We start from the raw sequence: 56,093 nt of genomic DNA on the forward strand, positions 1-56,093 counted from the left end.
GCCGCGGGAGGTGCGCCGCGATGGGCCCCCGCCGCGCCGCGACGACCGACGCCCCGGTGGTGGCGGTCGCCCCGAGGGGCGCTCAGAAGGTCGCCGCGAGGGTGGCCGGCCGCCGCAGCGCCAGGGGCAGGGCAGGAAGCCCGATCAGCCGCGCCGCGACCAGGCGGCCAAGCCCCAGGTAGCAAAGGCGCAGCCGGCCCAGGAAGCTGAGCCGACCAAGGATCAGGCGCCCGAGTAATCGGGCCGCGTCATCAGGCCGAATACCGCTGCTCCAGGTAGGCGAGCAGGGTGCGGATCGTCTGCGCCTCGCCGCCCACTGGCCGGCCGGCGCGAGGCGCGTCGTTCCAGGCGAACAGGTCGACGTGCAGCCAGTCTTGCTGAGGCGGCAGGAAGTCTTCCAGGAACAGTGCTGCGTTGATGGCACCGGCCAGCGGGCTCTTGCCCGTGTTGACGATGTCGCCGATCGTGCTCTCGATGCCGGCGTGGTACGGCGCCCACAGCGGCATATGCCAGAGCGGGTCGTCCAGCTTCAGGCCCAGGTCGACGAGGTCGCGGGCCGTGTCCATGTGCTTGGCAAACAGCGCCGGCAGCTGGGCGCCCAGGGCCACGCGCGCGGCACCCGTCAGCGTCGCAAGGTCGATGACGAGGTCGGGCTTGCCCTCGGCCGCATAGGCCAGCGCATCGCAAAGGATGACGCGACCCTCGGCGTCGGTGTTGCCGATCTCGATGTGCAGGCCCTTGCGCGTCTTGATGACGTCGCCGGGCCGGTAGGCGTTGCCCGAGATCGAGTTCTCGACCGCCGGGATCAGCAGCTGCAGACGCACCGGCAGCTTCAAGGCCATGATGAGGGTGGCCAGGCCCAGCGCGTTGGCCGCGCCGCCCATGTCCTTCTTCATCTGGCGCATGCCTTCGCCGGGCTTGATGTTGAGGCCGCCGGTGTCGAAGCAGACGCCCTTGCCCACCAGGGCCAGCTTGGGGTGCTTGGGATTGCCCCAGTTCAGCTCGATCAGGCGAGGTGAGCGCGTGCTCGCGCGGCCGACGGCATGGATGCTGGGGAAGTTCTTCTTCAGCAGGGCGTCGCCGATGGTTTCCGCATAGGTCGCGTCGTATTGCTTGGCCAGCGCCTTGGCGGCGGCGGCCAGCTCGGCCGGGCCCATGTGCTCGGCCGGCGTGTTGACGAGATCGCGCGTGGCCGAGATCGCCGCGGCCAGCGCCAGGCCGCGTTCGGCGTCAGCACCGCCCTTCAGCACCAATGTGGCCGGCGCGCGCTTGGCCGGCTTGTAGAGGTCGAAGCGGTAGCCGCCCAGCTCCCAGGACATGGCCGCGCCCTCCGGCAGCAGGGCCAGGCCGGCGTCATCCAGCTTGTAGACACCTTCCGGCAGGGTCAGCGGCAGATGGCTCAGCGAAAAGGGGTGAGCGCTGTGGGCCACGCCGGCAAAGACCTGGGCCAGGCGGCCATCGGCTCCGGGAATCAGGGCGTGGCTGTCCGGCGCACCGACAAAGCCGACCGTCGCCAGCCAGGCGCGGGTGGCCGGTGGCAGGCCGGGGGCCAGGGCCTGGAAGGCGGCGCGGTCCACGACGGTGATGGGAGTGGCCTTGGCCGGGAGGGTCTTTTTCAGCTGGACGGTCATCGCGGAGTCCTGGATTCAAAAGCGGCATTGTCTGCATAGCCGGTGACCGCAGGCCACAAGTGCAAAGAAGTGTGTTTGGCCTGTCAACCACCCCCAACCAGCCCGCGTTGTGCCTCCCAATCGCGCCCCACTCGGCGTGAGACGGCCCTCCAAAGGCCAGACAGCCATGATGAAGATCCAGCCCCGCACTGAACACCCGCCGCGCCGCCTGCCCCTCTCCGAGGTGGCCTGGAGCGCCGAGGAATCCGTCGAAAAGGGCCGCAAGCACGAGGCCTTCGACACCGGTTTCTACAGCGGCGAACGCCGCGGCCTCGCCCGCGCCATGCGCCTGGACCGCAAGCGCTGAAATCGGCAACTCTCCTCTTTGCAGCCCGCCGTCCGACACCGGACGGCGGGCTTTGTTTTGGGCTGAACGGGAAATCCTCCCGGATTTGCTGGCCTGACAGCGCCGAGAATGCGCCCCCATGAAAGCCGCCCGCCGCTCCATCGCCTTCTTTTCCGGCCTCCTGCTGTACTGCTTCGGCGCGGGCGCCGCCATGAAGTACGCCACCACCGGCCTGCCGCGCCAGGTCTATGCCCAGCTGGGTGGCCGCAACAGCCTTCAGGTCATGCTCGGCGAGGCCGTCGCCATTGCGCTGCTGCTCTTCATTGCCGCGCTGATCTGGGGCTATCTGACGCTGCGGCCGCAGCGCCGCCGGCACCGCCCCTATGTCGCGTGGATGATGTCCGGCGTCGGCGTGGCCTGGGCGGGCTGGTTGATCTTCGGCGCCTTCAGCTTCGCGCTGAAGCCGCGCGCCTACTCGGCGCCCCTGCAGAGCATGCTGCTGTCGTCCAGTGCGGCGCCGCTGTTCGGTGCCTTCAACATCTTCGGCGTCGTTGGCGGCGTCTGGCTGGCCGGCCGGCTGGCCAAGAGGCGCCAGGTCGGCTTGCCCACCACGCGCTCGCGCCGCCACCACGGCGAGGAGGAGTCGGCCGCTGATGCCGGCGCCGACAGCACGGTGTCGACCATCGCGCCGCACTCCGTGTCGCCACCGGTGAACTGAGCCGAGGCGCATGCCCCGCGCGGTCTGCCCGCGCTGCGAGCGCCCGGCCTGCACCTGCCTGTGCGCCACGCTGCCGGCGCCGCTGGCCGTGCGCACCGAACTGCTCATCCTCCAGCACCCGGCCGAGGCCGGTCATGCCAAGAACACCGCCGCCTTTCTGACGCTCGGCCTGAGCCCAGCCGCGTGCCTGCTGCGCGGCGAGGCCTTCGACCCCGCACTGGCCCGCCCCGGCACGGCGCTGCTCTACCCGGGCGAGGGCGAGGGGGCCACGCTGACCGACGTCAATCGCCTCATCCTGCTGGACGGCAATTGGCGCCAGAGTCGCCGCCTGCTGGCAGTCAACCCCTGGCTGGCCGCGCTGCCGCGGCTGAGCTTGCCCGAGCAGCCCGGCCGCTATGCGATACGCCGAGCCCACCGCCCTGGCCAGCTGTCAACACTGGAAGCCGGTTTGCATGCCTTGGCCCTGTTGGAAGGCGGGCCGGAACGCTTCGCACCGCTGTGGGCCGCGTTCGATGCATTTGTTCAGGCAGGCCTGTCACGACAGGGTGAAAGCGGGATGGCCTAGGATTTCGGGATGTTCTCGTTCCTGCGCCCCCTCCTTCCGGCTCTGCTGGCCGCCCCGCTGCTGGCCTTTGCCGCACCGCCCGAAGCGTCCACGGAGCATGTGCAGGCCCGCCTCGTCTCCAGCCAGGCCGCGGTGGCGCCGGGCCAGCGCTTCACGGTGGCACTCGAGCAGAACATCAAGTCGCACTGGCACACCTACTGGCTCAACCCGGGCGACTCCGGCCAGGCGACGACGATCGACTGGAGTGGCGCCCAGGCCGGGCCCATCCAGTGGCCCACGCCGGCCATCCAGGCCATCGGCCCCATCGTCAACTACGGCTACGAAGGCCGCGCGGCCCTGCTCGTCGACTTGACGGTGCCGGCCGACGCCAAGCCCGGCAGCCGCTTCAAGCCGGCCGCCGAGGTGAAGTGGCTGGTCTGCAAGGATGTCTGCATTCCCGAGCAGGTCAGCCTGGGCCTGGACTTGCCGGTGTCGGCCACGGCCAAGGCCGGCGCCGATGCGGCCCAGATCGAAGAATGGCGTGGCGCCATTCCCAAACCGGCAAATTTCGCCGTGCAGCTCAAGCCCGCGCCGCAAGGCGTGCGCCTCAGCGGCCCAGCGGCTGGCCTGAATCTGCCCATCAGCAAGGCCTATTTCTTTGCCGACACCTGGGGCGCTGTCGCCCACAGCGCCCCCCAGGCGTTCCGAACCGAGGGTGCCGGCTGGGTGCTGGACATCCCTGCCGGTGACGAACCCTTGCCCGCTGGCAAGCCGTTGTCCGGTGTCATCGTGCTGACGACTGCGGCCGGCGAACAGGCCTGGACCGTCTCCGCGCCCATGCCCGAAGGCGCCGGCAAGGGACCCGGCCCGGCCGATCTCAACGCCCCTGCGGCCGAAACCGCAGCGCCCGCCCCCGCGCCGGAAAGCGACCTCGGCCTGCTGCCTGCCCTGGCCCTGGCCCTGGTTGGCGGCCTGATCCTGAACCTGATGCCCTGCGTCTTCCCGGTGCTGTCCATCAAGGCCCTGGCCCTGGTGCGCGAAGGCAACCACAAGGCCGAGGGCCTGGCCTACACGGCCGGCGTGCTCGTCAGCTTCGCGGCGCTGGCGGCGGTGTTGATCGCGCTGCGTGCCGGCGGCCAGCAGGTGGGCTGGGGCTTCCAGTTCCATTCGCCGGTGTTCGTGCTCATCGTCAGCTATCTGCTCTTCCTGGTCGGGTTGAACCTGTCGGGCTTCTTCGAGTTCGGCGGCAGCTTCACCGGTGTGGGCTCCAACCTGGCCGCGCGCCAGGGCCTGGCGGGCAGCTTCTTCACCGGTGTGCTGGCGGCCGTCGTTGCCACGCCCTGCACGGCGCCCTTCATGGGCGCGGCCCTGGCCTTTGCGTTGTCCCAGCCGGCGGCGGTGCTGCTGGCTGTCTTCCTCGCGCTGGGCCTGGGCCTGGCGCTGCCCTTCCTGCTGCTGGCCTTCTGGCCCGCGGCGCAGCGCTGGTTGCCGCGGCCCGGCGCGTGGATGGACAAGTTCAAGCAGTTCCTCGCCTTCCCGATGTATGCGGCCGTCGTCTGGCTGCTGTGGGTGCTGGCCCAGCAGGCCGGGCCGGACGGCGTCGCGATGGCGCTGGGCGGCCTGGTGGTGATCGCCTTCGCGCTGTGGCTGCACCGCGCCGGGAGGGGCGTCGTCAGCGGCGTGGCGATGGTGGCCAGCTTCGTGCTGGCGCTCAGTGTCATTCACTGGATCAGGCCCATGCCCGCCGACGCTCATGCCGCCGCCCCGGGATCGGCCATCGAGGCCTACAGCGCCGAGCGCCTGGCCGAACTGCGCGCTCAAAACAAGCCGGTCTTCGTCAACATGACGGCGGCCTGGTGCATCTCCTGCCTCGTCAACGAGCGCGTCGCGCTGTCGCGCCCCGAGGTCAAGGACGCCTTCGCCAAGGCCGGCGTGGCCTATCTGAAGGGCGACTGGACGCGTGAGGACCCGAACATCACCGCCGTGTTGAAAGCCCATGGCCGCTCCGGCGTGCCGCTCTACCTCTACTACGCACCGGGTGCCGCCGAGGCCCAGGTGCTGCCGCAGATCCTTACCCCCGGTCTCATCGTCGAGGCCATCTCTGTGCCCCCCGCCTCTTCCAGGAGTTCGACATGACCTTGCTTCGCCGCAGCCTGCTCGCCGCCCTGATCCTTCCCGCACTGGCCCACGCCACGGCCAATGTCGACGCGCCCGCGCCGACCTTCTCTGCCTCGACGGCCGACGGCAAGACCGTCAATCTGGCCGACTACAAGGGCAAGACCGTCGTGCTGGAGTGGACCAACCACGACTGCCCGTATGTCAGGAAGCACTATGGCAGCGGCAATATGCAAACCCAGCAGAAAGCCGCCGCGGCCCAGGGCGTCGTCTGGCTGCAGGTGATCTCCTCCGCGCCCGGCCAACAGGGCTTCGTGGACGGTGCTGCCGCGCAGAAGCTCAACGCCGATCGCGGCGCAGTGCCCACTGCGACCCTGCTCGACCCCAAGGGCGAGCTCGGCAAGCTCTACGGCGCGCAGACGACACCACACATGTACGTCATCAAGGCCGATGGCACCCTGGCCTACAAGGGCGGCATCGACAGCCTCGCGACGCCCGACAAGGCCGACATCGCCAAGGCTGAGCCCTATGTGACCGAAGCCCTGGCCGCGGTGGCAGCCGGCCGCAAGGTCGAGAAGGCATCGACGCGACCTTATGGCTGCAGCGTCAAGTACGCCAGCTGATCTCGCCTAGAAGACCGACAGCCCCGTCTTCGCCACGAACAGTTCCAGCGCCCGGCGGCCCAGCAGGGAGTTGCCGGTGCCGTCCAGCGCTGGCGACCAGACGCACAGCGTGAGATGGTCGGGCACCACGGCGACGATGCCCCCGCCGACGCCGCTCTTGCAAGGCAGGCCGATGCGGAAGGCGAACTCCCCTGCAGCGTCGTAGGTGCCACAGGTCAGCATCAGCGCATTGACCCGGCGCGTCTGCGCCGTGCTGAGCACGGGCGTGCCGGCCAGCGGGTGGCGGCCGTCGCGGCACAGATAGCCGGCGGCGCAGGCCACCTGTTCGCAGCTCATCGCGATGGCGCATTGGTTGAAGTAGACGTCCAGCACCGTGGCGACGTCGTTGTCCAGCGTGCCGAAGCCCTTCATGAAATTGGCCAGCGCCGTGTTGCGAAACCCGGTGTCGGCCTCGGAGCGCGCCACCTCGGCGTCGATGCCGACGGCCTCGCCGCACAGCCGACCCAGCAGCGCCAGCAGTTCGGCCTTGGCGTCGCCCTGCGACACCAGCCGGTCCGCCACTGCGATGGCACCGGCATTGATGAAAGGGTTGCGCGGAATGCCGCGCTCTGTCTCCAGTTGCACCAGCGAGTTGAACGGGCTGCCCGAGGGCTCGCGACCGATGCGGTCCCACATGGCCTCGCCCAGCGCGCGGATGGCCAAGGTCAGCGAGAACATCTTGGACATGCTCTGGATGGAAAAGGGCACGGCGCTGTCGCCGGCCGCGGCCGTCTCGCCCGCGCAGGTGCGCAGCGCGATGCCGAACTGCAGCGGCGACACCCGCGCCAGCGCCGGGATGTAGCTGGCAACCTTGCCGCCGGCCGTGGCGAGTTGCGGGCGCAGTTCGGCGTTGATCTCGTCGAGGATGAGCTGGAGGTCCATGGCGGCCATTCTGGCCCGGGACAATGCTTCACCCATGCAAGCTCTGCTCGACGTCATCGCCGCCTCGGCGGCCCTTCCCCAGGGCGCTCAACGCCTCTTCCACGGCCGCGGCGGCCTGCATCCCGGCTGCGAGCACCTGACGCTGGACGCCTACCCGCCTGCGCTGCTGCTGACCAGCTTTGAGCCGCTGGCCGACGAGGCGCTGGCTGCCATCGGTGCGGCGATCACGGCGTGCTGGCCTGCGGCGCCCTGGGTCTTCCAATGTCGCCAGGAGGGCGGCCGCGTTCAGACGCGCCTGATGGCCGGCGCCCTGCCCGAGCCACACGTCGTCAGCGAGGCTGCCACGCGCTACCTCGTGCACCTGCTGCGCGGCCAGAACCATGGCCTCTTCCTCGACATGGCCGAAGGCCGGCGCTGGGTGCGCGAGCACATGCAACCGGGCGCCAAGGTGCTCAACCTGTTCGCCTACACCTGCGCCTTCTCGGTCGTCGCGCTGCAGGCCGGCGCGGCCGAGGTCGTCAACGTCGACATGGCCTCGGGTGCGCTGGCCATCGGCCGCACCAACCATGAACTCAACGGTGTGAAGGCGGGCGCCAGGTTCCTGGCACATGACATCTTCAACTCCTGGGGCAAGCTGACCCGCGGCGGGCCCTATGACCTCGTCATCTGCGACCCCCCCAGCTTCCAGAAAGGCAGCTTCGTCGCGACCAAGGACTACGCGCGGCTGGCGAAGCGGCTGCCTGCGCTGCTGGCGCCCGGGGGCCATGCATTGCTGTGCCTGAACACGCCCAAGCTGGGCCTGGATTTCCTGCACGGCGTGATGGCCGAGCACGCACCGGAGCTGGCATTCGTCGAACGCGTGGCGAATCCGGAGGTGTATGCGGACGTCTCGGCAGATCGAGGACTCAAGGTGTTGGCCTATCGCCTGCCCTGAGCCTGCCGCGCCTCAGGAAAGTCGCCCCAGCTCCGCCAGCAACTTCGCCCGCGCTGCCGGATCGTTGACCGACTCCGCCAGCCGGTTGAAGAACACCGCCCGGCTGTCCGTGCCGGCTGCGGCCCGTTTGATCAGCACCTTGGCGATGGGCCCGACATGTTTCGCCAGCAGAACCTGAGCCTTGTCCATGACGGCCTCGTTCAGCGGCCCGCCGATGAGGGTGCCGCTGCCCGCCGAGCCCGCCGAGCCCGCCGTGGCGCCCTTGGAGCCACCGGCCGACGGCGAACCGGCCGTGCCGCCGCCTGCCGTGCGGTGGTGGCCGCCGGTGACCAGGCTGGCCTGGCCGAGGAAGGCGTCGCGCGCACGCGGGTCGGTGACCTGCTCGGCCAGCTTGCTGTAGAGCTCGTTGATGTCCTGGCACTCGCGCGCGGCGCGGCGCACCAGCACGCTGGCCAGCGGGCCGACATGCCTGGCCAGCGTCAATTCGGCCTGGGTGAGCTGGGCCTTGTCCCAGTGCGATGGCGTCGGGGCGCTGGCCGTGCCCGCCGTGGAGCCGGGCAGCGACGTGCCTGACAGCGAGGGCGGTGCGACAGTGGGCGTGGCCAGCGGCTGCGCGGCGCGCGCGCGCGCTGGCGCCAGCATCACGGTCTTTTCCCAGCCGGTGTCGTCGATGCTTTGGCCGATGCCGTCGGTGATGGCCTGCTTGAATTCCTCGGCGGTGGCATAACGGTCTTCGGGGCGCTTGGCCAACGCGCGGGCAATGATGGCGTCGAACCAGCCCGGGCGCTCGACACCCTCGATGGTCGACGGCGGCTGCGGCATGTCGTTGACGACCTTGTACATCAGCGCCTCGGTCGTGCCGGCGAAGGGCGCGCGGCCGGTGAGGAGCTGGTAAAGCACGACGCCGGCGCCGTAGATGTCCACGCGCCGGTCCATGGGCTTGCCCAGGAACTGCTCGGGCGCCATGTGGCTGGGGGTGCCCACCATGTAGTGGGTTTGCGTGAGGTTGGTGCTCTCGATGCGGGCGATGCCGAAATCGGCCACCTTGAGCCGCCCCCCGGCCGTCGTCATGATGATGTTGGCGGGTTTGATGTCGCGGTGCCAGACGCCCTTCTCGTGCGCATGGCCGAGGGCATCGAGCAGCTGGCTCATGATGCCGGGGATGTCGGTGTCGGTGAAGCGGACCTTGGCGCCGAGGTAGCTGGCGAGCGAGCGGCCCTCGACAAACTCCATCGCGATATAGGCCACGTTCTCGGCGCGGCCGAAGTCGTAGACGGCGACGATGCCCGGATGGTGCAGCCGGCCGGCGGCCTGGGCCTCGTTGCGGAAACGCGAGGCCGGCGCACCGGGGCTGTCGTCGTCGGCGTCGAGCTGGGTGCGGATGGTCTTCAGCGCAACCGTGCGCTGGATGTCGGGGTCGAAGCCCTTGTAGACGACACCCATCGCGCCCTCACCGAGAACCTCGGTGATGCGGTATTTGCCGAGCTGTGTCGGGTGCTTCTTGTCGCTCATGCGCTGAAATGACTCATGTGTCCAGCAGCTTCATGGCCTGCACGACGCTGGCCCGCATGCGAGAGAAGGAATGGGACAGCGTGGCGATCTCGTCCTTGCTGGTGGCCTGGAACTCGGGCGCGTCCAGGTCGCCCTGACTGACGCGGTCGGCCAGGGCCGACAGGCGCGTGACGGGGCGCACGACCAGCATCCAGACCATCAGGTTCAGCACGACGCCGACGGCGACGAAGACGCCGATCAGCGACGTGATGAAGACCTTGAAGGTCTGGTCGGCGCGCTGCAGCGGCACGCCCAGCGGGACTGAAACGACCTGCGCGCCGATGACTTCGTTGAGGTTCCAGCCGAAGCCGTTAGCGGGGCCGTACTTGGCGACCATGGTGGCCGGCGCGGCCTCGACGCTGCTGTGGCAGGCCAGGCAGGCCGGGTCGGTGATGCGCAGCGGACGGGCGATGTAAAGCGAAGGGCCGGCGGGCGTGTCGCGCGTGCCGACGGTTTCCTTCAGGTCGGCCGAGGAGCGGAACTGGCCGACGATGTCGACCTCCCAGCTCGTTGCACGGTCGCGCGGGTTGGTCGGGTTCAGCGTCGCTTCCTTGTAGGCGAACTCGGGGTGCTTGGCCAGCAGCGTCCCCAGCACCTCCGTGGCGGAAAAGCTCGGCACCGTCTCCGGCAGGAACTTGTCGGTCATCTGCGAGACCAGCAGTGGCTTGATCTTCGTGTTGGTGTAGCTGCGCACGGCCAGCGCCTTCTCCATCAGCATCTGCGCGGTGGCGATGGTTTCCTGCTTGGCGTTGTCCTGCAGCAGATTGCGCGCGATGTAGCCGCTCAGGGCGATGCCCAGGCTCATCACGAGCAGATAGACCAGATTGAATTTGGCGAGCAGTTTCATGGTGTTTTTCCCGGAGGCCGGCAATGGTAGTGCGCCGATATGGCTGAGTGGCTTCGTGCTTGCTCGTGGTTCCCGGTGCAAATCCACAGAAGAAAGGGCGCCGGACCGAAATTGGGCCTACCGATGCAGGCCCTGGCCGCCTCCTTCGGCCGCCGTGCCTGGCTGCGCATGCCCGCCTGGCCGCTGCGCAGGCTGGCCGGCGAGATGTCCACGCTGTTGCTGGACGGCCAGAACGTCGTTCCTGCCGCGGCGCGGGCCGCCGGCTATCGCTTCCGCTTCCCCACGCTGCAGGCGGCGCTGTCCGACCTGGCGGCCCGGCATGATGCCGGCCATGAACTCGCCCATTGACCGCTGCAACGACGGCAGTGCGAACCCGCCGCGGCTGCGCCGCGACATCAACCTCGGCACCCTGGCCGAGCTGCCGCGCGCCTCGACCGGCTGGCGCGCGACGCATGCCGAGCAACTCGCCCTCTTGAAGGCCGACGGCCACGAAGCCGTGCAGATCTGGCAGCCCACGCGCGAGGCCGCCCGGGCCGCGCGCGACGCCGGCCTGGCCGTCACCGGCATCTGCCGCGCACTGGTTCCAACCGAGGTGGCCGCCATCGTGCGTGAGCAGCGCGACCTCGGCTGCGAGATCACGACGCTGCACGTGGGCAACAGCTTCGAGACCGACGCCGAGATGGATGCCCTTGCCGCGGCCGTGCTGGAAGCCTCGGCGCGGCACGGCCACCCGCTCTATGTCGAGACCCACCGCGGCACGATGACCCAGGATCTCCGCCGCACGCTGGATCTCGTCGAACGCTGGCCGGCGCTGCGCTTCAACGCCGATCTGTCGCACTGGTACACCGGTCACGAGCTGACCTATGGCGGCGAGTTTCACGCCCGCGCGCAGCGGCTCGCGCCGGTGTTCGAGCGCGTGCGCTTCCTGCATGCCCGCGTCGGCAACCCGGGATGCATCCAGACCGGGCTCGACGACCCCGGCGACTACCTCAGCCACTTCCGCTGGATGTGGCAGCGCTGCTTCGAGGGCTTTGTGCGCGGCGCCGGGCCGGGTGACTACCTGAGCTTCAACGCCGAGCTGCTGCCGCAGAAGATGGGCGCCGACTTCTGGCTGCACTACGCCCAGCCGCGTGTCGACCTGGCGGGCGACCGTTTCAACGGTGAGCCCAGCGACCGCTACGTGGACGCCGGGCGGCTGTGGCAGATCGCCGGCGAATGTTTCGAGGCGGCAACACGCGCAGTGGTGGGCGCGCCGCGCTGACATTCACTTCGCGGCGCATTGCTGGCATGTGAACGGCCCCGGCGTGACAGCCCTGCGTCAGCACATCGGCCGCTCTCGCGCCATACTGCTGCCACCATGCGCATCCTGCTCGTCGAAGACGACGAACAACTCGTCGAAACCACCGCCCGCGCGCTGCGCTCCCAAGGCTGGGTCGTGGACTGCACCGCCCGCGGCGAGCCCGTGCCGCGCTCGCTGAAGGAGGACGCCTACGACCTCCTCATCCTGGACATCGGCCTGGCGGGCATCGACGGCTTCGAGACGCTGCGCCGCGTGCGCGCCGAGAGCATCGCGGTGCCGGTGCTGATCCTGACCGCCCGCGACGCCGTCGAAGACCGCGTGCGTGGCCTGGAAGGCGGCGCCGACGACTACCTCGTCAAGCCCTTTGCGTTGACCGAGCTGGTCGCCCGTGCCCGCGCCCTGGTGCGGCGCAGCCAGGCGCGCACCAGCAACCAGCTGCAGCTGGCGCGCCTGCGCATCGACCAGGAAGCCCGCCGCGCCTACATCGACGACGAGCCACTGGCCCTGTCCGCCCGCGAATGGGACGTGCTCGGCTTCCTGATGGCGCGCTCGGGCAAGGTCGTGCCCAAGGAGCACATCGCGCTGGCCAGCAATGCCTGGGACCAGGGCGTCAGCGACAACGCCATCGAGGTCTGCCTGTCGCGCCTGCGCGCCAAGATCGAGCCGGGTGGCGTGCAACTTCGCACTGTGCGCGGCCTCGGCTACCTGCTCGAGGAAATAGGCTGACGGTGGCTGACATTGGCTGAGGGTTCACGCTCCAGCCTGCAGCGGCGGCTGTTCGGCTGGCTGATGCTGCCGCTGGTGCTGGCCTTGCCCGTGCTCGGCACGGCGCTGTACGAGCAGGTCAGGCACAGCGCGCAGAGCTGGCTCGACGAGGGCCTGGAGGACACCGCGCTGACGCTGGCGGGCCAGATCGACGTGCGCAGCGGCGAGCCCCGCATCGATGTCAGCGCCACCATGGACCGCGCCCTGCGCTTCGACCGCCAGGACGATGTCTTCTACCTGGTGTTGGCGCCGCGCGGCGAGGTGCTGCAGGGCGACGCCGGCCTGGCCGAGTTGCAGCCCCGCCCGGCCCCGCAGGCGGCGGGCCACTCCTCCTACGGCGACGTCAAGCTGCGCGGCCGAGAGCTGCGCCTGGTGCAACTCGGCCATGACTGCGGCACCGGTGTCTGCCAGATCCTCGTTGCCGAGACCCTGCACAAGCGCGACGCGCTGCAGAGCGAGATCGGCAGCTCGGTCGCGTTGAACGGCGTGGCGCTGGCTTTGCTGCTGGCCCTGGCCGGCTGGTGGGCCATCCGCCAGGGCCTGGCGCCGCTGACGGGCCTGAGCGCCGAGCTGGAGCATCGCGACCTGCACCGGCTGACACCGCTGGCGGCCAGCCTGCCGCGCGAGCTGGTGCCACTGCAGGCCGCCTTCAACCGCCTGTTCGAGCGCCTGGCCCGCGCGGCCGGCGCCCAGCGCGAGTTCCTGGCCGACGCGGCCCACCAGTTGCGCACGCCGCTGACCTCCCTGCAGACCGAGATCGAGCTGGCCATGCTGGAGCCGCACGACCAGCGCGTGGACCCGCTGCTGGAGCGGCTGCGCCAGCGTGTCGTGCGCAGCGCCCGCCTGGCCCAGCAGCTGCTGTCGCTGGCCCGCGCGGAGGACCGCAGCGTCGACGTGGGGCAGCGCATCGACCTGCGCGACATCGCCACCGAAAGCGGCCAGGACTGGGCCCATCGCGCGCTGCCTGCGGGTGTCGACCTCGGCTTCGAACTGGCCGAGGCGCCGGCGCTGGGCCATGCCTTCCTGCTGCGCGAGCTGCTCGAGAACCTCATCCACAACGCCGTCAGCTACGCCGGCGCAAGCGCCCGCATCACGGTGCGTTGCGGCAGCGATGCGGCCGGACCGTGGCTGGAGGTCGAGGACAACGGGCCCGGCATTGCGCCAGCCGACCGCCCGGCCGCCATGCTGCGTTTCCGCCGCGGTGATGCCGCCACGGGCACCGGCAGCGGCCTGGGCCTGGCCATCGCGGCCGACATCGCGGCCCGGCACGGCGGCCGGCTGGAGCTGCTGGATGCCCACGCCGGCCCGGGGCTGCGGGCGCGGCTCAGCCTGCCGCCGGTGCCTGCGGACCCAGCCCCAGCTGCTTGAAGAGGTTCATCGCGACGACGACGCGCCGCCCCGGCGTGGCCGGCACCTCGTGCATGGTGATGCCCGGGAACATGATCAACGTGCCGGGCCGCGGCTGGTAGGCGCTGGTCTTGGAGAACACCAGCGGCGCGCAACCGGCTTCAGCTTCCAGGTAGACAACGCAGCTCAGGTCGGCCGGCCAGTGGTTGTGCGGGGCCGTGTAGTCGGCCTCTTCGTAGATGGCGCCCCAGCAGTGGGTGACGAGCAGGTCCAGCCCGAGCGAGTCGAGCTCGCCCGACCAGGCCTTGGGCGCGGCCGCCTTGGCGATCTCGACGACGCTGGCGCACAGCGGCAGCAGCTTGGCATTGAGCATGTGGCTTTTCCACGGGCTCATGTACACCGACTTCACGTTGGACTCGGGCGATTGCGGGTGGCTGACGCGCAACTCCTCGATGGCCTCGCGCGCCAGCTGCAGCCGGTCCGCGATCGGGCCCAGCTCGGCAATGATGACGGGCAGTTCGGTCTGGACGCTGGCGCCGACGATGCGTACGGAGTCGGAAGTGCTCATGCCGCGATTCTGGCCCTCGCGGCGCGCGGCCAAGGCCGGAAAAACCGGCCCGCTTCAGCCCAAAGCGTCGTACAGCGCCTGCATCTCCTGCGTCAGCTTGTGCCGCGCATCGAGATGAATCATGGGCCGGCTCAGCTCGTGCGATTCCTTGACCTTGACGCTGCTCGACAGATACGGCTGCAGCACCGGCAGGCCCTCGTCCAGCAGCTCCTGCACGACGCGCTGCGGCAGCGAGGCGCGGGCCTGGAACTGGTTGACGACGATGCCCTCCACCGACAGCTCGGGCGCGTGGTCGGCGCGGATCTCTTCCACGGCTTCCAGCAGGCCGTAGAGCGCCCGGCGCGAGAAGTCGTCGCAGTCGAAGGGGATGAGGCAGCCCTGGGACGCGATCAGCGCCGAGCGTGTGTAGAAGTTCAGCGCCGGCGGCGTGTCGATCCAGATCTCGTCGTAGTCGTCGGCCAGCGGCAGCAGCGCGTCGCGCAGCTTGTAGATCTTGTAGCGGCTCTCCAGCTTGCCGTGCAGCTCGTCGAGCTCGGCGCTGGCCGGCATCAGGTGGAGGTTCTCCCAGGGCGTCTCGACGACGAACTCGGTCGCGCCAGGTGCGCGCACGCTGAATTTCAGCGTCGATTCGAAGAATTCAGCCGAGCCCGCGGCGCCTTCATCCAGCGCATCGCCCATCAGGTAGCGGCTGGTGTTGCCCTGACGGTCCAGGTCGATGACCAGCACCCGCTTGCCCGCTGCCGCGGCAATCGCCGCCAGGTTGCTGGTGATCGTGGACTTGCCCACGCCACCCTTCTGGTTGAACACGACTCGCCGCATCGCCGCCTCCGTTGCTGGATGCGGCGATTGTGCGCTGCACAAAAGTCAGTGGGCCGGCGTGGTTTCGGCGAGCGGATGGGCGATGCCGCCATCGCCATAGGTGCGCACCACCTCGGCGATGACCACCTGGTAGCCCCTCAGCCATTTGGCTTGGGCCTGCTTGGCCTCGCGGTGCGCGGGGTGGCTCATCAGCTGCTGCAGGGCCTCCATCGAGTCCCAGTAGTAGACGTTGGAGATCAGCCCGTTCGCTGCGTTCTCCCAGGCTTCCTCGCCGAGGTAGCCGGGAATGGCGCGGGCGATGGCGGCGATGCGGTCGTCCAGCGCGAAGAAATCGGCGTCGTAGTCGCCCTTGGCGAAGGTGAAGGTGGAGGTGTACATCAGGTGATTGTCGCGAGGGCGCGCTCGACGAAGCGGCGCGGCACTGTCGTCTTGGGTACGCGCACCGGGAACCAACTGCGGATATCGCTGTCCACGCCGATGCCGTGCATGAAGTTGTACAGGCCCTTCTTCAGCCCCTGGCCCAGGCCGTCGTGGTCGGTGGGCGTGGGGTCGATGAAGGCGACGTCGTTCTTCGCAAAGCGGCCATCGGCGGGCAGGGGCTGTAGCGTGACGCCGTATTCCGCCGGGTTCAGTCCGACGGGCGAATGCACCGTGCAGGCGAAGCGGTGGAAGAAGCCGCTGTGGATGCAGCCGTTCTCGAACAGCTGGCGCACGTATTCCAGCGCGTCCACGGTGTCCTGCGTTGTCTGCGTGGGGAAGCCGTACATCAGGTAGGCATGCACCAGCACGCCGGCGTCGGCAAAGGCCTTGGTCACGCGCGCCACCTGCTCGATGCTGACGCCCTTTTTCATCAGCTTCAGCAGCCGGTCCGATGCCACCTCCAGCCCGCCCGAGATGGCGATGCAGCCGCTATCGGCCAGCAGCTGGCAGAGCTCGGGTGTGAAGGTTTTCTCGAAGCGGATATTGCCCCACCAGCTGATGGCCACGCCGCGGCGGATCAGCTCCTCGGCCAGAGCCTTGAGCGCCTTCGGGGGCGCGGCTTCGTCGACAAAGTGGAAGCCCGTCTGGCCCGTCTCCTTGACGATGGCCTCGATGCGGTCCACCAGCACTGAAGCCGACGCGGCCTCGTAGCGCGAGATGTAGTCCAGGCTGACGTCGCAGAAGCTGCATTTCTTCCAGTAGCAGCCATGAGCCACGGTCAGCTTGTTCCAGCGGCCGTCGCTCCAGAGCCGGTTCATCGGGTTGAGCATGTCCAGCAGCGACAGATAGCGGTCCAGCGGCAGGCCGTCCCAGGTCGGTGTGCCGACGTCATCGAAGGGAATGTCGGGCTCGACGAAGTTGGTGTACCTGACCTCCGTGCCGTCGCGCCAGAAGGTACGCACCAGGCGCGTCTTGGAGCGCTTGCCGGCGACGTGCTCCAGCAGCGCCAGCAGTGGCCGCTCGCCGGCGTCCAGCGTCACATAGTCGACAAAGTCGAAGACGCGCGGCTCGGCCAGTTCGCGCAGCTCGGTGTTCACATAGCCGCCGCCCAGCACGCAGACGACCTCTGGCCGTGCGGCCTTGATCGTCTGGGCGATGCGCAGGGCGGCGTAGACCGAGCCGGGGAAGGGCACGGACAGCAGCACGACCTCGGGTTGGTGCTGTTCCAGCGCGGCCAGCGTCAACGTGTGCAGCGTGCGGTCGACGAGATTGGGCGGAGCGGCCAGGGCGGTGGCCAGCGGGTCGAAATGCGCTTGGGCCGCGGCCAGGGATTCGGCATAGCGGACGAACTCGAAGCGTTCATCCACGGCGTCGCGCAGCACGTCGGCGAGGTCGTTCAGGAAGAGGGTTGCGAGGTGGCGCGCGCGGTCCTGCAAGCCGAGGGCGCCAAACGCCCAGGCGAGCGGGTCGCCGCCGTCCTCGTCGACATAGGCGTCCAGCGACGCGAAGCGTGCGCCTTCGGGCAGGAAGGCGCGGGTATTGATGCGATGCGCCAGCGTCGGGTCGCGGCCCTGCAAGAAGCCGAGGACGCGCGGCGTGGCGGCAGCTATTGCCGGGAACTCGGCGGCAAACCAGGCCGTCTGCGGCGTGCGCTCGCCTTCGGGCAGGGCCAGCACGGCTTCATGCAGCTGGGCCAGGCCGGTGGGTGTGAACAGCTCCAGCACCAGGGCCAGCGCCAGGTCCACCTGCTGCGCATCGATGCCGCGTGAGCGCAGGAAGCCCGTCAGGTAGGCGGTGGACGGGTAGGGCGTGTTCAGCTGCGTCATCGGCGGGATGACGGAGAGGACGCGGGAACGATCAGACGGCATGCCGTGATTGTCGCGGCCGTCGGCCTCACGGAGATTGCATGCCGGCCGCACCTAGCCGGCCGTGTCTGCAGCGTGATGCTTTGCTTGGCCTTTTGCTAACTGACGGGAAATAGACACATCGTTTCGTGCCCTATTGCACGGATAGACTGATTAGCAAATATCAGCCGAAGAGTGCGAATGAAAACACTGAACAGGAAATTGCCGAGCTGGTGGGGTGCGCTGGTTGCAGCGGCGCTGCTGAGCGCATGTGGCGGCGGTGGTGGGAGCGGCGGCGAGCCTCCCACACCGCCGACCCCTTTGCCAGATACCCTCAGCGTCACGGCACCGGCGACGGCCGAGTCGACCAGTGAGCTCCAGTTTGGCAGCAGCGCGCCCTCGACGCCGGGCCTCAGCTTTGGTTGGGATTTCGGTGACGGCAAGACCAGCACCGAGACCAGTCCGAAGCATCAGTACGCCAAGGGTGGCGATTACGACGTCAAGCTCACAGTGAGCAACGCTGCAGGCGCCTCAAAGACGGAGGTCGTCCGCGTCAGCATCACCAACCTGAACAACGTCAGGGGCCTGCAATGCTCCAAGACAGGCGATGGCGGCTGGTGCTGGCAGCAGCCGTTACCGCATGGCAATGTGCACACCGACAGCTTCTTTGCATCCAAGACCTCGCTGTTCGTGACGGGAGAGCATGGCGAGCTGTCCCGGAGCACGGATGGCGGCGTCACCTGGTCGACTGAGGCCAGCGGTTCCACGAAAGCGCTGAGGGCCGTCAGTTTCGCTTCGGCGAAGCACGGCTGGGTCATGGGTGACGAGCCCACGTTGCTCCGCACGACCGATGGTGGGGAGACATGGAGCCGCACGGCCCCCGTGCCCCTTGCGCTGCGAGCCGGCTTTGGCAGTCGGCTGGTGGCGGTCGACGATCAGATCGCTATCGTCGGCACCACGGGCCTGCACACGACCGATGGGGGCGCAACCTGGGCGCGGCACGATTTTTTTCTCAGCGACATTTCATCGCGCGGGACGTTCTGGGGTTTCTCCGGTGCCGAGTTGAGACGCTCCACGGACTTCGGACGGACCAGCACGGTCGTGCTCGACCTGTTGGCTCATGGCAATGGCGGTAGCGCGTTCTTCAACCTGGTCGACGACCAGACCGTGGCTGCCGGATGGGTGTTGTCGACGTTCGACCCGGCCACGGTGAGCTGGGTAACAACCTATACGCTCCTCCTGAGCTTTGACGGCGGTGACAGCTGGCGCCGCGTCGACCCGAGCACCCTTGATGGCGCCGCGATGCCGGTGGGCAACAGGCTGAGCATCATCCGGGCGAGCGCAGCGGACCAGGTGCTGCTGGCCAGCCTCGACAATCGGACGCTGATCTCCAGCAACGACGGCGGAACGCACTGGAGCACCGTGCGGCTGCCTGCGCTGGGCGCCACCGGCGAGGGAGCCCTGGCCGTCGGCACGACGGTGCTGGTGCCGTCACAGGGCCCCTTTATCTGGCGGCCATCCGAATTGGGAGGCGAGTACGCAGAACGCGGTCTGGCCTGGAGCGGTGACGGAGGGCAAACATGGTCCTCCGCATCGGTGGAGGGCCTCAGCAAACCCACCTATGCGGCCTTCAAGCGCCTTCGTCAGGTCGATGGCAACGTCTTCAGCATGCAGGACAGCACCGGGCGCGCCTTCCTGTCGACCGACGGAGGACGCAACTGGACGATCGCGGTCGATGCCGCTCCACTGCCCAACTACCTTCCCTCGTCGCCCTGGTTTGGCGGGTACTCCATGAAACTCGCCTTCCTTGACGCCAAGCGCGGCCTTGGTCTGGATGCGACGGGCCAACTGCGCCAGACGAGCGATGGCGGGCGAACCTGGACGACCAAGCCGAGCACAGGCCTGCCCTCCACGGCCACCAACACGGCGCTGCGCTTCGTCGACGACAAGATCGGCTGGATGCTGCAGAGCGACGGCCGCCTGTACAAGACGCCGGATGGCGGCGCCACATGGCGTGATGGCCAGCTAGTTCATGGGGGCCTGGTGCGATTCGACTTCGTCGACGCCAACCGTGGCTGGGGCGAGCCGACCGATCGGCGCGGGCTGGTGTTTACCCGCGATGGCGGCCAGACGTGGATGACCCTGTCACCGCCGCAGACGGTGAGCGTAGGTGGGCTGTTCTTCGGAGACGGGCGACAGATCGTCATCTATGGACCTGGCACGTTGCTGGCAAGTACGGTGGACGATGGCCAGACCTGGACGGTTCTCGCGCCCAACGTTGAATCGCCGTTCAACACGCGCAGCAAAGTCATCGCGAGCGATGCCAAGACCTGGTGGTCCGCGCAAACCTTCGGCTTGTACCGTTCGGACGACGCTGGCGCCACCTGGACCGAGGTGATGGGCGTCATCGGGCAGTTCGCTGACATTGCGTTCGCCGATGCCAACAACGGATGGGCGGTGGGCCGTGGAGGCATGGTTGTTGCCACCACGGATGGCGGCAAGACGTGGGTCAGACAGCCCACACAAGCAGACCGCGACCTGTGGCGCATCCAGACCGTGGACAGCAAGACGGCCTGGATCGAAGGTGAGGCGGGGACGGTGCTGGCTACCGGCAACGGGGGGCGTTAGTCCGCCAGCCCCGGTGCGCTGTAGCGGGGCACGCCGACGAGGCGCGGCTCACGCTGCCAGCCACCCAGCCAACTTCTCCGCAGCCATCAACGTCGGCGAATTCGTGTTCCCGCTCTTGATCGTCGGCATCACGCTCGCATCCGCGATGCGCAGCCCGCTCACGCCGCGCACGCCGCGCACGCCGCGCACGCGCAGCCGTGAGTCGACCACCGCACCGGGGTCGTCCTTGCGGCCCATGCGGCAGGTGCCCACGGGCTAGATGGTTGTTGATATCGCGCGCCAGTTCCTCGTCGGTCTGGTACTACGGCCGCCGCCAGCGTCAGCTGCTGCAGCGCAAGACTGAGGCCTGGGCACCCTGACATGGCTTGCGTCGATCGGCGCATGCCTTCCTATTTGGACGGTGCTGCATTCATGGCCGGATCGTCGATGTGTAACGGTGGCCAGACGGTACTGGAAGCGCCACTTGTTCACGGCGTTACGCCGCGATTTCAGATACATTTTTTTCACTGATGACAAAGGCACACCCGAGCGAAAGCCGGGGTCGCAAAGCTTCCGGTCTAAGGCCCGCCTGGCGGGTTACGACAGCGGGGTTGCCAAGGACAAGCCGCCGGCAGGTCGCCGTCGACATGGCAGCTCTTCCGTCGCCGGGATGCGGCGCGACGCCCGACCGGGCGTGTGCGTAGGAATCAGCGCAACAACGAAAGCTGTCCATGAAGTCCACCACGCTCCCTCTTCGATTCGTAGTTCTGATCGAGTGGCGCCTGCACGCGGCGCTTGCGCTGCTGCTGACGCTGGCTGCATTGCTGTGGCCTGCACTGGCGCAAGCAGCGCCGCGCGACAAGATTGCCGCCGATCTGCGCCAGGCCGTCGATTCGGCCGCTGCGCCTCGCCAGCGCTGGCAACAGGAACTGGCTGGTCGCCGCTACGTGCACACCCTGGTCGTCAGCGACGGGCGGGACGCCGAGCTGGTCGAGCTCCGCCGCGCGGTCGTGGCGGCGGGAGGCACCGTCTACTGGCGCTACCAGTCGGTGCCGGCGCTTTTCGTGACCTTGCCCGTTGACAAGGTTGACGCGCTCGCTGCGCGGCCGGACGTGCAGAGCATCTCGCCGAACCGGCGCGCGGCCCGCACGTTCAGCCTGACCGAGGCCTCCACCGGCGCAGCCGACGTGCGTGCCGCCACGATCGGCGCGGCGCGGGGCCTGGACGGCTCGGGCGTCGCCATCGCCGTGCTGGATTCGGGCATCGCTGGGAACCACACCGCGTTCACCGATGGCCAGCGCTCGCGGGTCGCACGCGCCGTCGACTTTGAGAAGGTGACGCAAGGCGGCGCGGGCCGCGCCTGGCAGCCCGGCGTCGACCGATCCGACGCGGCGCTCGATGAACGCCCCCAAGCGGCGGGCGGGGCGGATGCATATGGCCACGGCACGCATGTCGCGGGCGTCGCCGCAGGCCGCTCGACGTCGCGTCTGCCCGAGTCGAGCGGCATCGCCACCCAGGCCTCGCTGGTCGACGTCAAGGTGCTTGACAGCCGCGGCGAAGGCGAGCTGAGCGATGTGCTGGCCGGGATCGACTGGGTCATCGCGCATGCGAAGCAGCAAAACATCCGCGTGCTCAACGTGAGCCTTGCCGCCGATTCGACCGAGTCGTATCGGACCGACCCGCTGTGCGGCGCTCTGCGCGGCGCGAGCGCAGCCGGCCTCGTGGTGGTCGTTGCCGCCGGCAACTACGGCACGGACGCTTCCGGCCAGGAGCGCTACGGCACGATCAGCTCGCCGGGCAACGAGCCCTCGGTCATCACCGTGGGGTCGGCCAACACGCAGGCGACGGCCTCGCGCAGCGACGACGCAGTCAACCATTTCAGTTCCCGCGGGCCCACCCGCGGCGGCCTGTTCCTGCCCGACGGGCGCCGCGTCGCCGACAACCTGCTCAAGCCGGACCTGGTGGCTCCGGGCAATCGCATCGTCGGCCCGATGGCGGCCGGCAGCACGCTCGCCACGGACTTCCCCTCGCTGTCGGCGCCCTATGGCGGCACGGCGCAGCCGCGGGGCCGCGAGCTGATGGACCTGAGCGGCACTTCGGTCGCTGCGCCGGTGGTGTCCGGTACCGTGGCCCTGATGTTGCAGGCCAACCCCGGCCTGACGCCCCCGTTGGTGAAGGCGATCCTGCAGTACACCGCGCAGGCCCTGCCGGGCGCCAACCTGCTGCAGCAGGGCGCGGGCCTGTTGAACGTCGACGGCGCGGTGCGGCTGGCCGGTGCGCTGCGCAGCGATCTCGCCACGGTCATCGCCAGCGGCCGCATCGCGGCGGGTGCGCCGCTGCTGGCGCCGGGCCAGGTGATGCCCGCGCCGGTGTCGATCATCGGCGGTCAGTCGGTGCCCTGGAGTCGCATCATCTTCGCCGGCGGGCGCCACCTCTACAGCGGCAGCGCGCTTTTCACCCGCTACCAGCCGGTGTACGACCCGGGCCTGTTCTGGGTGGGCGGCAGCGCGACGCGCGTTACTGTCCAGATCCGCCCCGGCGCGGCGCTGTCGACGATCACGGCGTCTCCCGTGCCGACGGGGCAGCGCTTCCTGACCGACGGCGTCATCACGCTGAATTCGCTGGTCGGCCGCAGTTCGCTGCTGGGTCGCACGGGCGTCTTCGTCCCCACCGCGACGCTTTCCGGCTGGCTGGCATCGGGCAGCGGTGTGGTGCTCAGCGAAGGCGTCGTCCTCAGTGAGGGTGTGGTCCTCAGCGAAGGGGTCGTCCTCAGCGAAGGCGTGGTGCTGAGCGAAGGCGTGGTGCTCAGCGAGGGTGTCGTGCTGAGCGAGGGCGTGGTGCTCAGCGAGGGTGTCGTGCTCAGCGAAGTTGCCCGCACCGGCGAACGATGATGGTTGCTGCAGGCGCCGAGCCCGGAGTGAGCTGGCCTCGGCGCGTCCATCAGGCACTGATGCCGGACTACAACCGCAAGGCGGCGGTGTATTGGTGGGCGGTGGTCTGCATCGGTGTGGTGGTGCTCGCGCACTCGTTGCGCCACGTTGTGAGCCTTTCGCCGGATGCCTGGTTGCGCGTGGTGGGCGGCACGCTGCTGGCGATGCTGGCCGGGCTGGTGCCGGTGCGGATTCCGCGTTCAACGAACTCGTTCACCGCTGGCGAGATCTTCATCTTCCTGCTGCTGCTGCTGAACGGGCCGGAGGCCGCGGCCGTGGCGTCGGCAGCGGAAGCGCTGGTCGGCGCCTGGCGCACCTCCAAGCGCTGGACCAGCCGCATCGCCAGCCCCGCGATGGCGGCCATTGCCATGTTCAGCGCCGGCACGGTGCTGCACGTGGCACTGGGCGAACTGCGTAGCCATCAGCTGGAGAGCGACAGCCTGATCCTGCTGGGCGCGATCCTGTTTGCGCTCGCCTACTTCGTGCTGAACACCGTGATGGCCACGGCCGTGCCACGGCTCAAGCGCAACGAGCCGCTGTCGGTCCGGGCATTCGTCGACGCATTCGGCTGGCTTGGCATCGCCTACGCGGGCAACGCCTCGGTGGCGACATTGCTGTTCCTCAGCTTCCGGCAGTCGGGCATCGTCGTCGTCGTCGCGGCCACGCCGATCATCGTGATCCTGCTGACGACCGGCCACTTCTTCTTTCGCCGCGAGGAAGCGGCCGAAGCGGTGCGCAAGGCGCGCGAGCAGCAATTGGCGCAGAAGCAGGCGCTGGAGAACGCGCGCCAGTCGGGCATGGCCGAGATCGCCACCAACGTGCTGCACAACGTCGGCAATGTGCTCAACAGCGTCAATGTGTCGGCCGAGTTGATCAGTGGCAAGGTCCGCGGTTCGGAGGCCGCAGGGCTGGCCCGCGCGGTGGCGCTGCTGGACGCGCATGCGCAGGACCTGGGCGACTACCTCACCCGCGACGCGCGCGGGCGGCTGCTGCCAGGCTATCTGAAGCAACTCTCGGTGGCGGTGGCCGAGGAGCGCCAGCAGATCCTTGACGAGCTGGCGGCGCTGACGCGCAGCGTGCGCCACATCAAGGAAATCGTGGCGACGCAGCAGTCCTACGCCGGCGCGTCCAGCATGGTCGAATCGACCCGCATCACCGACTTGATCGAGGATGCGCTGCGCATCGATACCGGCGGCATCGGCCCTCTGCGCGTGGAGCGCGAGTTCGAGGATGTGCCGGCATTGATGCTGGACAAGCACCGCACGCTGCTGATCCTGGTGAACCTGATTGGCAACGCGCGCCATGCGGTGCTGCAGGCGCCGCCCGACGTCGGGCAATGCATCGTGGTGCGGGTACGGGCGGTTGAAGGGGATCGCCTCCAGGTGGCTGTTGCCGACAACGGTTGCGGCATCGCGCCGGAGAATCTCACGCGCATCTTCGCGCACGGGTTCACGACCAAGCAGGACGGCCACGGTTTTGGCCTTCACAGTTGCGTATTGGCAGCTCAGGAGATGGGCGGTACGCTGACTGCCCACAGTGACGGCCCCGGAACCGGGGCCACCTTCACGCTTGAACTACCGCTGACCGCTGCCACGGACACCCAGGCATGAACTCCTTCGAGAACCGTCGCGTCCTGCTGGTCGACGACATGCCGACGATCCATGCGGACTTCCGCAAGATCCTCGCGCCCGAACTCGGCGCCGCGTCGGCGCTGGAAGCCGCCAAGGCGGCATTGTTCGGCGACGAAATCACCGCAGCCGCCCAGCCCTTCGAGCTCGACTCGGCCTACCAGGGCCAGGAAGGCCTGGCCCGCGTGGTCGAGGCGCTGGCGCAGGGCCGGCCCTATGCGGTGGCCTTCGTCGACATGCGCATGCCGCCCGGGTGGGATGGCGTGGAGACGGTCGAGCGCCTTTGGCAAGCCGACCCGAGGCTGCAGGTGGTCTTCTGCACCGCCTACTCCGACGCCTCATGGGAGGAGGTGCTGCAGCGCCTGGACACCCGCGGCCGGCTGCTCATCCTGAAGAAGCCCTTCGACAACATCGAGGTGAGCCAGCTGGCCAACGCGCTGGCTGCGAAATGGCAGGCCACGCAGCAGGCTGCCGCGCAGATCGATCAACTTGAAGCCGCGGTGGCCGCGCGTACCACCCAGCTGACGCAGGCGAACGCGGCGCTGCAGGCGGAAATCACGGAGCGCAAGCAGCTGCAGACCCAGCTGGTGCAATCGCAGAGCCTGGCGTCCATCGGGCAGCTCGCCGCCGGGGTGGCGCACGAGATCAACAACCCGATTGGCTATGTCTTTGCGAACCACGGCACGCTGGATACCTACCGGGAACAGTTGTTCGGGCTGCTCGGCGCCTACCGCGCGGCCGAGGACCAGCTGCCCGCGAGCCTGGCCGCATCGCTTGCAGCACAGCGGGAGCAGGTGGGCCTGGACTATCTGCACGACGATATGCCGGCGCTGATCCAGGAGTCGCGCGAGGGCCTGATGCGGGTTCGCCAGATCGTGCAGGATCTGAAGGATTTCTCACGCGTCGACGCCGGGCAGGAATGGCAGCGCGTCGACCTGCACGCGGGCATCGAATCCACGCTCAACCTGGTCGCTGGCGAAGTGCAGCACAAGGCCGACCTGGTGCGGGAGTTCGGCCGGTTGCCGGACGTCGACTGCATGCCGTCGCAGATCAACCAGGTGGTACTGAACCTGGTCGTCAACGCAGCCCATGCGATCGATAGCGGGGTGCGCGGCACGATCACGCTTCGAACCGGTTGTGAAGGCGACGCGCATGTGTGGCTGGAAGTGGCCGACACGGGCTGCGGCATGCCGCAAGAAGTGCTCGGGCGCATCTTCGAGCCCTTCTACACCACCAAGCCGGTCGGCCAGGGCAGAGGGCTCGGGCTGTCCTTGTCCTACGGCATCGTGCAAAAGCACGCCGGGCGCATCGACGTGCACAGCCAGGTCGGCAGCGGCACGACGTTCCGCGTCACGCTGCCGGTGCGGCGAGCCGAGGCGACGCCGGGCTGAGCGCGGTGACTGGGGCCCAGGTCGGTGCGCCGAATGGCTACTGCGCCAACCACCCCGCCAGCTTTTCCGCAATCATCAATGTCGGCGAATTCGTATTGCCGCTCGTGATCGTCGGCATCACGCTGGCATCCGCGATGCGCAAGCCGCTCACGCCGCGCACGCGCAGCCGCGAGTCGACCACCGCGCCGGGGTCGTCCTTGCGGCCCATGCGGCAGGTGCCCACGGGGTGGAAGATGGTCGTCGCGATGTCGCCGGCCAGCCGCGCCAGTTCCTCGTCGGTCTGGAACTGCGGGCCCGGCTTGTATTCCTCGGGCTTGAAGCCGGCCAGCGCAGGTTGGGACACGATGCGGCGCGTCAGCTTCAGGCTTTCGGCCGCGACGTGCCGGTCCGCCTCGGTGGACAGGTAGTTGGGCCGGATGGCCGGCGCCACCGTCGCGTCGGGCGAGGTGGCGAGCACCGTGCCGCGGCTGGTCGGGTTGAGGTTGCAGACGCTGGCCGTGAAGGCGTTGAAGCCGTGCAGCGGTTCGCCGAAGGCATCCAGCGACAGCGGCTGCACGTGGTATTCCAGGTCGGGCCAGACCTTGTCGGGGTGGCTGCGCGTGAAGGCGCCGAGCTGGCTGGGCGCCATGCTCATCGGGCCGCTGCGGCGCAGCGCGTACTCCAGGCCGATCATGGCCTTGCCGAGCAGCGAGGCCGAGCGCGTGTTCAGCGTCTTCGCGCCGTCCACCTTGTAGACGGCACGGATCTGCAGATGGTCCTGCAGATTGGCGCCCACTCCCGGCAGGTGCTGCTCGACCGTCAGCCCCAGGCTCTGCAGCAGGTCGGCCGGGCCGAGGCCGCTGAGCTGCAGGATCTGCGGCGAGCCGATGGCGCCAGCGGCCAGGATGACCTCGCCGCCGACGTTGAGCCAGGGCTGTTCGACGCCATGAGGTGTCAGCACCTCGACGCCGCTGCAGCGCAGGCCCGTGTCATCCTTGAGCAGGCGCAGCTTGCGCACCTGGGCGCCCGTCCACAGCTCGAAGTTGGGTCGCCCAAAGGTGGTCGGCCGCAGAAAGGCCTTGGCCGTGTTCCAGCGCCAGCCCTTCTTCTGGTTGACCTCGAAATAGCCCACACCCTCGTTGTTGCCGGCGTTGAAGTCGCTCGTGGCCGGGATGCCGGCTTGGGCGGCGGCGGCGGCAAAGGCGTCGAGGATGGGCCAGCGCAGGCGCTGTTGCTCGACCCGCCACTCGCCCTTGTGGCCGTGCACGGCGGCAAAACCCTCGGGTGCGGTCTTGGGCGTGTCCAGCCGCCAGTGGTTCTCGTGCTTGCGAAAGGCGCGCAGCACGCGCTCCCAGCGCCAGGTGTCATCACCTGTCGTCTCGGCCCAGTGCTCATAGTCGCGGCTCTGGCCACGCATATAGATCATGCCGTTGATGCTGGAGCTGCCGCCCAGCACCTTGCCACGCGGGTAGCGCAGGCTGCGCCCGTTCAGCCCGGCCTCGGCCTCGGTGTTGAAGCACCAGTCGGTGCGCGGGTTGCCGATGCAGTAAAGGTAGCCGACGGGGATGTGGATCCAGTGGTAGTCGTCCTTGCCGCCGGCCTCGATGAGCAGGATGCGCTTCTCCGGGTTGGCGCTGAGCCGGTTCGCGAGCAGGCAGCCGGCGGTGCCGGCGCCCACGATGATGTAGTCGAAACCTTGTCGGGACATTGAGCGCTAACGGGGCGTGCTTGGGGGGTGAGATGCAGCCCCTAGCGTAAATCACTCGGCGGCGGCGCTGCCCAGGCGATACCAGTCAAGCTTGCGCGTGAGTGTCATGACCGCGGCCAGCACGGCGAACAGCAGCACGGCGCCGATCACCAGGGCCGTCTGCTCGCGGCTCAGCAGCACATACAGCGCGCCGTACAACAGCGCGATGCCGCCGCCGAACGCCGCGCCGCGCAGCCAGCCACCCAGCATGGCCGCGGCGTACTGCGTCAGCACCAGGGCCGCCGCGCCGGCTGCGATCAGATAGGCGACCAGGAAGGGCAGATGCTCCGACAGGCTCAGCAACAGCAGGAAGAACAGGCTCAGCGCCAGGCCGACCAGCAGGTACTGCACCGGGTGCACGCGCCGGCCCGTCAGCAGTTCGGTCAGGCCGACGGTGACGAAGGTTAGCGCGATGAACATCAGGCCGTACTTGATGGCACGGTCGCTCATGACGTAGGGGTTCACGGGGTCGATCAGCTCGACGGCGAGGACGTCCAGGCCACCCCCCTTGACCACCTTGCCGCCGTCGGGGTAGGGCGCCTCCAGCGCGCCACCACCCGAGAGGTCGGGCAAGGCATGGCCGGCCTGCACATCGGCTACCGCCGTGCTGGCCAGCGACGAGACCTGCCAGCGCGCGGAGAAGCCGCTGACGCCGATCTGGTGCTCGATGGGCAGGAACTGGCCAGTGAAGCTGGGGTGCGGCCAGCTCGATTGCAAGGCGACGTGGGTATCGCCGGCGGCAGGCACGATGCCCAGGCGCTGGCTGCCGACGAGGCTGAGTTTCAGCGAAAGCACCAAGGGCTCGTCCGTGTGAAGTTCGGCCAGCGTCGCATGCAAGCCACCGTGAAGGGTCGGGTGTGCGCTGCCGGGCAGGACGGCCAGGGTCCCGCCATCCCGCTTCAATTCGGCGGTGCGGATGCCGCGTGGGTCGCTTAGCGCGATGACCACGGTGGGGTCGCCGCAGCTCAGCCGCCCGTTCGGGTGTTCGGCTCGCGGAGCCAATGCGGTGAGCCGTTCCCAGCGCGCCTCCACGTTCAGCTGGGCGAGGTAGGTGTTCACCTTGAAGAGACCGCGGTGCCGCACTTCCGGGCTCACGCCGCCGTCGATCTTCAACGTGGTTGGCGATGCCATCAGCTGGAAGTCACGCGTTTCGATGGAGTCCTTCTTCTTGTCCACGCCCGGCACGACCCAGCTTTCCTTGCAGTCGCGCACGAGTAGCGGCCCGGCGAAGGCCTGCGGGCCGGCAAGCGACTGCTCGACGCTCTGCGCGGCCTCGCGCTGTCGCCATTGGCGCTCGTGCACGAGCCCGCCGATCTGGGTGAGCACGATGCACAGCACGGCGGTGATGACGGCCAGGATGGCCAGCTTGGAGAAGGTGGGGTTGAGCTTCATGCCCGCCAGCATCGCCAGCGGCGGTGAGGAGGCGACGAAGTGCGTGAAGTCTGTGTGAAGTCAGCGAGGCAGCACGAGCGTCACCCGCAACCCCGGTTCCGCCGCCTCGAAGGCCAGCCCGCCGCCGTGCAGCTCCGCCACGCGCCGTGCAATCGCCAGGCCCAGGCCCGAACCCTTGACCAAGCTGCCCGGCCGCGCCGTCGAGAAGAAGCGTTTGCCCAGCTGTGAAAAAGCCGCCGCCGGCACGCCCGGGCCGTGGTCGCGCAGCGCCAGGCGTGCGGTCACCGGTGTCGTGGTGACGGCCAGTTCGAGCGTCGAGCCCGCCGGAGCGAAGTCGATGGCGTTGACCAGCAGATTGCCCAGGGCCAGCTCCAGCAGCGCCGTGTCCACTTTGACGATCGCTTCCTCGCGCGCCGTCCAGGTGACGTTCACGCCTTTCTGCGCAAGGCGTGACGCCTGCCGCTCGAGCTGGCCTTCGGCCCAGTCGGCCAAGGTGATCTGCTGGCGCTCGCCCGGCCCGACCTGGGCCTCCAGCTGCGACAGTGCCAGCACGCGCTCCACCAGCGTCTGCAGCCGCGCGGTCTGGTCCAGCACCTGGGCGGCGAAGCGCTGGCGGTCGGCGGCGGGCAGCTCGTCCTGCAGCAGCTCGCCGCTGGCGCGCAGCGCGGCCAGCGGGCTCTTCAGTTCATGCGTCAGTGCGCGCACGTCGTGTTCGAGCTGCTCACGGCCTTCGAGGCGGCGGCGCATGTCGTCCATGGCATGGGCGAGATCGCCCAATTCACCTGGCATGGCCGGCGGCGCAATGGCCTGGCCAGCCTGGGCCTGCTGGGCATAGCGGCGCAGCCGCCGCACCGAGGCGACCAGCCACAGCGTCACCGTCACGCCGACGATGAGGCTGGCGGCCAGCAGTGCGGCGCCAGCCCAGAACACGCGGCGCTCGGCGCGGTCGATGAAGCGCTGCACGCTGGCCACCGGCTTGGCGACGCTGACGACGCCCAGCGTGCGGCCGTCCTTGAGGATGGGCGCCGCGACGACGAGGATGGTGCTGCGGTCGTCCGCGGAATAGCGCGTCGAGCGCGCGCCATAGTCGCCGCGCAGCGTCAGCGCCACGTCGCGCCACTGCGAGTAGTCCTGGCCCACGGCCGAGGGCTGGCCGGAGTCGAGCACGACGCGGCCGTGGGCGTCGGTCACATAGATGCGCAGGTCCAGGCTCTGCTTGCGCAAACCCCAGATCGGTACGTCGACCTCGCGTTTCACATAGCGCTGCAGCCGCGCGGCCAGAGGGCTGTCGGGCTTGAGGCCGTTGGCGCCCATCTCATCGGCGGCGGTCTCTGCCATCAGATGGGCGGTGTCCACCATCAGGTCTTCCATGACCTCGCGCACGCTGGGCTTGACCTCGGCCAGGAAGACTTTCAGCAGTAGCACTGCGCTGAGGCCGGCGATCAGGAAGAAGCCGAAGAAGACTCTGAGCCCCAGCCGCACGTCAGGAACTCCGAACAAAGCCACAGAGGCACAGAGACACGGAGAAGCAGGCTTGTCCTCTGTGTCTCTGTGCCTCTGTGGCTGTGTTCATGGGCGGTTGGCGGCTGCTCATGGTTCCAGTGAATAGCCCAGCCCGCGATGCGTCTTGATGGGGTCGCGCGCCGGCGCCGCCTCGCGCAGCTTGGCGCGCAGCGTCTTGATGTGGGTGTCCACGGTGCGATCTGTGCTTTCGGCGCTGCTGCCCCAGACGGCGTCCAGCAGCGCGTCGCGGCTGTGGATGCGCTGCGGGGCGCGCAGCAGATGCGTCAGCAGGCCGAGCTCCAGCTTGGTGAGGTTGAGCGGCACGCCGTCCAGGCTGACTCGCGTACCGTCGACCGTGAAGCCCAGCATTGGCGCGGGCGCGGCCTGGGCGCGGCGCAGCAGGGCGCGCACGCGGGCGACCAGCTCGCGCGGGCTGAAAGGCTTGGCGAGGTAGTCGTCGGCGCCCAGCTCCAGGCCGAGCACGCGATCCATCTCCTCGCTGCGCGCGCTCAGCACGATGACGGGCAGGCGGGAGAGCGGGCCATTGCGCAGCTCTCGGCAAAGGTCCAGGCCGTGGCCGTCGGGCAGGCCGATGTCGAGGATGAGCAGCTCGGGCGCCGGTGCCGCGCGAAGGCGCTCGCGGGCCTCAGCCAGCCAGGCGCAGTGCTCGACGACGAAGCCCTCGCGCCGCAGCGCGAACGCGACGGTGTCCGCAATCGCCGGGTCGTCTTCCAGCAGCAGGATCAAGTGCGCCAACCCTTGGCCAAGCTCGCGACGAGCTGCGCAGCCGAACCCGGCGCACGGTTGACCGGCAGCGCCTGACCGGCCCAGAGGCTGATGAAGTCAGCCTGGCCGGCCCTGGCCGCCGCCTGGCGCATCGGTCGGCTGGCCGCGTTGGGCTGCGGGAAGGCGGGCAGGACGATGCCCTCCAGCTCCCGCGTGACGCGGTTGGCCACGCCGCGCGCCAGGCGGCCGGAGAAGGCGCGCGTCAGCGTCGAATCGGCGTCGCTCGCAGCCAGCAGGGCGGCGCGGTAGGGCGGCGACAGTGGGCATTCGTCGACCAGCAGAAAAGCCGTGCCGACCGTCACTGCGCTGGCGCCCAGCGCCTGCGCCGCCGCAACGCCGCGTGCGTCGGCGATGCCGCCGGCAGCGATGACCGGGACATCCAGCGCATCGACGAGCTGGGGCACCAGCGCCATCGTGCCGATCAGCGCGCCTTCCGCGCTGCCCAGGAAGCCGCCGCGGTGGCCTCCGCCTTCGTAGCCCTGGGCGATGACGGCATCCACGCCGCTGGCCTGCAGCAGCAGGCCTTCCGCCACCTGCGTGGCCGTGCCGAGCACGGTGAAGCCCTGCGCCTTCAACGCCGCCACGCGCGCCACGCCGGGGTCGCCCATGGCGAAGCTGATGACGGCGGGATGCGCGGCGATGGTGGCCTCAAGCTGGGTGTCGAAGTCCTCCTCGAAGCGCTCCGGCCGCGCCGGCGCCGGCAGGCCCAGTTCGGAGTGCCAGGCGGCCAGGCGGGCGAGGTAGGCGTCCAGTGCGCTGTCGTCGCGCAGCCAGGGCTGCGGGCAGAACAGGTTGATGCCGAAGGGCTGGTCAGTGCGCGCGCGGATGTCGGCGGCAATCTCGGTGATGCGTGCCGGCGTCAGGTAGGCCGCGCCGAGCTGGCCGAAGCCGCCGCCTGCGCTCACTGCGGCCACCAGCGCGGCGCTGGACGCCTCACCGGCCATCGGCGCCATCCAGATGGGAGGCAGGTCAAACAGGCTCATGTGGTCACCCCACGGTTCGTGCGGCCAGCACCGGGAAAAGCTTGATGAGGCCGTCGGCCAGCAGCTCCACCGCCAGCGCGGCAAGGATGAGGCCCATCAGCCGCGTCATGATGTTGATGCCGGTCTGGCCCAGCACCTTGGCGATCTTGCTGGACGCGGAGAAGACCACGAAGGTGACGAGGGCGACGACAACGCCATAGCCGCAAAGCACGGCCAGCTCCCACCAGACGCGCGTCTTGTCGGCGTAGATGACCATGGTGGAGATGGTGGCCGGGCCGGTCAGCAGCGGGATGGCCAGCGGCACGACGGCGATGCTGGCGCCGGCGTCGGCCTTGGTGTTGCCCTCCGACACATCCTCCTTGCGCGCCTCGGCCGGCTGGGCGTTGAGCATCTGCAGCGAGCTGATCAGCAGCAGGCAGCCGCCGCCCACCTGGAAGCTGGCCAGCGAGATGCCAAAGAACTCGATGATCTTCAGCCCGAACAGCGCGCTCAAGGCGATGACGATGCCGGCCGTGCTGGCGCTGACGAGGATGGTCTTGCGCCGCTGCGTGCGCGAAAAGGCGGACGTGAAGTGGATGAAGAAGGGCACCACGCCGACCGGATTCACGATGGCCAACAGCGCGACGAGGGGCTTGTAGATGTCCATGGCGACTGATTGTGGCGGGCCCCGATGCTGTCAAGGCCGAAAAACTCAAGCCTCTGCGTGTTCGCGCAGGGTGCGCAGATAGTCCAGCCCTGCCGCGCCGCGGCAACCCCACCAGCTGAGCAGTTCGCCGTCGACCAACTGCACGCGTGCCTGCGGGCACAGCGCCTGCGCCGCGGCGATATGCGCAGCACCGAAGCGATAAGGCTCGGAGCTCAGCAGCACGCGGTCGATGTCGCGAAGCCAGGCTTCATCGCCCGCAAGCGCAGGGTAGCGGCCGGCGCCGTGCTCGCCGCCCAGCACGTCGGGCCAGGTGCGCCAGCCGACTTCAACCAGCAGCGTCGAGACATAGGTGTCGCGCGCCACCGTCATCCATGGGTCGCGCCAGATCAGGTAGAGCACGTTCTCGCCGGGCCAGACCCGCTCGCGGCAGCGGGCCAGTGCGGCGTTGAACTCGGCCGACAGCGCCGCGGCGCGTTCGTTGACGCCCGGCTCGTCGGCAAAGGCAGCGCGCAACTGCTCGAACAGCGCCAGGTTGTCCTCGGGCCGGCTCGGGTGGGTCACGATGACCTCGGGCACGAACCCCCGCAGCGCTTCGGCGGTTTCCAGCCGGTTCTCGTCCACGTTGACGATGACATGGGTGGGCGCGAGCTTTCTCAGCTTGGCCAGGTTCACGTCCTTGGTGCCACCCACCTTGGCAACGGTGGCAACCACCTCGGCGGGGTGGATGCAAAAACCGGTCCGGGCCACCAAGCGATGGCCCAGCCCCAAGGCCACCAGCGTCTCCGTCGCGCTTGGCACGAGCGACGCGATTCGGGGCGACGTCATTCCGCTTCGGTCACTGCCAGATAAACGGCACAGCAGCCGCGCAGCCAGACCAGGGTCGGCAGCACCAGGGCGATGGCGAACACGACGCCGCCGCCGATCAATGCAGCCAGGCCTAGCGCGCCGCCCTGCAGCGGCACGCCACTGGCGCCCAGGCCGCGCGGCCCCAAGCCCATGACGCCGGCCAGCAACTGGTTGGCGGGCAGCTCCACACCCGCGCCGAGGATGGCCAGGCCGGCCACCATCCGCCCGCCGCTGACGACGACGAAGCTGACGGCCGCCGTGGCCAGCGCCGTCATCAGGTAGACGGCGGCCATCAGCAGCGCCGTTTCGGGCAGGCCGTGATGCAGGCGCTCGCGCAAGAAAAACAGTACGCCGGCGCTGCGCCGCCCCGCCCACACCGCTGGCCCCGCCAGAGGTCCGACGAGAACGACCAGGACGAAGCTGATGCCGCCCAGCACCAGCACGCCAGCCGGCAGCACGACGGCCAGCAGAGGCGCGCCGACGACCGGCCAATGCGTCGCCCACAGCAGCCCGGCGAGCACCAGGGCGGCCGCGCCGGCCAGGGCCAGGCAGGCCAACAGGGCGAGCAGCACGCGATGGCCGCTGCGCAGGGCGTCCGAGAGCGCGTCCTGGGGGTCGCGCACGGGCAGGCCGCGCGCCTGGTCCATCAGCATCAGACCCGTCGCATTGACGCTGAAAAAAGCGACAGCCAAGGCCAGCCCCACCCAGAGCGCGCTCAAGAGGCCTTGATCGCGCGCCAAGGCTGACTGGGCCATGGCCAGCAGCAGGCCGGCGGCGCAAAAACCGGCCAGCAGTGCATAGAGGGCGCGCAGATTGCGCGGCGCGTCGACGCTGGCGAGCACGCGGGTGAGGGGAACGAGCAGGCTGGTTGTCATGAATTCGGGTGGGGCGGGGCGATGGTATCGATGACGGGACCGTGATGGCTCCCAGGCGCCAGGGTTTGTGCTAGCTCTGAAAAACAACACTTGCCGGAGTGGCGTTCCGCAATCTCTTTACCCCGCCACCATAATCAATTGCCTGTGTCTGGACGCCGCACCTTCGCTTGAATGGTTCACGTAGGGTTGAAGCTCCACATGGTTTTTTGGTTTTGAGTAGAGAAGGGCTTCCCCATGGGAAACAAGCTTTATGTGGGCAATCTGGCCTACAGCGTGCGTGACGAATCGCTGCAAGAATCGTTCGGTCAATTTGGTACGGTGACCTCCGCGAAGGTCATGATGGACCGCGAGACGGGCCGTTCCAAGGGTTTTGGTTTCGTCGAAATGGGTTCGGACGCTGAGGCGCAAGCAGCCATCAACGGCATGAACGGCCAGGCCCTCGAAGGCCGCGCCATCGTCGTCAACGAGGCTCGTCCTCGTGAAGAGCGTCCGGGCGGCTTCGGCGGCGGCGGTGGCCGTTCCGGCGGTGGCGGCTTCGGTGGTGGTGGCGGCTACGGCGGCGGCGGCGGTGGTGGCCGTTCCGGCGGCGGCTACGGCGGCGGCGGTAGCAGCGGCGGTGGCGGCGGCTACGGTGGTGGTGGCGGCTACGGTGGTGGTGGCGGTGGCCGCTCCGGCGGTGGCGGCGGCTATGGCGGTGGCGGCGGTGGCCGTTCCGGCGGTGGCGGCGGCTACGGTGGTGGCGGCGGTGGCTACGGCGGCGGTGGCCGTTCCGGCGGCTATTGATCCCACAGCCTCGCAAGAGATCTGAGCAAAGCGCCCTTTCGGGCGCTTTGTCTTTTCTGGTGGAACTTCTCTGGTTCGTCCCCGCGGGGGCTGAGGCCGGACACGGTGCGTCCAGTGGACGCGCCGTGCCTGTCGAAGAGCTGCGGCGCAAGCCGAAGCGCGCTCTGCAAGACCGGCCAAGGTAGTCCTTGGACGAGGGGTTTCAGTACCCCAGCGTCGCCTTGGCGAAAACCTCGCTGGCGCGCACGGCACCTGGCTGTTCACGAGCCCGGTTCAGGCCCAGGCTGATGATGCGGCTCAGCCCGACACGGTGCTGGAACATCAACGACAGCACCCGCCCCCGGTTGTTCTGCGCAGCCAGATTCGCGCTGGCGTCGTCACGGCGGTTGAAGCGGGTCTGCTGCTGGATGAGCCGCAGGGAATCGCGCGGGCTCAGGTGCAAGACGACCAGACTCTGGGCGCTGCGGTCGGTGAAGGCGCGGTGGCCATCGGGTGCATCGACCCAGGCCAGTCCGAAGCGCTGCTCGAACTCCAGCCACAACCCGGCGGGCAGCGGCAGGCGCATCTGGGCCTGGATCTGGGCTTGCGCGCCCAGGCCCACGCGATCGGCGTCGACGTCCAGGCGCCGGCCCCATTCGACCTCGGCATCCACGTAGTTCAGCAGTTCGCCGGGGTTGGACTCCATACCGATCAGCAGGGTGCGAATCGGGTGCAGCCGGCCGCCGCTGCGGGCGCGGTGGCTGTCCAGGCCAACATGGCCCCAGACGCCGGTGTTGCGTGCGGCGGCGAACCAGAAGCCTGGCTGGAAGAGGCGGTCGACGACCTGGCCTGCCGCGACGCCGAGCAGCGGATCGGCCAGGGTGCGTGTCTCCTGAACTTTCAGCTGCACCTCGTGGTCGTGCATGTCGATGCCGGCGAACTCCCGTGGCCCCAGGCGCAGATAGCCGAAGGCCGACGCACGGCGAATGCCGCTCTGGTTGACGAAGCCGTTGTCATTGGCAAAGCGAGGGCTGATCTCCTCGACGTTGACATTGGCCGCCCAGTCGGCATCCCGGTGGCGCCAGGCCGCCCAGGCGCGGTGGCCGCGTTCGCGGCTCACGCGCAGTACCTGGCCGTCGGCGTCCAGGCCCAGCGTCGTATCGGACAGCAGCAGATGGCCGCGCCATTGGTCGCTGTCGCCGGCACGCCAGACAGCGTCGCTGCCGATGACCTGAGTCGTCAGCCCCTTGCCAAAGTCGCGTAGCGACACCAGGCCCGCCAGGCCGAGGTCGCCAAGTTGCGTGCGGCCGCGCGCGAAGCTGGCCTGGGAGCCGCGTGGCTGCACGCCGCTGCGCGTCGCAAAGGCACCGGCGCGCAACACCGTTCCGCCGCCGGCGTCGCGCAGATTCAGGGCCGTGGCCTCGGCACCCGCGCCGCGCCAGGTGGCGCGCAGGCCCCAGTCGGGGTCGGTGATGGCACGGGTGTAGAAGGCCGCGAGGCTGCGGTTCTCGCCCGATTCGTCGGGCTGGGTCGGACCGACGACGTCGGCGCTCTCCAGGAAGAAGGGGCGCTTCTCGGGCACGCTGAGCGCAAAGCGCGTGTTGCCGGCGAGCTGGGGCGCGTCGAGTTCGACCTGGGAGAAATCGGGATTGAGCGTCGCGTCCAGCACCCAGTCAGCGCGCGGCCGCCACTTGAACTCGGCGCCCAGCGAGGCCTTGCGCGTGCGGCGGGTGCCACTCTCGTCGCTGCTGTCGCGCGTCGAGCGCACTGTCAGCTCGGGCCGAAAGCCGATGAAGCTGCGTTCGCGCACCTGTTCTACCAGATCGCCCAGGCCATCGAGCGGCTGCAGCTCGGCGATGAAGCTCAGCGCGTCCTTGTTCAGAGCCGGCGAGCTGACGTTGAGCGTACGGTCGTCGCGCGGGATGTTGCGCGCGACCATGATGCGCCAGGGTGCACCGCCGTCGTGCGGGAACCTGAGCGCCGCGATGGGCCAGCGCAGCTCGATGCTGTAGCCGTCGGGCAGGCGGGTCGCGGCGGCGTGGATGTCGAAGTCTGGCGCCGAGTCCTCGGTGTCCTCTTCGGCCGCGAACAGGCCGTCCTCGACGCCGCCGGCCGCACTGACTCGCACGTACTGAGCCGTGCGGCGATGGCCGACGGGGTCGATGAAGACGGAGACGAAGTCCTGGTCGGCCTTGACCTGGTCTCGGCGGGCCAGCGGGGCGCGGATGCGGCTGGGTTCGGGGTCCCAGGCGCGGATGCCAAAGATGAGGGCGTCCTCGGTGACGAGAACCTGCACCGTCGTTCGCCAGCGCGCGGCCTGCTTGTCGGCGGGCAGGAACTGCGCAAAGCGTTCGTAGACGGGCGCGCGCAGCCAGGCCGCGTCATCCAGCTGCCCGTCAATGACAGGCGTGGCTTCGCCGGCTGCGAGGCGCAGGGCGGTGGGGTGTTGAAGTTCGGGGGTGTTGCCCCAGGCGGGCAGGGCCAGGGCGCAAAGGCCCAGGGCCATGCCCGAGCCGAGAAGGCGAAAAATCATGAATTTCGTCCGAGGTCGGCCGCCGAACGGGGCCGCAGGAATCAATGGGCTGGCGACGTCAGCGGTGGACGTGCAGCAGCGAGCGGGCGGCGCTGAAACGATGTTCAGCGCGCGGGCTTAGCAGGGGTGAAGCACCTTGGCCATGATGTCCTCCTCGGCTGCAACGGCAGCTCTCGGGTCGAAGGCGCGCAGTGTAGCCACGGCGCGCGGGCCGTGAACAGCCCTATTCGCTCGCCCGCTTCTTCCGCGGCCGGCTGCCCAGTGCCCGGTCGTAGAGCCAGTTGGGCAATATCCGCAGCAGCTTGGCCAGCACACCCATCTGCCACGGAATGACGCGGTAGCTGACCTGGGCGCGGATGGCGCGCACGGCCTGGTCGGCGAAGTCGTCGACCTGCATCAGGAAGGGCATGCTGTAGCGGTTGCCGCGCGTCAGCGGTGTGTCGATATAGCCCGGCAGCAGGGTGACGACGCTCACACCGAAGGGGCGGCATTCGCCGCGCAGGCTTTCGCAGTAGGCGACGACGGCGGACTTGCTGGCGCTGTAGGCACCATGCCCCGGCAGGCCGCGGATGGCCGCGACGCTGGCGACGCCGACCAGCGTGCCCGAGCGGCGCCCGTTCATCGCCGCGACGAAGGGATGGAAGGTCGCGGCCAGGCCGACGTTGTTGGTCTCGAAGGTCCGGCGCATCACTTCGAGGTCGTCGAAGTGGGCCGTGTCCATGCCGATGCTGATGCCGGCATTGGCGATGACCACATCCGGCAGTCCTTGCGCGGTGATGCACTCGCGGCCGATGCGGGCCATGGCGTCCAGGTCGGCAACGTCCGCGCCGTAGACCTTGAAGCGGGCCGCGTCGAGCTTCTGCTCGGCCGCCCAGCGTTCGACCTCGGCGGTGCGGCGCGCGACCAGTGCGAGGCGTGCGCCGTCGCGGTAGTAGCGCAGGGCCAGGGCCTGGCCGATGCCGCTGGACGCGCCGGTGATGAAGACCAGCTCGCTCATCTCGGGGCCTTGGAGATGATTTGCCCCTGCGCCCTGCCCGTGAAGTGGACCTGGCCGGTCAGGTGACGGTACTCGAAGTTCTGCGCGTGCAGCGTCGAGCTGCCCTGGCGGATGGTGACCGGCAGGTGCGAGCGCAGGATCTCGCTGTTGGACAGGGCCTGCAGGAACTCGCCACGCACCTCGAGCTGGGCCGGCGCGTTCTCGCCGGCGCCGGGTGGCAGGCGGCGCAGGTGGACGTTGCCGAGCAGCTGCATGTCGCTGCCGTCGCCATTGCTGAGGGCGCGCTTGGCGTCGGCGATGGCCAGGCTGCCGTCCGGCCCGATGGCACGCACGCGGACCTCGTCGATCTCGACGGTGTCGGTGTCCGGGTAGTGGCGCAGTTCGGCGCCGGCGATCTGCACATGCAGCCGCCCATCGGCGCCGATGCGCTGGATCTCGAAGTTGGCCATGCGGTAGTCGGGCAGATGGCGCGGTGCCGCGACCTCGCCCGGTGCGTCGATCAGCGGCGTGTTCTTCACCAGCCACCAGGTTGCGCTGGCCAGCGCGGCCATCAGCAGCAGCGGCAGGTAGTTGGACAGCAGGCTCTGCAGCCGCCACAGCATGGGCCTGGGCTTCTGGCGGCGCGGCAGCGGTGCCGGCAATGCAACCGGTGTCACGAGGCCTTGCCCCCGTCCAGCGTGTCGTGATGAGTGTTGAGCAGACGCTCGTAATGGCCGGCGGCCATCAGCAGCACATCGCAATACTCGCGCGCCGCGCCGTAGCCACCGGCGGCGCGCGTGACATGGTGGGCGATGGCCAGTACCTCGGCATGAGCGCCGGGTGGCGCGCAAGCGAAGCCGGCCCGCGTCATCAGGGGCAGGTCAGGCCAGTCGTCGCCCATGACGGCGACCTCGTCCCAACTGGCGCCTAACTGGGCCAATAGGGGCTCGGCGGCGGCGAGCTTGTCGCGCGCACCGTAGACAGCGTGCTTCAGATCCAGGTCGGCGACGCGGCGGCGCACGGCCAGGCTGTCTCGGCCGGTGATGATGACCGGCGTGATGCCGACCTGCTGCAGCGACTTCAGCCCATGGCCGTCCAGCGTGTTGAAGGCCTTGAACCCTTCGCCATGCTCGCCGATGTAGATGCGGCCGTCCGTCAGCACGCCGTCGACGTCGAAGATGGCCAGCTTGATGGCCAGGCCACGGCCTTGCGCCTTGACCAGGAGTTCGGGAGGGAATTTCAGTGCTGGCTTCACTTCAGATCACCTTGGCACGCATGAGGTCGTTGATGCTGATGGCACCCAGCAGGCGCTGCTCGGCATCGACGACCAGGACGACGGTGATGCGCGCGGCTTCCATCAGGTCGGCCGCGTCCACGGCAAGGGCTTCGGCGCCGACGGTGCGCGGCTTGGCATGGGCGACCTCGGCGGCGGTCAGCGCGCGCAGGTCGCGGCCCTGCTCAACCAGGCGGCGCAGGTCGCCGTCCGTAAAGATGCCAAGGACGTGATCGTCGCTGTCGACGATCACGGCCATGCCCAGGGCCTTGGCGCTCATCTCGCGCATCAGGTCGGTGAAGCCGGTGTCGGCCGCCACGCGGGGCAGGGCGTCGCCACTGCGCATCAGGTCGCGCACGTGCGTCAGCAGCTTGCGGCCCAGAGTGCCGCCGGGGTGGGAGCGGGCGAAGTCCTCTGCCTTGAAGCCGCGGGTGTCGAGCAGGGCCACGGCGAGGGCGTCGCCCAGGGCCATCTGGGCCGTGGTGCTGGCCGTGGGCGCGAGCTGCAGCGGGCAGGCCTCCTCGGTGACCGCGCTGTCGAGCACGATGTCGGCATGGGCGGCCAGGCTGGACTGCGGCCGCCCCGTCATGGCGACGATGGGAATGCCCAGGCGCTTGAGCACGGGCAGGATGGCGTTGAGCTCGTCACTCTCGCCGGAATTGGAGAGAGCCAGCACGACGTCACTGCTGGTGACCATGCCGAGGTCGCCATGGGCCGCCTCGGCGGGGTGGACGAAGAGGGCGGGCGTGCCGGTCGAGGCTAGCGTCGCGGCGATCTTGCGGCCCACGTGGCCGCTCTTGCCCATGCCCATGACGGCCACGCGGCCGCGGCAGGCCAGCATCAGCTGCACGGCGCCCGCAAAGGCGTCGCCCAGGCGGGGCGCCAGCTCGGCGAGGGCACGGGCCTCGACCTCGAGCGCCTGACGGCCGATGCGCACAGCGCGCTCGGCGGCAAAGACGGGAGAACTCATGAGGCCAGTGTAGACAAGGGCTCACGCGGGGTAACCGGCGTGGCATTCAGCCTCTTCGCGGGGCAGGTCAGAGCGCGCGTGAGACGCCAGCAAGCAGCAAGCCTGGTGGTTTCGGCGCCACCGGACAATGCCGGCCTATGCCGACCAAGCCATTAGATCGATCCGCGCGCGCCGCCTTGCCGGCCGGCGCACTGGCGCTGGCCCTGGCCCTGCTGGCGCTGCTGGCCTGGGACCTCAGCCATCTCGACCTCTGGGCGGTGCGCCTGGGCGGCGACGCCAACGGTTTCGCGCTGCGCGAGGCCTGGGTCACGCGGGTGCTGATCCACGAAGGCGGGCGGCTGGTCTCCTACCTGGCCATGGGCTTCATCGTGCTGCTCAATCTGGTGCCGCGGCTGCTGCCCGCGCTGAGCCGGCCGGAGCGGCGCTGGTGGCTGGTGACGACGCTGGTCTGCCTGGCCGTCATCTCGCTGATGAAGCGCTTCAGCCTGACGAGCTGCCCCTGGGATCTGGCCGAGTTTGGCGGTGTGGCCCATTACATCTCCCACTGGGTGCTGGGTGCGCATGACGGCGGTGGCGGGCACTGCTTCCCTTCCGGCCATGCGAGCGCGGCTTTCGCCTATCTCTGCGGCGGCTGGGCGCTGGCGCGGGCCTACCCGCGGGCTGCGCGCGCCTGGGTGCTGGCCTGTGTGTTGCTGGGCGTCGTCTATGGCGTGGGGCAGATGCTGCGCGGTGCGCATTACCCCAGCCACACGATGTGGACAGGTTGGATCTGCTGGGCGGTGACCGTGGCCGCCGCCCAGGTCCGGCCGTGGCGCTTCAAGCGCGGCGCCGCGGCCTGAGAGCGGCCAAGGCGGCCAGGCCACCGAGCAGCAACAGGGCGCTCGCCGGTTCCGGCACCGGCGTGACCGCGCCGGCGTCAAACGCGACGCTGCCGCCGGAGCCGAACAGGCCCAGCAGCACCGTCTCGTCGCCGCTGAAGACGGCCGTGGCCGAGTTGGTCTTGAGGTTGAAGCTGCCCTCCACCCAGGCGCCGAAGCCGCCTTTGTTGTCCTGGGGCCGATAGCGCAGCTTCACGGTGTCGCCCGAGGTCATGGATGCGCTGGCGAAGAGTTCGCTGCCGCCGCCGCCGCCGCTGATGTGCAGGCTGCTGCCCAGGGTGTCGCTGAAGATCATCTGGAAGAAGGAGTCGTTGCGGCCGGCGGATACCTTGACCACGTCCAGCGTGACCGTCTTGACGTGCTTGCCCGTCGCCACGGCGAGGAACCACTTGGGAATCGAGACGTCGACGTGCTGGGTCCAGGCCAGGTCGGAGAAGCTGGCCTTGCCGATGCCCCCGCTGCTGACCAGGGTCAGGCCCCAGGAAAAGCTTTCGATGTCGATCCAGTCCTTGTGGTCCTTGTCGGTCGATTCACCGGGAATGCCGTCGATCTGCAGGAAATAGTCGTTGGCGGCCTGGGCGAGGCCCGCCGTGGCCAGACCGATGGCGAGCACTGCCACCCGCCAGGCCTGCTTGAAACCAGAAGCCATGTCGAATCTCCTTGCGCCCGGAATGGGCGCAGAGATGCTGGGCAAGAGCGGGGGTGCCCGCCATCCCCACGATGCAAAGGGTTTCCACAGAGTCGAGGAGGGAACGGGCGTCCTAGACTCGCCGCACAGGGACCTGTTCACATGACGGGAATCGGTGCGAGAGGGACTGCGCGGGTGTACGGCTAGGCGTCGCGCTGAAGCCCGGGTTGCATGCCCGGGCGATGCGCGCAACAACGCTGTGCGCCCGCGCAGCCCCTCTCCCGCAGGGTTGCCGCCCAACAGCCCGCGCGCGGCGTTGCGAAGCCTCGCTGGGGCCTACCCCAGCTTCGTTTCGCGCCTTGCTCGCGGGCTGTTGGGTGGCAACGCATCCGACTCCCGCCATGTGAGCAGGTCCCAACACCACGGAGGAGACACCGTGCAGCGGACCGATATCTCGGACCCGGCCTATTTCCACAAGGTCGTCGATTGCCAATGGGCCTGCCCGGCGCACACGCCGGTGCCCGAATACATCCGCCTCATCGCGCAGGGGCGGCATGACGAGGCGTATTGGGTCAACTGGGTCAGCAACGTGTTCCCAGGCGTGCTGGGTCGCACCTGCGACCGGCCCTGCGAGCCGGCCTGCCGGCGTGGTCGCGTGGAAGAAAAGCAGGCAGCCAAGCCCGAGCCCGTCGCCATCTGCCGATTGAAGCGCGTGGCGGCGGACAACAAGAGCGACGGGTTCCGCGCCATGATCCCCAAGCCCGCCGCGCGCAAGAACAAGCGCGTGGCCTGCGTCGGTGCCGGGCCGGCGTCGCTGGCGGTGGCGCGTGACCTGGCGTTGGACGGTTATGCGGTCACCGTCTTCGACGGGGAAGCCAAGCCCGGCGGCTTCATCCGCACGCAGATCCCGCGCTTCAGGCTGCCGGAGCGCGTCATCGACGAGGAGTGCGGCTACATCCTCGGCCTGGGGGTCGAGTGGCGCGCCGGGCAACGCATCGAGTCGATGAAGGCACTGCTGGCCGAGGGCTGGGACGCCGTCTTCGTCGGCTGCGGCGCACCCCGCGGGCGCGACCTGCCCTTGCCAGGGCGCCAGGAGGCCACCGAGCAGATCCACATCGGCATCGATTGGCTGGCCAGCGTGTCGTTTGGCCATGTCACCAGCGTCGCGCCGCGTGTCATCGTGCTGGGCGGTGGCAATACGGCCATGGACTGCTGCCGCTCGGCACGGCGCCTGGGCGCCTCGTCGGTCACGGTGACCGTGCGCAGCGGCTATGCGCAGATGAAGGCCTCGCCCTGGGAGAAGGAGGACGCCGAGCATGAAGGCATCCCCATCCTCGATTTCCATGTGCCGCTGGCCTTCGAGCATGTCGGCGGCAAGTTGACCGGCATGCGCTTCAAGAAGGCGCAGACAGGTGAGGAGATCGTCATCCCCTGCGATGAGGTGCTGATCGCCGTCGGCCAGGAGAACAGCTTCCCGTGGATCGAGCGCGGCTCGGGCATCGCCTTCGACGAGCACGGGCTGCCGGTGCTGAACGCGCAGACCTTCCAGTCTTCGCTGCCCCATGTCTTCTTCGGCGGCGACGCGGCCTTCGGCCCGAAGAACATCATCACCGCCGTCGCTCACGGCCATGAGGCGGCCGTCAGCATCGACCGCCTGCTGCACGGCGAGCCGGTCACACAGCGCCCGCCGCCGCACGTCAACCTCGTGTCCCAGAAGATGGGTATTCACGAGTGGAGCTACGACAACGCGATCACCAACGACTTGCGCAGCAAGGTGCCCTGGACGGCTGCCAACATCGCGCTGGCCAGCATCAAGGTCGAGGTGGAGCTGGGCTTCGACGCCGCCACGGCCTTCAAGGAGGCCCAGCGCTGCCTGAACTGCGACGTGCAGACGGTGTTCGCGCCAAAGCTCTGCATCGAGTGCGACGCCTGCGTGGACATCTGCCCGATGGACTGCATCACCTTCACCGACAACGGCGATGACCTGCGCGAGCGGCTCAAGGCACCGGCGCTGAACCTGATGCAGGACGTCTATGTCGAGGGCGGTCTCAAGACTGGCCGCGTGATGGCCAAGGACGAGGACGTCTGCCTGCACTGCGGCCTGTGCGCCGAACGCTGTCCGACGGGAGCCTGGGACATGCAGAAGTTCCTGCTGGTCACCGCCAAGGCCGGCGCGGCCTGCCGTGACACCGCGACACGCAAGGAGGTGGTATGACGACGACCCCCACGCGCGCTTCGCGCACTGCCCCCCGAGGGGGCTCGGCCTCCCTAGGGGCGGCCCGTCGGGAGGCCGCATGAGCCGCATCGAAGCCGTCAACGACTTTGTCGTCAAGTTCGCCAACGTCAACGGCTCTGGCTCGGCTTCGGCCAACGAGTTGTTTGCGCGCGCCATCCTGCGCATGGGCGTGCCGGTCAGTCCGCGCAACATCTTCCCGAGCAATATCCAGGGCCTGCCGACCTGGTACGAGGTGCGCGTCTGCGAGGCCGGCTGGCTGGGCCGGCGCGGCGGCGTGGACCTGATGGTGGCCATGAACCCGCAGACCTGGGCCCAGGACCTGGCCGAGATCCAGCCTGGCGGCTATCTGTTCTACGACAGCACCAAGCCCATGCCGGCCAGCGCCTTCCGGCCCGACATCCACGTCATCGGCATGCCGGCCACGGCCATCTGCAACGCGACCTACGACGTGCCGCGCGAACGCACGCTGTTCAAGAACATCCTCGTGCTCGGCGCCTTGAGCGAGCTGATGGGCATCGAAGCCGCTGTCATCGAGAAGCTGTTTGCGGAGCAGTACAAGGGCAAGGAGAGGCTGCTGGACTCCAATGTGCGCGCCCTGCACGCGGGAGCTGAGTTCGCGCGCGACCATCTGTCGGTGCAACCTTTCGGGCTCAAGGTCAAGACGGCCGATGCGGTCGGCGACAAGATCTTCATTGAGGGCAATGCGGCGACAGCCCTGGGCTGCGTCTACGGCGGCGCCACCGTTTGCGCCTGGTACCCGATCACGCCGTCGTCCTCGGTCGCCGAAGCCTTCGAGAAATACGCAACCAAGTTCCGCACCGACCCCGAGACCGGCGAAAAGCGCTACGCCATCGTGCAGGCCGAAGATGAAATCGCCTCCATCGGCATCATCACCGGCGCCGGCTGGAACGGCGCGCGCGCCTTCACCTGCACGTCCGGCCCCGGCGTGTCGCTGATGACGGAGTTCCTGGGCCTGGCCTATTTCGCCGAGATCCCCTTCGTCGTCATCGATGTGCAGCGCGGCGGCCCCAGCACCGGCATGCCCACGCGCACCCAGCAGGCCGACCTGCTCTCCAGCGCCTACGCCTCGCACGGCGACACCCAGCATGTGTTGCTGCTGCCCGAGGACCCGCGCGAGTGCTTCGAGTTCGCGGCCGATGCGCTGGACCTGGCCGAGCGCCTGCAGACGCCCGTCTTCCTGATGAGCGACCTCGACATCGGCATGAACCAGCGCCTGTGTGCGCCGCTCGAATGGAATGACGAACGCCGCTACGACCGCGGCAAGGTCATGACGGCCGAGCAGCTGGACGCCGGCAAGGAGTTTGCCCGTTACAAGGACGTGGACGGCGACGGCATCCCCTGGCGCACCCTGCCCGGCACGCACGCCAGCAAGGGCGCCTACTTCACGCGCGGCACGACGAGGAACGAGCAGGCCCTCTACTCCGAGCGCGGTGACGACTACATCCGCAACGTCGAGCGCCTGCGCGCCAAGTTCGCCACCGCCGCGTTGCTGGCGCCTCAGCCGCTGGTGCGCGCCGCCGCGCAGAAGACCAGCGTCGGCGTTCTCTATTTCGGCTCCACTTCGCCAGCCATGGATGAGGCGCTGGTGACGCTGGCCGAGGCTGGCATCCATATCGACGCGATGAGGTTGCGTGCCTACCCCTTCCCGCCGTCGGTGGCCGAGTTCATCGCCGCGCATGGCGCCGTCTTCGTCGTCGAGCAGAACCGCGATGCGCAGATGCGCCGCATGCTGGTCAACGAGCTGGAGGTGGCGCCGGCTCACCTCACGCCGGTGCTGCACTACGACGGCACGCCGATCACGGCCCGCTTCATCATCGACGCGATCACGCGTCATGTGCATGCGCTGGCCACGGCGCCGAGGAGTGCCGCATGACCTATCTTGCGAAGCCCAAGCTGCACCATCCCAGCCTGACCAAGAACGCGGTCGGCTACACGCGCCGCGACTACGAAGGCAAGGTCTCGACGCTGTGCGCCGGCTGCGGCCACGACTCCATCTCCGGCGCCATCGTGCAGGCCTGCTGGCAGCTCGACATCGAGCCGCACCGCGTCGCCAAGCTCAGCGGCATCGGCTGCTCAAGCAAGACGCCCGACTACTTCCTCGGTGCCAGCCACGGCTTCAACACCGTGCATGGGCGCATGCCCAGCGTGCTGACCGGCGCCTACCTCGCCAACCGCGAGCTGCTGTATCTGGGCGTCTCCGGTGACGGCGACTCGGCCTCCATCGGCCTGGGCCAGTTCGCGCACGCCATGCGGCGCGGCGTGCGCATGGTCTACATCGTCGAGAACAATGGCGTCTATGGCCTCACCAAGGGCCAGTTCAGCGCCACGGCCGATAAAGGCTCGGTCGCCAAGAAGGGCGCAACCAACAACGACACCGCCATCGACCTCGCGGCCCTCGCGTTGCAGCTCGGCGCCACCTTCGTCGCGCGCAGCTTCTCGGGCGACAAGACCCAGCTCGTGCCCCTCATTGAAGGCGCCATGCGCCACGGCGGCGCGGCCTTCATCGACGTCATCAGCCCCTGCGTGGCCTTCAACAACCACGCCGGCTCGACGCGCAGCTATGACCATGTCCGCGACCACAACGAGGCGCTGAACCGCATCGACTTCATCGACCTGGCCGAAGAGCAGGTCGTCGAGCACTCGCCCGACGTCATTGACGTACCCCAGGCCGATGGCAGCACGCTGCGGTTGCGCAAGATGGCGCCCGACTACGACCCGACCGACCGCCTCAACGCCATGAGCGCGATGCAACTGCGCGCGGCGGCTGGCGAGATCGCCACCGGCCTGCTCTATGTCGACCCGGCGGCCAAGGATTGGCATGCGGCCCAGCGCACGGCGGCCGGCGCATTGAACAGTCTTGGTGAAAAAGCACTCTGCCCGGGCTCGGTCGCGTTGGCAAAGATCAATGCCGGGCTGAGATGATCCGGGGCCATGCGCCCACACCAACTGACCCTCCTCGCCGCGGTTCTCGTCCTAACCGCCTGCGCCAGCTCCAACCAGGACAAGGTCGCCAACGCCGCGACCACGCCGTTGTCCGACCTCAACGTCGTGCGCGCCGAGATTCCCGACGTACTCAAGGCGGCCGCTGCCGCGCCCTATGCAATGCCGGCCGATACGAGCTGCGGTGGCCTGGCCGCCGGCATCCGTGCGCTGGACGAAGTCCTCGGCCCCGATCTGGATGCGCCTCACACCAGCGGCAACCCTGGCCTGCTGGACCGGGGCGGCGATGCCGCAACCGGTGTGCTGCAACGCACCGCCGAAGGCGTCATCCCCTTCCGAGGCTGGGTGCGCAAGCTCAGCGGCGCCGAGCGCTACGCGCATCAAGTCAGCGCGGCCATCACCGCCGGCGGCGTGAGGCGCGGCTATCTTCGTGGGCTTTCGGCCGCCAAGGCCTGCACGGCGAAGCCGGCTTGAGCGCCTAGCGCTCCATCTTCACGGGCGCCATGTCGCGGATGTAGAAGACGCCGTCCCATTGCGCACCCAGGCCAATGCCGGTGCCCAGAGGGATGCTGTAGCCGAACTCCATGCCGCGCGCCGGCAGGCCGATCTTGAGCTTCTTCGGCGCATTGAGGAAGGCGAAGCCGGCCGGATCACTGGCCAGGGCGGACTCGAGGCTGCGCGGATAGGCCGGCGGGATTGCCTGCACCTCGCCCGAGGCGAACTCCATGAAGCGCCCCTGCAGCGCGGTGGTGTTCAGCACGTAGTAGTCGCGGCCCAGCTTCTGGCCGAGGATGTCGCCGGCATAGCGATGGCTGTCGTCGAACTTCACGCCGCGCGCCACGTGGATGGTGTGGGCCCAGATGACGGCCTTGCGGCCCGGGTAGACGTGCTGCAGCTGCCACAGCACGTTGTCGGCCATCTCGTGGTCGCGCAAGTATTCGCCGTGCCAGAAGTTGGCCGCCTGGGCCTGCAATCCGGCCAGGCTGCGGCACAGCAACTCGTCGCCGCCGGGCTTGCACAGCGCGGCCTTCAGACGCGTGGCCACCGCGTCGAAGGTCTTCGCGTCGTTGCTTGATGGTGGCGTGCGGTCCATCTGCATCAGCTTGTCGGCGAGGCGTTCGAACACCGGCCAGTCGCTGGCATCGCCTTGCAGCCTGGCGCGCAGTCGTGGCGACAGCTCGCTGCGGCTTAGAGCCCCGCTGAGCTGGCTGTCGATGCCAGACAGCAGCATGGGCTTGGGACCGGCCTGCGCCTCGTCCAGATAGCGCAGCAGCGTGCGGCCGGCGTCGCTCTTGGAGTACATGTAGAAGACATTGCCCGGCGCCAGCGCATCGAGCTGCTCACCGCGCTGCATGGCCTGCTGCAGCAGCGCCACGTCGAAGACGCCGCTCTCCAGCAGCAGCACGTCGAAGCCTTTCTGCTCATGCAGATAGCGCACCAGCCGCGTCTTGAGCTCGAACTCCTGGCGGCCGCCATGCGTCTGCTCACCCAGGGCCACGACGCGGGCATGGCCGATGGCGTCGCCAAAGGCCTGCAGCTGCGCATCGGTCAGCTCTGCCGGTGAGTTCGCGGCCATGGGTTTCATCCGGGCGCGCACCCAGTCCATCGAGCCGTCTTCGGCCGCCCGGGCACTCGTCACCATCATCGTCAGCGCGGCCAGCGCCAGCCATTTCCTGCTCATCGCCACTCCTTCTGTGGCGGGCAGGATAGCCACTCGCAACTGGTATCTGGCTCCTCAGGACAGGCCCAAGCTGGGCTCCTGGTCGGCCTCGTCCACGGGCCGCGCTGGTATGGTCGCCAGCGCCAGCTCGGCGCTGTTCAGCGCCCCTTCGATGAAGCCCTGGTAGTCCGAATAGGCCTCGCCGACGATGTGCAAGTTGCGCGCGCCGCTGCCGAAATCGAAGGCCTTGAAGGCGTCCATGACCTTCCACGAGCGCACGCCCGGCTGCCATCCGTGGTTGGCCGCGCCGTAGGGCGCGCGGGCCCAGTCGCGGATGCCATACGTGATGATGCTGTTGCGGATGTACTGGCTGGTCTCGGCCAGGCTCAGGTCGCCAAAGACGCGCCGTGCGTTGTCGGTCAACTTCAAGGCCGACTCGGCATTCGCATCCGCCGCCCGCTTCACGTCGCGGGCCACGAAGAGGGTGAAGGCATCGACGATGCGCGCGTTCTGGTCCACCTCGGCGCGGTCGTGGCGGTCGCCGTCGATGACGTAGTGGCGCCAGAACTCGGTGGACGGGCGGTCCATATAGAGCAGCACCATGCCGTGGCCGTCGGCGTCGGCCTCGGGGGCGCGGCGGAAGTAGTGGATCTCGCGCGTCGGCATGCAATTGGCGTATTGCTGTGGCGCCTGGCCATAGCTCCACCACGGCGTGTTGCAGACGAAGAAGACCTTCAGCATCGGAAAGCCATTGACGCAGTCCAGCTGCGAGCCGATGTGTTCGGGCAGGTGGCGCGTCAGCTTGAGCAGCGGCAGCCGCGGCAGCGCGAGGATGAGCCGCTCGGCACGCAGCGTGAGAGCGCCGTTCTGCGTCGCCACATCCAGGGCCAGCGTCGGCTTGCCCAGCTCCACGGGGCGCACGCCCATCAGCTTGTGGCCGCCCGCCAGCGTCACGTTGGCATGGCCGCGCAGCCGTGTGAGCAGCCCTTCGGTCAACTTGGCCGAACCGCCCTCGATGCTGGCGAGCTGCTGGCCCACGGTCTTGAGCGCGCGCAGCCACCAGATGATCCATTCCGCCGCGTTCAGGTTCTCCGGGATCATGTGATAGAAAGTTCCGGTGTCGCGCAGCTTCACCAGCGCCCGGTGGCTCAGGATGCCCTGCGCCGACAGCGCGTTCCAGAAGCCCATGTCCCACAGCGGCTGGCCGTGCAGCTGGGCGTGCTTGCGCAGCCGCATGTAGTCGCCTTCCGTCAGCGCATCGATCCAGGCCTGGTCATCGGGCGCACGACCCATGATGAGCATGATGCCGCGCTTGAGCAGCTGCAGCGAGTTCAGGCCGCGCTCGGCCTCGGGCAGGTCGGTGTCATCGGTGCTGACTTGATCCGATGAGGGGCCGGAGAAGTCGAGCAGGCCCACGCCGAGCTCGGCGCACAGGGCAGCGAAACGCGGCTGCAGCGTCGGCTCGAAGCGCATCGGCCCGTACTCGGCGATGAAGCCGTCCATGTCCTCGGTCTCGATGCGTCCGCCCCAGCGGTCGGCTGCGGCTTCGAGCACGAGGATGCGGTGGCCCGCGTCGGCCAGGCGCAGCGCGCAATACAGGCCCGACACGCCGCCGCCGGCGATGACGATGTCATAGGTCGTCATGGGAATGCTCCACTTGTATGTACAACTGGGGCGGGAGCATATCGGAGGCGGCGCCGCGGCTACCACCGCGGCCCGTTTGCTGTGAGCGCGATCCCTGGATCCACGAAGGCGACGCGGAGACCCTCATGCCCAGTGCGATGTGACGGTCTATCGCGGCCTTCTACGCCCGTGGCTTCAAGCGCGTCAGGGGCTATGCGATGGCGCCGGTGCCGCTGTGGCGGGCAGTGAGAGCGGCGGAGAGTTCTATTCGAAGCCCCTGATTCAGGGCCTTCTCCGGGCGCCACTGAGTCCCGCACGCTAGCTGACGGCAAGCGAGACAGAAGGCAACGATTGCCCTGTCGCGCCGCACCATCGAGCCGGATGCGCTACGCCGCCGCGGGCGGCCCGAACCAGGTGGTCAGTGCGTCGACGAGCCCGACCCGAGGTGTGTTTCCGACCCAAGCAACATGGCCGTCGGGCCGAATCAACACCGCGTCGGGCGCAGTGACCACCCCGACTGCCGGAAGCTCCCACGTACCTATGTACTTTGCGTCGACCAGCCGAACCCGATCTGCCCAGGCAGCGATGTCAAAGCTCCCGGGCTCACCGACGTTGAGCAGCACCGGTCGGGCACCATGCAGCAGGGAAAAGACGCGCAGCGGGCCGATCGCGGAGACCAAGTCGAGATCGGGCATGCGGCGTCCGAGCAGGGGGTGGCCCTTGCCAAGGTCATAGTGGATGCCCAGGCCGGACATCTCCGCAGCGACTCGCTTGCGCGGCTCCTCCATCTTGAGGAGCTCGCCCACGATGTCGCGCACGGCCAGCGTGCGATCGTCCTCGCGGTGCAGCGCAACTTGCGCCATCGTGGTCTTGAGCACGCGAGCGCCAACCGGGTGGCGCTCGGCGTGATACGTGTCGAGCAGCGTGTCCGGTGACGTGCCCTTGATCACCTGTGCCAGCTTCCACCCGAGGTTCACCGCATCCTGCAGGCCCGTATTGAGCCCCAGCCCGCCGATCGGCGAGTGAATGTGCGCGGCATCGCCGGCGAGCAACACGCGTCCCCTGCGATACGCCGTAGCCTGCCGCGTCATGTCCGTGAACCTGGAGATCCAGGTTGGGCTGTGGACGCCGTAGTCGGTGCCGCACGCGGCGATGAGCAGTTCCTTGAGATCGCGCAGCGTCGGTTCGGTGGCTGCATTCGTGTTCGGTTCGGTCACCATGACGCCGATGGGGCCGACGTCCTTGTATTTGATTTCTCCGCCTTTGATCTCGTATTCCGACCGGCTGAAGGCGTGCGTGCCCGCGAGCGACCGATGCACGCCGTACGGCGGCTTCTCCGTCATCTCCACTTCCGCGAGGACGTTGCTTGTCGTCGCATCCCAGCCCGCGAAGTCGATGCCCGCCATCTTGCGTACGAGGCTGCGCCCACCGTCGCACCCGATGAGATATTGCGCCCTCAGTGACCGACCGTCTGCGAGGGCGACGTCGACAGCCGCGTCGTGCTGCACGAAGCCCGTAAGTTCTCGGCCGTAGAGGATGGGCACCTTGAGCTCGGTGACCCAGTCGGCGAGGATGCGCTCGATGTGCTTCTGCCGCAGCGCAAGCCCATAGTTGTGGCGGGTCGGGAAGTCGCTGATGTCCAAACGGGTGACGGCGAAGCCCGTGACCTGCGCGATTTGCCCCGCCGAGAGGAATCGATCTGCGATGCCGCGCTGGTCGAGCACTTCAATGGTGCGCGAGGAGAGCCCTTGGGCACGCGCGCCGGAGAGTTCTTGATTGGGCCGGCGTTCGACGACGGCGACGTCCACCCCTGCCAGTGCCAATTCGCCCGCCAACATCAGCCCTGTCGGGCCCGCGCCGGCGATCACCACCGCATGCTCGGTCATCGCTCGTGTGCTCCAAGATAAAGGATAGGCCGGCTCTGTCGAAAGCAATCCTGGCTGCTGCTTCGCACCGGCCGCATCCTGCCGGATTTCTGCGGGGCTGGACCTTTGCATCGAAACCGTTCTTCAGCTCGCCGTCGAGACGAGTTCGACAACTCGTCAGCGACCGCCGCCGGAACATAGCTCAGAATTTCCCAGCGCCTTGACGCTGAAGTGTCTCCATGTCTGCAGGCAACTCCAACGGTCCGGCCCGCCATCACGACGTCAGGAACGAAGCTGAGAGCCTCCCGACTGCATCGGTCGCAAGGATGTTGTAGTGGCTGGCCCCAGGCACGATGGCCAGTTGGGCAGGCGCGCGCTGCGAGCCATCCAGTCCGGCATCGCGCTGCCCACCGCCGAGCAGCTTGTAGAACTCGACGATGTGCTCCGGCCGCATGGCGTCTGCGTCGGCAAAGATGAGCATCGTCGGTGCCTTGATGCCGGCGACCGCGGCCGACCAGTCGTAGTCGTGACTTTCCATCTCGGCGATGCGGCGCATCAGCTGTTCCCAGTCGACCTCCGGGTAGAGCTTGCCCATCGGCGACTGCTTGAGATGGCCGCCGATCATGGGCGCATTGGTGGCCATCTGGTCGAAGGCGGCGAGCACTTCGGGGAACCAGGCCGAGCGCTTCATGGCTTGGGAAACGACGACCAGGCGGTCGACCAGGGAGGGGTGGCGAATCGCGAGCTGCAGTGCCACGCCCCCGCCGAGCGAATAGCCCATCACCGCAGCCTTCTTCAGGCCGAGGTGCTCGATCAGGGCCGCAACATCATCGGCAAGCGTCTCGAAGCGCAGCGGCCGGTCAACGTCGCGGGTGTGTCCGTGGCCTTGCATGTGCACGGCGATGACCTGATGCGAGGCGGCCAGAAGAGGCAGATTGGCGCCGAAGGCCTCGCTGGCGGCAACACCGCCATGCAGCAGCACCAGCGGCTTGCCGTTGCCGTGCACCTCGTAGTACATCTTCTGGCCGTGGATCGAGGCGTAGGCGGTCTTGGGGCTCTGCGATGTCATGGTCGTTGCTCCTGATGCGAGGGTGGTGGGGGCCGCCGGAGTGACGGCGGAAAAAGCCCTTGCCGGCAGTGCGGCGGCGGCCAAGGCGGTGAGAAAGCGGCGTCTTTCGAACATGAAGCTCTCCTTTGGGTCGTCGAAGGCGCGAGCCGACCCCGGCGGCTCACGGAGGCCGCCAGACAGGCAATGCGCGGAAGTGGGGAAGCGCTAGGTCTTGCGCCGGGCGCCAACGCGTGAGCCGCGCTGCGCCGGTGCGGCCTTGGGGGGCGCCTGCGGCTTGTTGAAGGTCAGTTCGAGGTAGCGGCGCAGATGGTCCAGACAATCGGCTGCAACCGCCGGGTCATGCTGCGACTTGGCCAGCACGAAGGCGCCTTGCACGACGGCCTGGGTGAACATCGCCAGGCTGTGTGCGCTCCACTCGGCGTGCGGTGCGTGAGATGCCTTTGCCGCTTCGATGTCCGGCTCCAGAGTCGCTGCGTGCTCCTGGATGTGCTGGCCGCTGGCTTCGCTCAGATGCGGATGCGTCGAGTACGTTTCCTGCGCCAGCATGCCAAGCAGGCAGGTGAACGCGGCCAGGTCGCCTTGCATCGCGCCACGGCGGAAGTCCACATAGGCCAGCAGCCGCGCCAGCGGGTCGGGTTCGTCTCGGAAGGCCGCACGCGAGAACATCAGGTCGGCCTTGGCCGAGAAGCGCTCGGCCGCCGCCATGGCGAGGTCTTCCTTGCTCGCGAAGTGGTGGAAGAAGCTGCCCTTCGTGAGGCCCGTGGCTTCGCAGACGTCTTCCACGCGCATCGCCGCGTAGCCCTTGATGCGGATCAGATTCACCGCCGCATCCAACAAACGCTCTCTCGAAGTCGTTGCCATCGCACGCCCTCCTGCATACCGGTTGGTATGTAATCTACATACCAACCGGTATGGAGTCAAGCGGCGATGAAAACCTGTTGTCGTCTGGCTGATGACTTGTTCTCCAAGCGCTAGAGCAGGTGTTCGAGGCGAATCGGGAGATCGCGCAGGCGGCGGCCGGTCGCATGGAACACCGCGTTCGCAATCGCTGCGGCGGTGCCCACCGTCCCCAGCATGCCAATGCCCTTGATGCCGCCGGCGAGGTGAGGGTCGTCTTCTTCGACGATGTGAATGTCGAAGCGCGGCATATCGGCGTGGACGGGCACGAGGTAGTCGCTCAAGCTGGTGTTGACGACGCGACCCGACGCCTGGTCCATCAGCGTGGCCTCGTGCAGCGCCATCCCGATCCCGCCGACGAGCCCGCCGACGTACTGGCTGCGCGCAAGCATCGGGTTCAATATCCGGCCCGCCGCGTACGCCGCTGTGATCCGGGTGACACGTACGGTGCCCAGGGTCGCATCGACGTGAACTTCGGCGAAAACCGCGCCGAAGCCATAGGCGCTGTAGGCCGGCCGCTCGGCAGGCGCGGTCCGGGCATGGACCTGCAGTCCTTGCGCGGCGGGGGTGGCCGCCCACGCGGCGAGTGTTTGCCGGCGAGTGTCGATGCGGCTGTGCAGCAGCCCTTCCACGAGCGTGACCTGATCGCTCGCAAGGCCGTACAAGGGCGAATCGGGATCGGCCACCACGTTCGCGAGGATGCGCTTCTTCAGCCCACGGGCCGCCTCTTCCACCGCCGGGGTGAAGCTGGCTGTCGCGATGGAGCCACCGGAGTACGGGCCTTCGGGCAGATCGGTGTCACCGAGTTCGACTTGCACGGCAGCGAGCGGTACGCCCACCGCTTCCGCGGCAATTTGCGCGAGCACCGTCAACGTGCCGGTGCCGATATCCTGCGTGCCGCACCGCACACACACCACGCCTTCGCTGCTCAAGCCGACGCTGGCTTCGCACGCCATGCGAAACACCGGGTACAGCGCGGACGCCATGCCCCAGCCGACCCACGAATGATTTTGCTGCCACTGCTGCGGCTTGCGCGGGCGACGCGACCACCCGAAGGCATCGGCTGCGACGCGCAGACATGTCTCCAGGCCGTTGCTGGACCAGGGCAGGTCGGTGTGCATGTCGCGCTCGGCGAGGTTGCGCAAACGCAGTTCGAGCGGATCGATGTCGAGTCGGT

General features: G+C 68.5%; 48 protein-coding genes, 2 pseudogenes and 1 riboswitch (1 of these 51 running past the window's edge). Of the genes and pseudogenes, 21 read left to right on the forward strand and 29 right to left on the reverse strand.

Going from position 1 to position 56,093, the window contains the following annotated elements; all coding sequences use genetic code 11:
- Positions 1–238 (forward strand): annotated as a pseudogene (locus tag AC1DW0_RS27460) (hypothetical protein); the annotation flags it as partial.
- A 13-nt stretch (positions 239–251) separates the two neighbouring features.
- Here AC1DW0_RS27460 and AC1DW0_RS27465 read toward each other — a convergent pair.
- On the reverse strand, positions 252–1,631 hold the full coding sequence (locus tag AC1DW0_RS27465) for a leucyl aminopeptidase family protein (protein WP_477949191.1): 1,380 nt from the start codon (positions 1,629–1,631) through the stop codon (positions 252–254).
- A 169-nt stretch (positions 1,632–1,800) separates the two neighbouring features.
- On the opposite strand from AC1DW0_RS27465, the gene AC1DW0_RS27470 reads away from it, so the two are divergent.
- The 5 genes from AC1DW0_RS27470 to AC1DW0_RS27490 all read left to right on the forward strand — a co-directional run bounded on the left by AC1DW0_RS27470 (position 1,801) and on the right by AC1DW0_RS27490 (position 5,956).
- The gene (locus AC1DW0_RS27470) at positions 1,801–1,977 is read left to right on the forward strand and encodes a hypothetical protein (RefSeq protein ID WP_457319903.1); all 177 of its coding nucleotides are present in this window, start codon (positions 1,801–1,803) and stop codon (positions 1,975–1,977) included.
- A gap of 118 nt (positions 1,978–2,095) precedes the next feature.
- Complete coding sequence (locus AC1DW0_RS27475) at positions 2,096–2,674, forward strand: hypothetical protein (RefSeq protein WP_477949193.1); 579 nt, start codon at positions 2,096–2,098, stop codon at positions 2,672–2,674.
- A 10-nt stretch (positions 2,675–2,684) separates the two neighbouring features.
- Positions 2,685–3,239: a tRNA-uridine aminocarboxypropyltransferase gene (locus AC1DW0_RS27480; RefSeq protein WP_477949195.1), complete on the forward strand. Its 555-nt coding sequence runs from the start codon at positions 2,685–2,687 to the stop codon at positions 3,237–3,239.
- 9 nt (positions 3,240–3,248) lie between these two features.
- On the forward strand, positions 3,249–5,354 hold the full coding sequence (locus AC1DW0_RS27485; protein ID WP_477949197.1) for a protein-disulfide reductase DsbD family protein: 2,106 nt from the start codon (positions 3,249–3,251) through the stop codon (positions 5,352–5,354).
- Complete coding sequence (locus AC1DW0_RS27490; protein WP_477949199.1) at positions 5,351–5,956, forward strand: redoxin domain-containing protein; 606 nt, start codon at positions 5,351–5,353, stop codon at positions 5,954–5,956. Before AC1DW0_RS27485 ends, AC1DW0_RS27490 begins: the two co-directional genes overlap by 4 nt.
- 6 nt (positions 5,957–5,962) lie before the next feature.
- Here the strand turns inward: AC1DW0_RS27490 and AC1DW0_RS27495 are convergent, their stop codons facing one another.
- Positions 5,963–6,877, reverse strand: coding sequence for a glutaminase (locus AC1DW0_RS27495; protein WP_477949201.1), 915 nt, complete (start codon positions 6,875–6,877; stop codon positions 5,963–5,965).
- 34 nt (positions 6,878–6,911) lie between these two features.
- Between AC1DW0_RS27495 and AC1DW0_RS27500 the strand changes: the two genes are divergently transcribed.
- On the forward strand, positions 6,912–7,811 hold the full coding sequence (locus tag AC1DW0_RS27500) for a class I SAM-dependent methyltransferase (RefSeq protein WP_477949203.1): 900 nt from the start codon (positions 6,912–6,914) through the stop codon (positions 7,809–7,811).
- A gap of 12 nt (positions 7,812–7,823) precedes the next feature.
- Here AC1DW0_RS27500 and AC1DW0_RS27505 read toward each other — a convergent pair whose 3' ends face one another.
- Positions 7,824–9,323, reverse strand: a complete 1,500-nt coding sequence (locus tag AC1DW0_RS27505; protein ID WP_477949205.1) for a serine/threonine-protein kinase — start codon at positions 9,321–9,323, stop codon at positions 7,824–7,826.
- 13 nt (positions 9,324–9,336) lie between these two features.
- Positions 9,337–10,209 (reverse strand): c-type heme family protein, encoded by an 873-nt coding sequence (locus AC1DW0_RS27510; RefSeq protein ID WP_057297935.1) that lies wholly within the window; start codon positions 10,207–10,209, stop codon positions 9,337–9,339.
- A 123-nt stretch (positions 10,210–10,332) separates the two neighbouring features.
- Between AC1DW0_RS27510 and AC1DW0_RS27515 the strand changes: the two genes are divergently transcribed.
- The 4 genes from AC1DW0_RS27515 to AC1DW0_RS27530 all read left to right on the forward strand — a co-directional run bounded on the left by AC1DW0_RS27515 (position 10,333) and on the right by AC1DW0_RS27530 (position 13,642).
- Positions 10,333–10,557, forward strand: a complete 225-nt coding sequence (locus AC1DW0_RS27515) for a DUF1731 domain-containing protein (protein WP_457319917.1) — start codon at positions 10,333–10,335, stop codon at positions 10,555–10,557.
- Positions 10,541–11,470, forward strand: coding sequence for a hypothetical protein (locus tag AC1DW0_RS27520; protein WP_477949208.1), 930 nt, complete (start codon positions 10,541–10,543; stop codon positions 11,468–11,470). The genes AC1DW0_RS27515 and AC1DW0_RS27520 overlap by 17 nt, the downstream gene beginning before the upstream one ends.
- A 96-nt stretch (positions 11,471–11,566) precedes the next feature.
- Positions 11,567–12,235 (forward strand): response regulator, encoded by a 669-nt coding sequence (locus AC1DW0_RS27525; protein ID WP_056191837.1) that lies wholly within the window; start codon positions 11,567–11,569, stop codon positions 12,233–12,235.
- Between the two features lie 12 nt (positions 12,236–12,247).
- Positions 12,248–13,642 (forward strand): sensor histidine kinase, encoded by a 1,395-nt coding sequence (locus AC1DW0_RS27530; protein WP_477949210.1) that lies wholly within the window; start codon positions 12,248–12,250, stop codon positions 13,640–13,642.
- Here AC1DW0_RS27530 and AC1DW0_RS27535 read toward each other — a convergent pair.
- Genes AC1DW0_RS27535 through AC1DW0_RS27550 form a run of 4 tightly spaced genes read right to left on the reverse strand, consistent with a single transcriptional unit; the run spans position 13,599 to position 17,296 of the window.
- Positions 13,599–14,189 (reverse strand): 2OG-Fe(II) oxygenase family protein, encoded by a 591-nt coding sequence (locus tag AC1DW0_RS27535; RefSeq protein ID WP_457445914.1) that lies wholly within the window; start codon positions 14,187–14,189, stop codon positions 13,599–13,601. The genes AC1DW0_RS27530 and AC1DW0_RS27535 overlap by 44 nt on opposite strands.
- Before the next feature lie 54 nt (positions 14,190–14,243).
- Positions 14,244–15,008, reverse strand: coding sequence for a ParA family protein (locus AC1DW0_RS27540; RefSeq protein WP_477949212.1), 765 nt, complete (start codon positions 15,006–15,008; stop codon positions 14,244–14,246).
- Between the two features lie 45 nt (positions 15,009–15,053).
- The gene (locus AC1DW0_RS27545) at positions 15,054–15,386 is read right to left on the reverse strand and encodes an antibiotic biosynthesis monooxygenase family protein (protein ID WP_056191846.1); all 333 of its coding nucleotides are present in this window, start codon (positions 15,384–15,386) and stop codon (positions 15,054–15,056) included.
- On the reverse strand, positions 15,386–17,296 hold the full coding sequence (locus tag AC1DW0_RS27550) for a B12-binding domain-containing radical SAM protein (protein ID WP_056191848.1): 1,911 nt from the start codon (positions 17,294–17,296) through the stop codon (positions 15,386–15,388). The genes AC1DW0_RS27545 and AC1DW0_RS27550 overlap by 1 nt, the downstream gene beginning before the upstream one ends.
- A 177-nt stretch (positions 17,297–17,473) precedes the next feature.
- On the opposite strand from AC1DW0_RS27550, the gene AC1DW0_RS27555 reads away from it, so the two are divergent.
- A complete protein-coding gene (locus AC1DW0_RS27555) occupies positions 17,474–19,900 on the forward strand; it encodes a YCF48-related protein (protein WP_477949215.1) in 2,427 nt (808 codons plus the stop codon).
- 48 nt (positions 19,901–19,948) lie between these two features.
- Here AC1DW0_RS27555 and AC1DW0_RS27560 read toward each other — a convergent pair.
- Positions 19,949–20,155 (reverse strand): annotated as a pseudogene (locus tag AC1DW0_RS27560) (GMC oxidoreductase); the annotation flags it as partial.
- A 252-nt stretch (positions 20,156–20,407) separates the two neighbouring features.
- Positions 20,408–20,498: riboswitch (cyclic di-GMP riboswitch) on the forward strand.
- A gap of 112 nt (positions 20,499–20,610) precedes the next feature.
- Between AC1DW0_RS27560 and AC1DW0_RS27565 the strand changes: the two are divergent.
- From AC1DW0_RS27565 to AC1DW0_RS27575, 3 genes are read left to right on the forward strand one after another with little or no spacing between them, the layout of a single operon-like run.
- Positions 20,611–22,770 carry a S8 family serine peptidase gene (locus AC1DW0_RS27565; protein WP_056191853.1) on the forward strand — a complete coding sequence of 720 codons (2,160 nt, stop codon included), beginning with the start codon at positions 20,611–20,613 and terminating at the stop codon, positions 22,768–22,770.
- 59 nt (positions 22,771–22,829) lie between these two features.
- Positions 22,830–24,419 (forward strand): sensor histidine kinase, encoded by a 1,590-nt coding sequence (locus tag AC1DW0_RS27570; protein WP_235531788.1) that lies wholly within the window; start codon positions 22,830–22,832, stop codon positions 24,417–24,419.
- Complete coding sequence (locus AC1DW0_RS27575; protein WP_477949218.1) at positions 24,416–25,828, forward strand: ATP-binding protein; 1,413 nt, start codon at positions 24,416–24,418, stop codon at positions 25,826–25,828. Before AC1DW0_RS27570 ends, AC1DW0_RS27575 begins: the two co-directional genes overlap by 4 nt.
- Positions 25,829–25,865: 37 nt before the next feature.
- Here AC1DW0_RS27575 and AC1DW0_RS27580 read toward each other — a convergent pair whose 3' ends face one another.
- The 8 genes from AC1DW0_RS27580 to AC1DW0_RS27615 form a co-directional block, all read right to left on the reverse strand.
- Positions 25,866–27,515, reverse strand: coding sequence for a GMC family oxidoreductase (locus AC1DW0_RS27580; protein WP_457319932.1), 1,650 nt, complete (start codon positions 27,513–27,515; stop codon positions 25,866–25,868).
- 51 nt (positions 27,516–27,566) lie between these two features.
- Positions 27,567–28,946: a cell envelope integrity protein CreD gene (gene creD, locus AC1DW0_RS27585; protein WP_056192615.1), complete on the reverse strand. Its 1,380-nt coding sequence runs from the start codon at positions 28,944–28,946 to the stop codon at positions 27,567–27,569.
- A 60-nt stretch (positions 28,947–29,006) separates the two neighbouring features.
- Positions 29,007–30,428 carry a two-component system sensor histidine kinase CreC gene (gene creC, locus AC1DW0_RS27590; protein ID WP_457351161.1) on the reverse strand — a complete coding sequence of 474 codons (1,422 nt, stop codon included), beginning with the start codon at positions 30,426–30,428 and terminating at the stop codon, positions 29,007–29,009.
- Between the two features lie 108 nt (positions 30,429–30,536).
- Positions 30,537–31,205, reverse strand: a complete 669-nt coding sequence (gene creB / locus AC1DW0_RS27595) for a two-component system response regulator CreB (RefSeq protein ID WP_457351159.1) — start codon at positions 31,203–31,205, stop codon at positions 30,537–30,539.
- Complete coding sequence (locus AC1DW0_RS27600) at positions 31,193–32,218, reverse strand: nitronate monooxygenase (protein WP_477949221.1); 1,026 nt, start codon at positions 32,216–32,218, stop codon at positions 31,193–31,195. Before AC1DW0_RS27600 ends, creB begins: the two co-directional genes overlap by 13 nt.
- Before the next feature lie 4 nt (positions 32,219–32,222).
- Positions 32,223–32,864: a MarC family protein gene (locus AC1DW0_RS27605; protein ID WP_056191866.1), complete on the reverse strand. Its 642-nt coding sequence runs from the start codon at positions 32,862–32,864 to the stop codon at positions 32,223–32,225.
- Between the two features lie 45 nt (positions 32,865–32,909).
- A complete protein-coding gene (locus AC1DW0_RS27610) occupies positions 32,910–33,689 on the reverse strand; it encodes a helical backbone metal receptor (RefSeq protein WP_056191868.1) in 780 nt (259 codons plus the stop codon).
- Entirely contained in the window at positions 33,686–34,585 is a 900-nt protein-coding gene (locus AC1DW0_RS27615) for a hypothetical protein (protein WP_457319941.1), read from the reverse strand. Before AC1DW0_RS27615 ends, AC1DW0_RS27610 begins: the two co-directional genes overlap by 4 nt.
- 234 nt (positions 34,586–34,819) lie before the next feature.
- Here AC1DW0_RS27615 and AC1DW0_RS27620 point away from each other — a divergent pair, with 234 nt between their 5' ends.
- Entirely contained in the window at positions 34,820–35,368 is a 549-nt protein-coding gene (locus AC1DW0_RS27620) for an RNA recognition motif domain-containing protein (RefSeq protein WP_457389676.1), read from the forward strand.
- Between the two features lie 202 nt (positions 35,369–35,570).
- Here AC1DW0_RS27620 and AC1DW0_RS27625 read toward each other — a convergent pair whose 3' ends face one another.
- From AC1DW0_RS27625 to AC1DW0_RS27645, 5 genes are all read right to left on the reverse strand, one after another.
- Positions 35,571–37,880 (reverse strand): DUF5916 domain-containing protein, encoded by a 2,310-nt coding sequence (locus AC1DW0_RS27625; RefSeq protein WP_477949224.1) that lies wholly within the window; start codon positions 37,878–37,880, stop codon positions 35,571–35,573.
- A 223-nt stretch (positions 37,881–38,103) separates the two neighbouring features.
- Positions 38,104–38,877: an SDR family oxidoreductase gene (locus tag AC1DW0_RS27630; protein ID WP_477949226.1), complete on the reverse strand. Its 774-nt coding sequence runs from the start codon at positions 38,875–38,877 to the stop codon at positions 38,104–38,106.
- On the reverse strand, positions 38,874–39,479 hold the full coding sequence (gene lptC, locus AC1DW0_RS27635) for an LPS export ABC transporter periplasmic protein LptC (protein ID WP_457389674.1): 606 nt from the start codon (positions 39,477–39,479) through the stop codon (positions 38,874–38,876). Before lptC ends, AC1DW0_RS27630 begins: the two co-directional genes overlap by 4 nt.
- Before the next feature lie 50 nt (positions 39,480–39,529).
- Positions 39,530–40,111: a KdsC family phosphatase gene (locus tag AC1DW0_RS27640; protein WP_056191877.1), complete on the reverse strand. Its 582-nt coding sequence runs from the start codon at positions 40,109–40,111 to the stop codon at positions 39,530–39,532.
- 1 nt (position 40,112) lies between these two features.
- Entirely contained in the window at positions 40,113–41,099 is a 987-nt protein-coding gene (locus AC1DW0_RS27645) for a KpsF/GutQ family sugar-phosphate isomerase (protein WP_457389672.1), read from the reverse strand.
- A gap of 137 nt (positions 41,100–41,236) precedes the next feature.
- Here AC1DW0_RS27645 and AC1DW0_RS27650 point away from each other — a divergent pair, with 137 nt between their 5' ends.
- Complete coding sequence (locus tag AC1DW0_RS27650; RefSeq protein ID WP_056191880.1) at positions 41,237–41,938, forward strand: phosphatase PAP2 family protein; 702 nt, start codon at positions 41,237–41,239, stop codon at positions 41,936–41,938.
- Here the strand turns inward: AC1DW0_RS27650 and AC1DW0_RS27655 are convergent.
- The gene (locus AC1DW0_RS27655) at positions 41,916–42,626 is read right to left on the reverse strand and encodes an Hcp family type VI secretion system effector (RefSeq protein ID WP_477949229.1); all 711 of its coding nucleotides are present in this window, start codon (positions 42,624–42,626) and stop codon (positions 41,916–41,918) included. The two genes, AC1DW0_RS27650 and AC1DW0_RS27655, sit on opposite strands and share 23 nt — an antisense overlap.
- 415 nt (positions 42,627–43,041) lie before the next feature.
- Between AC1DW0_RS27655 and AC1DW0_RS27660 the strand changes: the two genes are divergently transcribed.
- The 4 genes from AC1DW0_RS27660 to AC1DW0_RS27675 all read left to right on the forward strand — a co-directional run bounded on the left by AC1DW0_RS27660 (position 43,042) and on the right by AC1DW0_RS27675 (position 48,276).
- Positions 43,042–44,820, forward strand: a complete 1,779-nt coding sequence (locus tag AC1DW0_RS27660) for an FAD-dependent oxidoreductase (RefSeq protein ID WP_477949231.1) — start codon at positions 43,042–43,044, stop codon at positions 44,818–44,820.
- Between the two features lie 79 nt (positions 44,821–44,899).
- Positions 44,900–46,735, forward strand: coding sequence for a 2-oxoacid:acceptor oxidoreductase subunit alpha (locus AC1DW0_RS27665; RefSeq protein ID WP_457445929.1), 1,836 nt, complete (start codon positions 44,900–44,902; stop codon positions 46,733–46,735).
- Positions 46,732–47,784 (forward strand): 2-oxoacid:ferredoxin oxidoreductase subunit beta, encoded by a 1,053-nt coding sequence (locus AC1DW0_RS27670; RefSeq protein ID WP_457324084.1) that lies wholly within the window; start codon positions 46,732–46,734, stop codon positions 47,782–47,784. Before AC1DW0_RS27665 ends, AC1DW0_RS27670 begins: the two co-directional genes overlap by 4 nt.
- Positions 47,785–47,793: 9 nt before the next feature.
- Positions 47,794–48,276, forward strand: a complete 483-nt coding sequence (locus AC1DW0_RS27675; protein ID WP_477949233.1) for a hypothetical protein — start codon at positions 47,794–47,796, stop codon at positions 48,274–48,276.
- 4 nt (positions 48,277–48,280) lie between these two features.
- Here the strand turns inward: AC1DW0_RS27675 and AC1DW0_RS27680 are convergent, their stop codons facing one another.
- The 6 genes from AC1DW0_RS27680 to AC1DW0_RS27705 all read right to left on the reverse strand — a co-directional run.
- Entirely contained in the window at positions 48,281–49,483 is a 1,203-nt protein-coding gene (locus AC1DW0_RS27680; RefSeq protein WP_477949235.1) for an erythromycin esterase family protein, read from the reverse strand.
- A 54-nt stretch (positions 49,484–49,537) separates the two neighbouring features.
- The gene (locus AC1DW0_RS27685) at positions 49,538–51,106 is read right to left on the reverse strand and encodes a flavin monoamine oxidase family protein (RefSeq protein WP_457389666.1); all 1,569 of its coding nucleotides are present in this window, start codon (positions 51,104–51,106) and stop codon (positions 49,538–49,540) included.
- A gap of 365 nt (positions 51,107–51,471) precedes the next feature.
- On the reverse strand, positions 51,472–52,971 hold the full coding sequence (locus AC1DW0_RS27690; protein WP_477949237.1) for an FAD-dependent monooxygenase: 1,500 nt from the start codon (positions 52,969–52,971) through the stop codon (positions 51,472–51,474).
- 253 nt (positions 52,972–53,224) lie between these two features.
- A complete protein-coding gene (locus AC1DW0_RS27695) occupies positions 53,225–54,019 on the reverse strand; it encodes an alpha/beta fold hydrolase (protein ID WP_056191898.1) in 795 nt (264 codons plus the stop codon).
- A 204-nt stretch (positions 54,020–54,223) separates the two neighbouring features.
- The gene (locus AC1DW0_RS27700; protein WP_082532361.1) at positions 54,224–54,880 is read right to left on the reverse strand and encodes a TetR/AcrR family transcriptional regulator; all 657 of its coding nucleotides are present in this window, start codon (positions 54,878–54,880) and stop codon (positions 54,224–54,226) included.
- Positions 54,881–54,990: 110 nt separating this feature from the next.
- A protein-coding gene (locus AC1DW0_RS27705; protein WP_477949239.1) for a xanthine dehydrogenase family protein molybdopterin-binding subunit crosses the window boundary here: on the reverse strand, positions 54,991–56,093 show its 3' portion. The gene runs 1,084 nt beyond the window's last position; only the last 1,103 of its 2,187 coding nucleotides appear in the window; its start codon lies beyond the right edge, outside the window; the stop codon is at positions 54,991–54,993.

The organism is Roseateles sp. P4_D2, assembly GCF_056401875.1.

Excerpts from the sequence above, each read along its gene's own strand:
- AC1DW0_RS27465 (WP_477949191.1), bottom strand. The coding sequence starts at position 1,631 with ATGACCGTCCAGCTGAAAAAGACCCTCCCGGCCAAGGCCACTCCCATC.
- AC1DW0_RS27470 (WP_457319903.1), top strand. The coding sequence starts at position 1,801 with ATGAAGATCCAGCCCCGCACTGAACACCCGCCGCGCCGCCTGCCCCTC.
- AC1DW0_RS27475 (WP_477949193.1), top strand. The coding sequence starts at position 2,096 with ATGAAAGCCGCCCGCCGCTCCATCGCCTTCTTTTCCGGCCTCCTGCTG.
- AC1DW0_RS27480 (WP_477949195.1), top strand. The coding sequence starts at position 2,685 with ATGCCCCGCGCGGTCTGCCCGCGCTGCGAGCGCCCGGCCTGCACCTGC.
- AC1DW0_RS27485 (WP_477949197.1), top strand. The coding sequence starts at position 3,249 with ATGTTCTCGTTCCTGCGCCCCCTCCTTCCGGCTCTGCTGGCCGCCCCG.
- AC1DW0_RS27490 (WP_477949199.1), top strand. The coding sequence starts at position 5,351 with ATGACCTTGCTTCGCCGCAGCCTGCTCGCCGCCCTGATCCTTCCCGCA.
- AC1DW0_RS27495 (WP_477949201.1), bottom strand. The coding sequence starts at position 6,877 with ATGGACCTCCAGCTCATCCTCGACGAGATCAACGCCGAACTGCGCCCG.
- AC1DW0_RS27500 (WP_477949203.1), top strand. The coding sequence starts at position 6,912 with ATGCAAGCTCTGCTCGACGTCATCGCCGCCTCGGCGGCCCTTCCCCAG.
- AC1DW0_RS27505 (WP_477949205.1), bottom strand. The coding sequence starts at position 9,323 with ATGAGCGACAAGAAGCACCCGACACAGCTCGGCAAATACCGCATCACC.
- AC1DW0_RS27510 (WP_057297935.1), bottom strand. The coding sequence starts at position 10,209 with ATGAAACTGCTCGCCAAATTCAATCTGGTCTATCTGCTCGTGATGAGC.
- AC1DW0_RS27515 (WP_457319917.1), top strand. The coding sequence starts at position 10,333 with ATGCAGGCCCTGGCCGCCTCCTTCGGCCGCCGTGCCTGGCTGCGCATG.
- AC1DW0_RS27520 (WP_477949208.1), top strand. The coding sequence starts at position 10,541 with ATGAACTCGCCCATTGACCGCTGCAACGACGGCAGTGCGAACCCGCCG.
- AC1DW0_RS27525 (WP_056191837.1), top strand. The coding sequence starts at position 11,567 with ATGCGCATCCTGCTCGTCGAAGACGACGAACAACTCGTCGAAACCACC.
- AC1DW0_RS27535 (WP_457445914.1), bottom strand. The coding sequence starts at position 14,189 with ATGAGCACTTCCGACTCCGTACGCATCGTCGGCGCCAGCGTCCAGACC.
- AC1DW0_RS27540 (WP_477949212.1), bottom strand. The coding sequence starts at position 15,008 with ATGCGGCGAGTCGTGTTCAACCAGAAGGGTGGCGTGGGCAAGTCCACG.
- AC1DW0_RS27545 (WP_056191846.1), bottom strand. The coding sequence starts at position 15,386 with ATGTACACCTCCACCTTCACCTTCGCCAAGGGCGACTACGACGCCGAT.
- AC1DW0_RS27550 (WP_056191848.1), bottom strand. The coding sequence starts at position 17,296 with ATGCCGTCTGATCGTTCCCGCGTCCTCTCCGTCATCCCGCCGATGACG.
- AC1DW0_RS27555 (WP_477949215.1), top strand. The coding sequence starts at position 17,474 with ATGAAAACACTGAACAGGAAATTGCCGAGCTGGTGGGGTGCGCTGGTT.
- AC1DW0_RS27565 (WP_056191853.1), top strand. The coding sequence starts at position 20,611 with ATGAAGTCCACCACGCTCCCTCTTCGATTCGTAGTTCTGATCGAGTGG.
- AC1DW0_RS27570 (WP_235531788.1), top strand. The coding sequence starts at position 22,830 with ATGCCGGACTACAACCGCAAGGCGGCGGTGTATTGGTGGGCGGTGGTC.
- AC1DW0_RS27575 (WP_477949218.1), top strand. The coding sequence starts at position 24,416 with ATGAACTCCTTCGAGAACCGTCGCGTCCTGCTGGTCGACGACATGCCG.
- AC1DW0_RS27580 (WP_457319932.1), bottom strand. The coding sequence starts at position 27,515 with ATGTCCCGACAAGGTTTCGACTACATCATCGTGGGCGCCGGCACCGCC.
- creD (WP_056192615.1), bottom strand. The coding sequence starts at position 28,946 with ATGAAGCTCAACCCCACCTTCTCCAAGCTGGCCATCCTGGCCGTCATC.
- AC1DW0_RS27600 (WP_477949221.1), bottom strand. The coding sequence starts at position 32,218 with ATGAGCCTGTTTGACCTGCCTCCCATCTGGATGGCGCCGATGGCCGGT.
- AC1DW0_RS27605 (WP_056191866.1), bottom strand. The coding sequence starts at position 32,864 with ATGGACATCTACAAGCCCCTCGTCGCGCTGTTGGCCATCGTGAATCCG.
- AC1DW0_RS27610 (WP_056191868.1), bottom strand. The coding sequence starts at position 33,689 with ATGACGTCGCCCCGAATCGCGTCGCTCGTGCCAAGCGCGACGGAGACG.
- AC1DW0_RS27615 (WP_457319941.1), bottom strand. The coding sequence starts at position 34,585 with ATGACAACCAGCCTGCTCGTTCCCCTCACCCGCGTGCTCGCCAGCGTC.
- AC1DW0_RS27620 (WP_457389676.1), top strand. The coding sequence starts at position 34,820 with ATGGGAAACAAGCTTTATGTGGGCAATCTGGCCTACAGCGTGCGTGAC.
- AC1DW0_RS27625 (WP_477949224.1), bottom strand. The coding sequence starts at position 37,880 with ATGATTTTTCGCCTTCTCGGCTCGGGCATGGCCCTGGGCCTTTGCGCC.
- AC1DW0_RS27630 (WP_477949226.1), bottom strand. The coding sequence starts at position 38,877 with ATGAGCGAGCTGGTCTTCATCACCGGCGCGTCCAGCGGCATCGGCCAG.
- lptC (WP_457389674.1), bottom strand. The coding sequence starts at position 39,479 with ATGCTGTGGCGGCTGCAGAGCCTGCTGTCCAACTACCTGCCGCTGCTG.
- AC1DW0_RS27645 (WP_457389672.1), bottom strand. The coding sequence starts at position 41,099 with ATGAGTTCTCCCGTCTTTGCCGCCGAGCGCGCTGTGCGCATCGGCCGT.
- AC1DW0_RS27650 (WP_056191880.1), top strand. The coding sequence starts at position 41,237 with ATGCCGACCAAGCCATTAGATCGATCCGCGCGCGCCGCCTTGCCGGCC.
- AC1DW0_RS27655 (WP_477949229.1), bottom strand. The coding sequence starts at position 42,626 with ATGGCTTCTGGTTTCAAGCAGGCCTGGCGGGTGGCAGTGCTCGCCATC.
- AC1DW0_RS27665 (WP_457445929.1), top strand. The coding sequence starts at position 44,900 with ATGAGCCGCATCGAAGCCGTCAACGACTTTGTCGTCAAGTTCGCCAAC.
- AC1DW0_RS27670 (WP_457324084.1), top strand. The coding sequence starts at position 46,732 with ATGACCTATCTTGCGAAGCCCAAGCTGCACCATCCCAGCCTGACCAAG.
- AC1DW0_RS27675 (WP_477949233.1), top strand. The coding sequence starts at position 47,794 with ATGCGCCCACACCAACTGACCCTCCTCGCCGCGGTTCTCGTCCTAACC.
- AC1DW0_RS27680 (WP_477949235.1), bottom strand. The coding sequence starts at position 49,483 with ATGAGCAGGAAATGGCTGGCGCTGGCCGCGCTGACGATGATGGTGACG.
- AC1DW0_RS27685 (WP_457389666.1), bottom strand. The coding sequence starts at position 51,106 with ATGACGACCTATGACATCGTCATCGCCGGCGGCGGCGTGTCGGGCCTG.
- AC1DW0_RS27690 (WP_477949237.1), bottom strand. The coding sequence starts at position 52,971 with ATGACCGAGCATGCGGTGGTGATCGCCGGCGCGGGCCCGACAGGGCTG.
- AC1DW0_RS27695 (WP_056191898.1), bottom strand. The coding sequence starts at position 54,019 with ATGACATCGCAGAGCCCCAAGACCGCCTACGCCTCGATCCACGGCCAG.
- AC1DW0_RS27700 (WP_082532361.1), bottom strand. The coding sequence starts at position 54,880 with ATGGCAACGACTTCGAGAGAGCGTTTGTTGGATGCGGCGGTGAATCTG.